Origin of the sequence: Streptomyces sp. NPDC047525, assembly GCF_040643025.1 — a bacterium.
GTDB classification, from domain to species: Bacteria; Actinomycetota; Actinomycetes; order Streptomycetales; family Streptomycetaceae; genus Streptomyces; species Streptomyces durmitorensis.
Genome location: NZ_JBEYTL010000015.1, coordinates 57330 through 113629, shown reverse-complemented (window position 1 = coordinate 113629; position 56300 = coordinate 57330). Strand labels below are relative to the sequence as shown.

The following is a 56300-nucleotide window of genomic DNA, read 5'->3' as shown; positions in this document are numbered from 1 at the left end:
TACATCTCCAAGGCCGACCCCATGGGTTTCTACGACAACGGCCTCTCCGACTCGTCCAACAACTGGGTCGGCTTCAAGGACGCGACGTACGACAAGTTGGTCCACCGGGCGCTGAGCACCCTGGACGACGCGAAGCGGGCCGAGCTCGCGATCGACGTACAGAAGCGGTTCGTGGACGCGGGTGTCTGGATCTCGGTCGCGCAGGTCCCCACGGCCCTGGTCATCAGCGACAAGCTGACGGGCCCGCCCGCATCGCAGGCCTACCTCTACTACCCGTGGGCGGCCCAGCTCGGTCCCAAGACAGCGAAGGGCAAGGTGAGTTGAGAGATGCTCGCCCGAATCTCGCGACGCCTCGCGGGCCTGGTCGCCACCCTCTTCGCCGCCTCGTTCGTCATCTTCGCCGCCGTGTACGCGGCGCCCGGTGACCCGGCGGTGTTCCTCGCGGGCGGCAGGGACAAACTGACACCCGAACGCCTTGCCCAGGTGCGTGCGCAGTACCACCTGGACGAGCCGCTGGTGGTCCAGTACGGCCGGTGGCTGTGGGACTGCGTCCACTTCGACCTGGGGCGCTCCTTCAAGTACAGCGACCAGGTGGCCGACCTGGTGACGGCCCGCTTCCCCACCACCCTCCAACTCGTCGCCTACGCCACGGTGTTGTTCGTCGTCCTGGGCGTGGGGGCCGGAATCCTGGCCGCCGTGAAGCGCTCGACGTGGATCGACTCGGCGGTGGTGGGCGGAACGACGCTCGCGGCCTCGGTGCCTTCGTTCGTGGCGGCCATCGCGCTCGTCTCGCTCTTCGGGGTGCAGCTGGGCTGGTTCCCGGTCTCCGGATCGGGGGAGGGCTTCGGCGGAACGCTGCACCATCTGACCCTGCCCGCCCTGTCGTTGGCGCTCGGAGCACTCGCCATCATCAGCCGGGTCACGCGCCAGGCGATGGCGGACGCCGCCGCGTCCGACCACGTGGAGGCGGCACGCGTGTCGGGCGTCCCGGAACGGGACATCATCCGGCGGCACGTCCTGCGCAACGCGCTCGGCCCGATCATCACGATGTGCGGACTCGTCATGGCGGGAATGCTGGCCGGCACGGTGGTCGTGGAGACGGCGTTCGGCATCAGCGGCATCGGCTCGCTCCTCGTGGGCGCGATCAATACACATGACTTCCCGGTGGCGCAGGCGGTCCTGCTGCTCATGGTCACCGGCTACATCGTGGTGACGACGCTGGTGGACGTGGTGCATCCACTCCTCGACCCGCGCGTGAAGGAGGCACGTTCCTGATGGCTTCTACTTCTGCTTCCCCTGCCACTGCCGTGGCGCTCGCGCCCTTGACCGTACGCAACCGTCGCCCCGTCGGGGTGATGGTGGCCGGCGGCCTGCTCGCCCTCGTCGTCCTGGCAGCGGTGTTCGCACCGCTCCTCGCGCCCTACGCCCCGGACGCGATCGACCTCTCGGCCTCACTGGTCGGGACGTCGGGCGACCACCTCCTCGGCACGGACTCGTCCGGCCAGGACCTGCTGTCCCGCGCCCTGTACGGAACCCGCACGAGCCTGATCGCACCGATCCTGCTCCTGGCCGTCGCGGCCGTCCTCGGCGTCACGCTCGGGGTGCTCGCCGCCTGGCGCGGCGGCTGGGTGGACGCACTGGTCTCACGGCTCACGGACGTGATGTACGCGTTCCCGGGCCTGTTGTTCACCGTCCTGATCATCGCCGTCTTCGGCGCGGGAATGACGACGTCAGTGCTGGCCCTCGGCCTCGCTTTCACGCCCACGATCGCCAAGTACGTCCGCTCGCTGGCCCTTTCGGAGGCCCGCAAGCCGTACGTCGACGCCTACCGGGTGCAGGGCATGGGCGGCGCGCGGATCTGCGTGGCGCACCTGGTGCCGAACCTGGGCCGCGCGATCCTGGGCTACCTGGTGGTCCTCTTCGGAGAGGCGCTGATGTCACTGGCGACGCTCTCCTACCTGGGCTTCGGCGCCCAGCCCCCGTCCTCCGACTGGGGCTTGATGGTCCAGGAGGGGCAGGCCGCGGTGGTCCAGGGCGCACTGCTCCCGGCCCTCGTCCCCGGCACGGCCATCGCACTGGTCGTCGTGTCCTTCAACGTGGTCGGGGTCTGGGCCGCCGACCGGCTAGGGAGGCAGTGACCATGCTGCTGGAGATCGAAGACCTCACCTTGCGGATACCGGGCGCGGCCCGGCCGCTCCTCGACTCGGTGTCCCTCACCGTGCGCCCCGGCGAAGTCGTGGGCCTGGTCGGCGAGTCGGGCTCGGGCAAATCGACGACGGCGAAGGCGGCCCTGGGCCTGCTTCCCGCAGGGTCGGTCACGTCAGGCACAGTCCGGGTGAACGGCACCGAAGTCCTGACCCTCACCGGCGAGGCCCTGCGGACGCACCGCGCGCGGACGGTGGCCATGGTCCACCAGGACCCCCGCGCGGCCCTCAACCCGGTGCGCCGCATCGGCGACTTCCTGGTCGAGAGGGGAGCGACGCGCGAGCACGCGGTCGAACTCCTCGACTCCGTCGGCCTCTCCGACCCCGAACACCGCGTACGCCAGCGCCCGCACGAACTCTCCGGCGGCATGCTGCAACGCGTGGTCATCGCGGGCGCGCTCGCGGCGGACCCGAGCCTGCTCCTCGCGGACGAGGCGACCAGCGCCCTCGACGTCACGACGCAGGCGGAGATCCTGGCCCTCCTGCGCCAACTCCGCTCCACCCGGGACCTCGGCCTCCTCTTCATCACGCACGACCTGCACCTGGCGGCCGCGTACTGCGACCGCGTGTACGTCATGTACGCGGGCCGGGTGGTGGAAGAGCGCTCGGCGAAGGCGCTGTTCGGATCACCGGCACACCCCTACACCCGGGGCCTGCTCTCCTGCTCGCCCACCCTGGGCGACACGACCCACACCCTCCACCCGATCCCGGGCCGCCCGCCGTCCCTGTCGGACACGTTCGGGGGCTGCCCGTTCGTGTCGCGGTGCGGGGAGGCGGAGGAGTCCTGCGAGACGTGGACGCCGGAGCAGTTCGCGCTGGACGACGGCGGAACGGTCGCCTGTGCTGTTGTGGGCAGGCGTTCCGCAGGGCGGAGCCCGAGTACCGACACAACTGAGGTGAGCCACTGATGCCGACCAAGGACCTGCTGTCGGTGGATGGCCTCAGCAAGAGCTACCCCCTGCCGGGCGGCGGCCGCCATCAGGCAGCCGAGAACGTGACGTTCACTGTCCAACCGGGAGGATCCATAGGCATAGTGGGCGAATCGGGCTCAGGCAAGACGACAGTCGCCCGCATGCTGGTGGGCCTGGCCCGCCAGGACACCGGCACGGTGACGGTGAACGGCCGCCCCCGCGAAGCCCGCACCCCCCGAAAGCGCACCGCACGCCTGGCCAGGGCCAAGGAGATCCAGATGGTCTTCCAGGACCCCTACCTCTCCCTGGATCCCCGCCTCACCTCCACCCAGTGCCTGAGCACGGCCCTGCGCCTGCACGGCAGGGACGAGAAGTCGGCGGCAGGGCTCCTGGACCAGGTCGGCCTCGGCACCCGAGAGGCAGGCGTCCGCCCCCGCGAACTCTCCGGCGGTCAGCGCCAGCGCCTGGCCATCGCGCGGGCACTGGCGGTGGACCCCCAAGTCCTCGTCCTGGACGAGGCGGTGGCGGCACTGGACGTGTCGATCCAGGCCCAGATCCTCCAGTTGCTCGGCGAGATCCGCCGGGACACAGGGGTGGCCCTGGTCTTCGTCAGCCACGACCTGGCCGTCGTCCAGCACATCACCGACGAGGTCCTGGTGATGCGCCGGGGCAAGGTGGTGGAACAGGGCCCGACGGACCGGGTCCTGGCGGCGCCGGAGAACCCGTACACAACCCTGCTCCTGGCCTCGGTGCCGAGAGAGGGCTGGAACCCCGGGGCAGTGGCGAGCAGCGCCCGATAGGAGGGCGCCCCGATAGGGGCGCGGGGAACTGCGCGCCCAGCCACAACACACCCGCAGAAGAACCCAAAGCCCCCGTCCAAGGCCCCCAGGCCAGAAAAAGGCAGGAGCCCCGCCAATCCGCTTGCGCGGAGAGGCAGGGCTCCTTGGGTACTGCTATCCATGTCCGGATCAAGTCACCGGAACTGTCACACGCCCCATTCGCATGGGGCGCCCCACTACATGGGGGTGACGTTCTCCGCCTGCGGACCCTTCGGGCCCTGCGTGACGTCGAAGTTCACGGCCTGGTTCTCCTCAAGGGAGCGGAAGCCGTTCGCGTTGATCGCGGAGTAGTGGACGAAGACGTCGGGGCCTCCGCCTTCCTGGGCGATGAATCCAAAGCCCTTTTCGGCGTTGAACCACTTCACGGTTCCGGTAGCCATAAGCCCTCCTTGGGCCAAAGGGTTGCCCTGCTCCAGAACCTGCGATTGTTGAAACAACTGCATAAGTCTGAAAACGACGAGAGCCCGCGGGTCACATGCTCCGCAGGCTCTGTACTGCAAGGGAAACCAAACTGCAACTTGCGGCGAGCTTAGCACGCAGGCAGCCGAAAGCAATAGGGGGCAAGATCACGTCACCCGGATGTTTGACGGACCCCCCAGAGGGGTTGACGGACCAGGTCCGAAGCTCTTGACAAAGGCGGGATCGGGGCCCCGCTTTCTGCACCGTACCGCAAGGGGGCTAGCCTCCCCGATGTGGACAATTCTCCCGTTGACGCCATCGCCGGGGTGGGCTCCGATCAGCTCCCCGGCCCCCGTCGCACCCCCCGGCCGCGCGTCGGTCACATTCAGTTCCTGAACTGCATGCCTCTGTACTGGGGGCTCGCGCGGACCGGAACGCTGCTCGACTTCGAGCTCACGAAGGACACCCCTGAGAAGCTCAGTGAGCAGCTGGTGCGGGGCGATCTCGATATCGCACCCGTCACCCTCGTCGAGTTCCTCAAGAACGCCGACGATCTCGTCGCCTTCCCGAATCTGGCGGTCGGCTGCGACGGCCCGGTGATGTCCTGCGTGATCGTCTCGCAGGTCCCCCTCGACCAGCTGGACGGCGCCAGGGTCGCGCTCGGCTCGACCTCGCGCACCTCCGTGCGCCTGGCGCAGCTCCTTCTCGCCGAGCGCCACGGCGTGCGGCCCGACTACTACACGTGTCCGCCGGACCTCGGCGTGATGATGCAGGAGGCGGACGCCGCCGTGCTCATCGGGGACGCGGCGCTGCGGGCGAACCTGATCGACGGGCCACGGCTCGGTCTGGACGTGTACGACCTGGGCCAGATGTGGAAGGACTGGACGGGCCTGCCGTTCGTCTTCGCCGTCTGGGCCGCCCGGCGCGACTACGTGGAGCGCGAGCCCGACGTCGTGGACGCGGTGCACAAGGCGTTCCTCGCCTCGCGCGACCTCTCCTTGGAGGAGGTCGGCAAGGTGTCCGAGCAGGCGGCGCGCTGGGAGGCCTTCGACGCGGGGGTCCTTGAGCGCTACTTCACGACGCTGGACTTCCGGTTCGGGAGCGCGCAGTTGGAGGGCGTGGCGGAGTTCGCGCGCCGGGTGGGGGAGACGACGGGCTTCCCGGCGGACGTGCGGGTGGAACTGCTGGGTTCGCAGCCGTAGTACGCGGTGGGGCACGCCAGAACCACGGGGCGTGCCCGAGGACTACCCTGAGCTGCAGACAATGCGGCGGCCCGGGTGGTCGCGGCCGTGCGGCGCGTCCGGGGGAGGCCTTCGTCATGCACCCGCTCGATCCCGGCGAACCGACCAGCGTCGGGCCCTACCGGCTCCTTGGCCGCCTTGGCTCGGGCGGTATGGGCAGGGTCTATCTGGGGCGCAGTTCGGGCGGCCGTACGGTCGCGGTGAAGGTCGTCCATCCGCACTTCGCGCTCGACGAGGAGTTCCGCGCCCGCTTCCGGCGCGAGGTGGACGCGGCGCGGCGGGTGGGCGGCGACTGGACGGCGCCGGTCCTGGACGCGGATCCGGAGGGGCCGGTGCCGTGGGTGGCCACGGGCTACGCGGCGGGACCCTCCCTGGCCGACGCGGTACGCGACGCGCCCCCTCTCCCCGCGCATTCCGTACGCGTGCTGGTCGCGGGCCTGGCCGAGGCGCTGACGCACGTGCACGGCCTCGGCCTGGTCCACCGCGACGTCAAGCCGTCGAACGTCATGCTCACGATGGACGGCCCGCGGCTCATCGACTTCGGCATCGCACGGGCGACGGACGGCACGGCCTCGCTCACCTCGACCGGCGTCTCCGTCGGCTCGCCCGGCTACATGTCGCCGGAGCAGATCCTCGGCAAGGGGGTGGCCGGTTCGGCGGACGTCTTCTCGCTGGGGGCCGTACTCGTCTTCGCGGCCACGGGGGCTTCGCCGTTCCCGGGTGACTCGTCGGCCTCGCTCCTCTACAAGGTCGTACACGAAGAGCCCGTACTGGGCGCGCTGGAGGGCGATCTGCGCGACCTGGCGAGGGAGTGCCTGACCAAGGACCCTGCCGCGCGCCCCACTCCGGACCAGATCGCGAGCCGACTCGCGCCCTCGGGCGCGGACGCGCTCGTGGCGGCAGGGTGGCTGCCGGGCCCGCTGGTGGAGCGGGTCAGCCGGAGTGCGGTGCGGATCCTGGACCTGGAGACGGACGGGGCGGGGGTCGCGGAACAGCCGTCGGGCCCGGTGCCGTTCGGCACGTCGATGGTGGGCGGGGCATCGGCGGTACGCGAAGCGCCACAGGGGAACGGGACCTTCGGCCCCCCTGACCCTTCCTACGCACCGATCCCAGCCGCGTACGTCCCCACGCAGACGTCAGGCCGATCGGATCCGCCCGGCCGCGTGAGCGTCTCGGTCGCGGCAACGTCCACGCCGAGCGGGGCAGACGGCAAGGGCCGCAAGGTCAGCTGCACGCTCGTGCTCGGCATCGCGGGCGCGCTGGCGGCGGTGACGCTCGGCTCGGTCTTCGTGCTGGGACAGTTCCGGGGGGACGACAACGCGTCGAGCGACGCACAGAAGCAGCCCCCGGCCGCGACGGCAAGCGATCAGCCGTCGGGCGCCGGCAAGGTGCCCGCCTCCTACCGCGGTACGTGGGAGGGCCAGGCGGTGGCGGCGAACGGCGCCGTCCCGATGGGCACGTTCAGACTCAAGGTCGAACAGGGCAAGGTGGGCGACCGCTTCGCGGTCATGACACAGACGGACCAACTGGGCGGAGTCTGCGCGGTGGACCTGGTCCTGAAGTCGGTGTCGAAGAAGGAGATCGTGGCCGAGGGGAAGGGGCAGGCGAAGAGTGCCGCGCAGTGCACCAAGAACACCCACACGGTCCGGCTGCGCCCGAAGGGCGACGCCCTGCTGTACCTCTCCGAGAACGCGAAATCAGGCAACCCCGAAGCGACCCTCTCCCGCGTGGACTGACAACCCGCAGTCGGCCCCGCACCGCCCGCCGCTCATTCGTTGCCGGAGGCCACCCGCCGCCGGTACACCCCGTACAGCCATCCACCCGCCACCACACCCAGCACCGTCGCCCCCAGCCCCACCACCCACACGTACGGATAGTTCAGGCTGACCCAGCAGTACTCGCCGCCGGAGTGGCAGTACCCGCTCCGGCTGCTCCCCTTGGGGCGGATCGTGTGCATGGCGATGGAGAGGATGAGGACGCAGGCGCCGATGCCGGGCAGCGCCGCAGCCGCCCATCCCGCCGAGCGGGGCTTGTCCTGCTTCCAGTTGATGTACCGCAACGGCAACGCCACCAGCGCGCCCGCGACCGGCAGAAGCAGCCCGGCCGTGACCGCGAAGCCGTATCCCTCGCCCGGCCAGCCCGGCGCGAGGTCGCGCCACATCTCACCGGCCCAGGCGTAGGGGCCGAGGACGAGGCCTGCGGCCGCAACGCCTCCGATGAGCAGGACCAGACAGGCGAACCCGGCCTTCCCCCAGCGGCTTCCCTGCGCCCGTTGCGACTGGGGCTGCCGCTGCCGTTGCCCCTTCGACGCGCGGGCGGCGCTCCGACCTGGCCTCACATCGGCGTAGTAACGGTGACCGGCTCCCCGCTGCCCGTGTACAGCAGGCCCTTGCCCGGTGCGATCGGGCCGCCGACCATGCTTCGCGTGGTCCGGATGCCGATCAGTTCGCCGCTCGACGAGTCCTGCGGCGAGAGCAGGATTCCGCGCCGTCCCTTCTTCGCCTCCACCTGCCAGCCGGAGAAGCCGCCGCACACCTCCTCCTCGTCGCCACCGATGATCAGCCCGAGGCCCCGCTCGGAGCCCCGCTGCACGAGGCGCTTGAACTCGCGTTCCGCGTCGCAGTCCTCCAAGACCTCACCGTCGTCGATGATCCACACGATCGGCTCCTCGGGCGTCGCCGACTCGACGGCCTCCTTGAAGTCGTCGCTCTCGATGTCGTCGTCCTTGAAGACCTTCAGGACGCCTTCCTGACCTTCGAGTTCACGCAGCGGCGAAGGCCGCGGGGCGGCGATGATCAGGCGTACTCCCTGCGTCAGATAGGACCGCGCCAGGTTCATCAGCGTCGTACTGCGGCCCGACTTCGCGGGGCCCGCCACCACGAACGTGGGCACGCCCTGCGCCAGGTCAGGACCGAAGCCCATGATGTCGTCGCCTCCGATGCCCGCGAGGGCCCACAGCTTGGAGCGCGATGCGTCGGGGTCCCGCATCTCCCACGCGTCGGCGAAGTTGATCCGGCTCGGCAGGCTGTCCACGCGGAACGGCTTGCGCGAGCGCGGCACGTCCGCGTCCCGCACCGCCGCCGCCTCGCCGATCTCGGAGATCGCCGCGGCCTGGCCCTGACCCGTGGAGTCCTCGGCGAGCAGCGCGAACTGAGTCTCCGTGCCGTGCTCGTTCTTGAAGCCGCGGCCCGGCGGGATCTCCTCCGGCACCTTGCGCGCGTTCATGCCGAGCATCGAGAAGTCGGAGCGGTCGGCGAGCCGCAGGCCGTACTTGTCCTCGGTCAGGGATGCCATGCGGCCGATGAGGACCTGGCGGTCACCGGTGATGACCAGGTGGATGCCGACGCTCGCGCCTTCACGCATCATCGCCTGGAGCTCGTCGGTCAGCTCGCCGTGGTCGTACTCGCCGAGGGTCGGCAGCCAGCCCTCCCAGCGGTCGAGCAGCACGACGATGTGCGCGAGCCGCTCCTCCTCGGGCACCGCGGCCCGCTGCTCGCCGATGTCGGCGAAGCCCTTGTCGGCCAACAGGTCCTGGCGGCGCGTCAGTTCACCCTTGAGGCGGGTGACGAGGCGCACCGCGCGCTCCGTCTGGTTACGGCTGACGACGGCGCCGCAGTGCGGAAGCCGGGTCAGCGCGTTGAGCGCGCCGTTGCCGCAGTCGATGCCGTAGAGGTGCACGTCGGCCGACGAGTGCGTACGGGCGATGGAGCCCGCGAGCGTACGCAGGATCTGCGAGCGGCCACTGCGCGGGGCGCCGCCGATGAGCAGATGCCCGAAGGTCTCGAAGTTGACCACGACCGGGCGGCGCGCCTGGTCGGAGGGGATGTCCTCGAGGCCGAACGGAGCGGGGGCCAGCGAGCCCGGCTTGTCACTCCCGGGCGGCAGCGGGATCTCGTCGAGCTGCAGCGTCTCGGAGAGCGCGGGCAGCCACGGGCTGTGCTGGGCGGGAATGCCCATCGTCGTGTTCGCGTCGCGGACGGCGTCCACGAGGACCTTGAGGTCGGTGATCTCCTCCTCCTCGCGCGCCTCGGCCTTGGGCTTCACCAGGGCGGCACGGCCCAGGTCCTCCCACCCGAGCGGACCCGCCCACGGCGCGAGCAGCGCCGGGTCGGTGGCGCCGGGCCTGCGGCCACCGACACGCCCCGACTGGAAGGGGACGAGGGAGGCGTGACCGAGGCGGACGTAGGCGCGGCCCGGCGTGCTCTTGGCGATGTGCCCGGCCTCGGGGGAGTCGATGACGTCGCTGGACTCCGCGCCGTCCGTCACACGCAGGGCGATACGGAGGTTGGTGTTGGCCCGGATCTCCGGGGACACGACACCGCTCGGGCGCTGGGTGGCGAGCAGCAGGTGGATGCCGAGCGAACGGCCTCGCTGGGCGATGTTCACGAGCCCCGTCACGAAGTCGGGCAGGTCACGCACCATCGAGGCGAACTCGTCGATGACGATGAGGAGCCGGGGCACGGGCGGGTGCGAGGGATCACGGCGTACGAGGTCCTGGTAGTCCTCGATGTCCTTGGCGTCGGCGGCGGCGAGGATGTGCTCGCGCCGCTTCAGCTCGGCGCCGAGCGATTCCAGCGCGCGCTCGACGAGGTGCGCGTCGAGGTCGGTGACCATGCCGACGGTGTGCGGCAGCTTCACACAGTCCTTGAACGCGGATCCACCCTTGTAGTCCACGAGCACGAAGGTCATGTTCTCGGGGGTGTTGGCGACGGCGAGCGCCGCCACGATGGTCTGAAGCAGCTCCGACTTACCGGAACCGGTCGTACCGGCGATCAGGCCGTGCGGCCCGTCCCGCCGCATGTCGATGCCGAAGGGCCCGTCGTACGACTCACCGATGACGGCCATCGTCGACTGGCCGCCCATCTGCCAGCGCGCGGTGATCTGGTCGGCCGTCGGCGGCTCCAGCTGGAGCACGTCGAGCAGCCGGCTGGAGCCGGGCAGCGCCGAGTCCTCGGTCTCGCCGCTGATGTCGCGCAGCGGCGAGAGGGCGCGGGCGAGCCGCCCGCACCAGGCGGGGGACACGAAGTCGGGCCGTACGGAGCGGATGCGGGCGGCGCCCGTCTGCTCGACGCGCAGCCGCAGTTCGAGGGGCTTCTCGGCGCCTTCCTCGCTGTCGTCGGCCTCGGTGGAGTGCCAGGCCTGGAAGGAGGGGAAGCCGCCGGGCGCGGGCGGTGCGGGCGTCTGGCCGCCGGGCGCGGGCCGGGCCGGCAGGCTGATCTCCTCGGGCCGCGGCTCGGCGATCACGATGGCCTGGCACTCACCGGGCAGGAACCGCTCCTCGGCGTCGAGGCAGAGCGCGAACATGGACACGGAGGGCCCTTCGCGCAGCAGCTTCACCACACCGGGCATGGACCGCAGGCGCCGCGAACCGTCCCAGATGACCACGATGTCGGGGTCGCCGAAGGAGGCACCGCCCTGCCGGTTGTTGTTCTCCTTGGCGGCCTTCTGGCGTGCGGCGAGGATCTGGGTCAGCTCACCGATGCGGGAGCCGACGGTCTCGGCGTCCGTCCCGATCAGTACGTTGGCGTCCTGCGCCCCCGCGGGCCGCGAGTGCGGCAGCCAGCGCGTCCAGTCCCAGGTCTCGCGTGCGGAGTTCTCGGTCAGTACGTAGAACTGGACGTCAAGGGGGCTGTGCAGCACGGAGGACTGCGCGACCGCCCAGCGGCCGAGCGCCTGCGCGGAGTCGCCGGGCCCGGCTATGCCGATGACGCCGAGCTTGCGCAGCGAGAGCGCGACGGGCGCGTCCTCGATCTTCCAGGTGACCTCGCGCTTGTGGTCGTCCTGCTCGGGGTCGTCGAGCACGACCTCGGAGTCGAGCCGCCCGGTGCCGACGCGCAGCAGCAGATGGTCCTCGTCGGTACGCCGCCGCTCCCACAGCCGCGTACGGGGACCCGTGCTCAGGGAGAGGATCCCGGCCGGGCTGAGGATGGCCTGCCGCTTGTCGAGCCGCTCGGCGACGAGGGCTTCCTGGGCGTCCTTCTCGATCCGCTCCTTGTGTTCGTTGTACTCCTTGACCTGCTTGGCATGGGACTTGCGCCCGTGCTTCTTGTCCATGAAGTAGTTGCCGAACAGGATGAGCGGGCTGAGCGCCGCCATGATCAGGTAGTACCAGCGCTGGAAGATCATCACCGATACGAGCGCACCGACGAGCGGCGTGAGCGCCATCAGCCAGGGCAGCGGCCGGGCCTCGAAATCACGTACCGGATTGGGCAGCTTGAATTTGGTCTGCCGCTCGGGCGGACGCAGTCGGGGAGGCCGGTTGTAATCAAGCCCCGTGCCGTCCTCCGACCATTTCAGAGCGGCATTGGGCGGGGCATAGCGGTCGAGTTCGAGAAGGGTATTGCCGATGGCGATCTGAGCGCCGAGCGGCCACTCTCCCTTGTCGCGCTTTTCCCCTCCCTTGCCGCTGCGATTCCCCTTATCGGCCTTATTCCTCTTGCTCCCCTTCTTACCCTTCCTGCCCTTCTTGCCTTCCTCGTCCGTCTCGTCCTTTTCGCTCTCCTCGACTTCACCGAACGGCTTGCCTTCGAGAGATACGCCGTCTATATCCCCATGTACGGCGACTTGGCAGGTGCCATCGGTTGCAACTGACAATGTCAGTGCGCGCGCGGGCAGTTCCGGGTCGTCGATGCGGATGTACGAGGCGGGTCCGCTGCCGATGTCGTAGCGCCCGATCCCGAGCCGGTGCACGGCGCCTGCCACGGGCCCGCCCGCGACGCGCAGCTCGACCAGACCGGTGGGCTCACCGGGCAGGCACCCGGCGGGGTCGTGCAGGCTGACGACGGCGCCCTCGCGCAGCGGCGACGTCCCGATGGTCGCGGCGGCGTCGATGGGATAGCCGTCCACGAAGACGATCGGCGCCCCGCCCTGACCTGGGCCCGGCTGCAGTTGATGCCCGCCGATGGGGATGATCTGTGCGTCGCCGCCGCCGTACCCCACATGGGAGGCCAGCTCCTTGGCGATGTCCCCCACGGAGGACTCAGGATCGGCGTCGAGCACGACGTCGGCGTTGGCGCCGCCGAGCGGATCGACGACGGTCAGAGTCAGGCGCACGATCGTCCTCCCCTTCAGCCCTTCGCGACCGCTTCCGGAAGGCGGTCACATGGGCTGGTCCACAGTGCCTGTGAGGCTGTCCACAGTTCCTGTGACGATAGCCGCTCCACCCTTCCCGCAGGCAACGGGCTGTGCACGAGCTCATAGCAGAGCTGTGACTCAACCGGGGTGTGCTCACTTCTGCCCCACCCGTAAGCTGCTGACTCAAGAGCGGAAGATCGTACGAGTGGTCACACGGCCTTCGAGCGGCCCGCACTGAGGAGCCAAGGGGGATGGCCCTGCGGCGAGTTGGATTGGATGTGAAGCCACATGGCCAAAGACGCTGATATCACATATGAGGAGATGCGGACCGCGGCGGGCAAGCTGAACGACGCCAAGGACAAGATCGATGAGAAGCTCGACGCTCTCGAGCGCTTCATCGAGAACCTGGTGAAGAACGGCTACACGACTCGCAAGGGTTCGCAGGCCTTCGAGGACTCCTTCAAGGAGTTCAAGAAGGGCGCCAAGGACACCATCGAGGGCCTCACGGGCATGGGCAAGTTCCTGACCAGCGCCGCGAAGGCGTACGAGGACCTGGACGACGACCTCGCGAGGGGCGTCAAGGGCAAGTAGTCACGCCCTTGAACTGGTGAAGCATTCCGGTGCGGTGAACTTCCACGAGGTGGCGGTTCACCGCACCGGGCCGGTGACTTCGCGGACAACGGGAAGCTGAGCCGCCCCGCCAACGGCTGACGGCAGGTCCCTGTGCGCTATGTGTCGAGGTTGACGAAGAGACTCCTGGCGAAGTCGTCGAACTCGTCGATGTTCGACGTGATCCACCCGATGTCCTCACCGAGGGTTCGCACGATCACATCGATGCCGAGAGACTCGATGCGCCAGGCGTAGTTCACCGAGCAGCACATCGCATTGGCCTTGGCTGCGACGAAGAAGCGGATCGAGCGCATGCCCCGCCCCAGGCGCGCGGTGTCGAAGTCGATGACCTCGGGGTCCTGGGCAGCCCCCGGCTCGTTCTTCTGGACGAGCTCCTCCAGCTTCGAGTCGACGTCCCCCTCGCTCGGTCCCGCATGCACGAGAAAAGTGAGGAACTCCCGGCGAGGGTCCGGAACGTAGAGGAAGATCTGGTGCACCGGAATGGTGCGGGGGATCAGCTCGGCCGCGGAGTCCAGCTCGAAGGCCAGCATCTTGACCTTCTTCTTGTCGACCGGTTCATCGTCGACGAGTGACCAGAGCAGTTCCGATGTGCGGCGGGCCCACTTCTTGCGCTCCCGCGCGGCCCCCCGTCCTTCGCCGAGAACGGGCATGGCGGGCCAGACGGTGGCGTCGCTGTCCGAGTCGAGGGAGAAGGTGACGGTCACTCGGTCCTCCAGCGGAACGTGGTCATGACGGCGTCGAAGAGTTCGACGAGGACTTCGGTGACGTCGCCTGCGGGGTCTCCGTCACCGATGGTGCTGAAACTGACGACGACCCAGCCGGAATCCGCACCGGAGGACGGTACTTGCACGATGTAGTCGACATGCTTCGACGGCGCTTCGGCGCCCTTCTCCGGGTCTGCGTCCACCGTCCGTTCCTTGCGTACGGCCGCCGAGCCCGCCACCTCCACGGATTCGACGTCCGTGGAATCGGTGAGCAACTGCGTCAGTACGTCCTGCCGGTCGGCTCCGTCGCGCAGCACGGTGTCCACCTTGGCGACGATGATGGAAGCGGCGATGAGAAGCCCGTGCATCGGCTCCACGGGAAGGTAGAGGTCCACACCGCCCCGTCGCTGTGCTTCCTTGACCGAGGAGTTCAGCCGTCGGTACAGCTCCAGACGCGCCTTTGTCACCTTGTCCCTGGGCAGATCGCCAGAGATCCTCTCGGCAGCCTCGTCGACGATCTCCTTGACCGCCTCCTCGGTGCCTTCCCTCAGCGGGATTCTCGTCCACCCCGGCGGAATGATGAGGGTGTAGCCACATGCGTTTCTGGTGTCAGCCGGCGGCATCGCGGTGGCTCCTTCGATTGTGCGCCGCATAGGCGAGCGTGACGGCAGCGGGCAACAGAGGCGCGACGAGTACCGCGGGAATGTGGTGCATCAGCAGAAGCAGCGGGGCGAGCTGTGCAAGGCCACCGCCTGCGAAGTAGCGGACGAATTCCTTGCGCCATCTGCCTTGGTTGTGGAGGACGACGACGCCGGCGGACAGGGCGGCGACAGCCAGCAACGGCAGAACCTGCCCCGGGACACGGAAGACACCACTGAGTGATTTCGGGATGGCCTCGGACGAGATGAGGACTCCGCCGACAATGGCGATGACAAGAAAGGCGAGCGGGGTCACGATGGCGATCCGCGCATTCCTGATCACCACTCGGTCCTCGGGCGAGAGGCTACTCACCGCACCGACCGTTCTGTTGTCCACCATGTGAGGGGCTCCTGGTTCCTTGCGTCTTTCCTTACGACATGGCCTGCTGCTGCTGCGCGTGTTCACCAGACGGACGTTGCCTGCCTCACGCCGTGGCTGGCCTTGAAGTCGTTGTAGCCCTCCCAGCTGGGCTTGTGCGGAAGGCCGAGGCCGTCGCTCGCGGCGTTCAAGGTGTCATTGTCACCCAGCAGTTTGTCGCCCCAGTCGACGGCCGTACCGGCGTAGGCGGATCCCATGGCGACGCTGTACGCGGCATTTCCGCCCAGCTTGGTGCCTTGTGAGAGTCCCTCGCCGAAGAGCGCCTTGTTGTGCTTGATCCCCTGGCGCAAGGAGGCGAGCTCCTCGTCCCCGAGGTGCGCTGCTTTGGACCAGCCGCTGGGCGGCGGCATTTCGTCGGCCACGCGTCCGGCACGACCGGCGATGCCCTTGCGGAGGGCGGTCATCTCCTGGCGGACGGCTGCCTTGGCCGCGTCGTCGGTCGAGCCCGCGAGCCTGTTGGCCAGTTGGTTGCGGAGGGACTTGGTGGCCTGCAGTCCGTCCTTGAGCTTGGTGACCCTGTGCACCGTCGAGGCGGCGCGGGTCGACTTGCTCGCGGCCTTGAGCCCGGCCATGGCGCCCCGGCCGAGCCCCATGGTGAGCAGCCCGAAGGCGTCGAAGGCGACGTCCATCCAGGTAGCCTTCCCGGCTTTCACCAACACGAAGCGGCCCGCCACGACCAAGAGGCCGATCCCGATGACCAGGAGATTGAGGCCTGGAACGAAGAGCGCGACGATGGCCAATGCCGTACCGATCCAGCTGAGCACATCGAGGAAGAGCTTGAATCCCTCTGCGTGCTCCTTGGCCCAGGAGACCAGATCGTCCCAGGGGCTGTCCTCCACCGCGTCGTCGATCGCGTCCAGGATCTTCGTGCGCGCCGCGATCGCGTGGCTGTTGAAGTGAGAGGTGGCGGTCAAGAGCTGCTTACGCGCATCTTCTACGGCTTCCTCGTCCTTCTCGTCGGCCCGGGCCTTGTCACGCGCTTTCTTGGCCAGGCCCTGGGCATACTCCAACTCGGTCGCCCAGGACTTCAGATGGCCCGATACTTTCTCGTAGCGCCCCTTGGTCTTTTCGAAGCGTCCTGCGAGTTCGTCGGACTCCTCCTTCAGGCTTGTCGCGTACTTACCCTTGATGTTGTCGTCATCACCGAGTTCGCGGAGCTTCTTGACTTGCCGAGCCAAGGTTTCCGCAATGGTCGAGAGCCGCTTAGCCTCCTGGCGAACCGCCTCTGGATCGCCTGGAGTCGGGTCTGATTCGGCAATCGGGGACCAGTCGACCGGACGGCCAGCCACGTGAGTTTCTCCCTCACTTCTTCTTGCGCTTGTTTGCCTCGGCGAGTTCCTTGTCGAGCTTCTCGAAGTTCTCGATTGCCTGCTCGACGAGCTTGCCGACCTTTTCGATGTTCCCCAGCATTTCCTTGCGGTGGTCGTCCCAGTTGTCGGTAAATTCCTCCATGGCCCCCGAGACGAAAGGAGATCCGTACTCGTCGCGCAGGTCGTCCTGATGTCCGGAGCAGTTCTTGAACTCTCTGCGGACGATTCCCAGGTCCTTCTTGATCGTGTACAGGTAGTCGTAGTCCACACCGAGATCAGTCATCCCGGCGCTCCTTGAGCGGGGTGCAGCGGTTCACGGTCGGCTCCCGGTGGGGCATGGGTCTCTCCATCGGGCCGACGTTATCCATGGGGCTGTTGGTTCCGCCAGGGCTCATAACCGGGCAAGCCGCCAGATCTGGGTGCACTGTCATCGTGTCGTAACGCGAAGGGCGCAGCAAAGGTCGTGGCGGAGGGTGCAGCAACGGAAGACCCCGGCCGCTGTGAGGCGGCCGGGGTCTAAGTGAGCAGTCAGGTTTGCCAGTGCATCGGCTGCTGGAAACGCCGAGGCGGCGTTCGCTCTCTTGAGTGATCCGTAGAAGCTCGTGGTGCTGCTCGAGGACAGGGGTGTCTGGGCTATCGGTTGATGGACTGCACTTCCTCGACCGTGATGTCCTGGACGGCCTCGATCGTGCCGTCGGGCATGCCGACCGCCCCGGCCTGGCCCGTGCCCGTCCAGCTGATCTCCCAGGTGAGGGAGGCCTTGAGCGGGTACGTCTCGCCGCCGGACGAGCGGCGGTACGTGATGCCGCAGGGCGGGGTCTCCTTGGACTTGCCCTTGGCGTAGGCCTCACCGATCTTGCCGTCGACGATGGGGCATTCACCGTTGGCGGGGATGGTGGTGGCGTCCTTGGTGCCGGGGTCCAGGGTGAGGGACTTGGGGGTGGCGGTCGTGGTCGCCTCGAGGTTGAAGCCGGGGACGTTGATGGCCGCCGTCGCCTTCACGTCATCGAAGACGGCCTTGTCGAGCCAGGCCCACGTCGGCAGGTTCACCTTGGTGGTTCCCTCGGGCGCGAGGGTGACCTTGGTGCCGGGCAGCTCCATGTGCTGGTAGGCGAGCGCCGCGAGGATCTCCGGCGTGATGGCCTCTTCGTACTGGGGCGGCGCGGGCTCGCCGTTGTCGACCCAGAAGGGGATGTCGCTGCACGACATCCGCTTGAGGGCGTCCGGCTCGTTGGGGTTCTCGACACCTGCCCAGAACATCCCCTCGCCGTCCTTGTCGACGTTGTAGTCCTTGTAACCGGGGGTGTCGGTCCAGCCGTAGTCGTCCTCGTAGTGGCGCTTGAGCTGGCCCAGGGCGGTTCCCCCCGAACCCAGGCCGGGGGTGTCCAGCTGGTCCTCGATGTCGGCGGACATCTTCTTCTTGAAGTCCTTGGCACCGAGGTACGGGGCGTACCAGCAGGGCGGCGGATCCCAGTTGACGTCCGCGGAAGAGACGTTTCCGCTGCCGCCGTTCTTGGTGACTGCTCCTGAGTACTGGACCTTGGCGGCGGCGTAGATGCCGGTCTTGTCGCTGCCGCCCTTCTCCTCGGTGCTGGCGCCCTTGTCGTTCTTCTCGGGCTCGCCCGCGTATGCGGACTCAGCAAGGACGAAGGTGCTGAGAGCAAGCGCCAGAGCCGCTGCGCCGGTGCTGAGTGCCTTACGCCGTGACCTGTTCACTGGCACTTCTCCGCCTTCGTCTCGACGAACACCTTGGATGCCTGCCACGGGCCCTTGCCCGTGGGGGGCTTGACCATGATGATCCTGAAGTGGTCGAAGTCCGAGATGCTGGGCTTCGTCTTCTGGATCTTTCCGGTCTTGACCTCTTTGCCGTAGAACTTGCTGGAGTCCACGCAGGACGTGACCTCTGCCGAGTTGCCGTTCGCCGTGGACCGTGTGGTGGCTTGGTAGTGGCGCCGGGTGCCGGTGGCGGTCCAGCCGCCGTCGACCCGTCCGTCGATCTGGGTCTTCGCGTAGCGCAGCCCCTCGCCCGTGGCGTAAGTGATGACGGCCGGGTCCTTGGCCGTGCGCTTGTCGACGCCTCGGTAGATGGCGCGGAAGAAGTTGGCGGCGTCGTCCATCGCGGCCGCCTCGTTCTTGTTCTTCGGCTTGTCCCAGTCGAAGACGAGGTCCATGTCCTTGGGCAGCGTCAGGTCGACGCCGTCCGGCTTGTCGTCCACCGGGGCGCCCGACGCGTCGGGCGACTTCTTCGGCTTGTCGGCACCCTGATCGGCACCGGCGATCTTGTCGTTGTCCTTGGACTTGCCGTCGTCCCCGCTGCCGCACGCCGTCAGGAGCAGGGCAGCGGTCGCGGCGAGCGCGGCGGTGACGGGCATGGTGCGGCGATTCACGGTCGGCTCCCGGTGGGGCGAGGGGTGTCTCCAGCAGGCTGACGCTATCCGTGGGGTTGTTGGTTCCGCCAGGTTCGATATCGGCGCAACTCAGCTGATTCCGGCGGACTGTCATCGTGTCGTGACGCGAAGCCGCGCCCAACGGGAGGCCCCGGCGGCCTTCCGGCTGCCGGGGCAGAGGTCACTCATGGCGCGTAACTGGACCAAGGGGGCGCGGAGTTCAGGGCGCGCTCGCTGCGGCCTTGGCGGCCTTGATGCAGGGCAAGCCTCACCCCCGCCTCTGCCCCCGCCCTCACTCCCGTCCCCGCCCCCGCGAGAAGCCCCCCCGCCCCACCCGCGCCGCAAGCCCCTCGCTCTCGCCGTCCGCGTCCCGGAGCAGCGACCCGTACCCCGTGGCCGCCCACACGCTCCGCTCGCCCGGCACCTCGAAGTACGGCACCCTGCGCCCCTCGGGACCCTCGTCCGTGAGCACCTCCGGCGCCCGGCGCGCGCGGACCGCCGCCCCGCACTCCTCGCACGCCGCGACGTGCAGCTGATCGCGCCGCCCCAGGGGGCGCCACCGGATGCGGAGGTCGGCGCGGCCGTGCAGGGGGTTGAAGAAGCAGAGGGGCAGCGGCGATGCCGCGCCGCCCTTCGCGGTCGGCGCGTCCCGGTCCGGCGCGCTCTGGTCCGGCGCGCTCTGGTCCAGTGCGCTCTGGTCCAGTGCGCTCTGGTCCAGTGCGTCCCGGCCCTCCGTCACCAGGGCCAGCACACCCGCCAGGTCCGGCAGCCCGCGCGCCGCATCCAGGACGGTGCCTGCGGCGGCGTATGCGTCAAGTGCCCGTTGCAGGCCGGGAGTTGAGGTGTCCGCGGACCTGGCCGCCTCGCCCAGCGCGAGGACCTCCGCCTCGGTCTGGCGCCGCAGCGCCGCCTCGTCCGCGGTACGCGCCGCCGCGAACACCGCCTGGGGGAAGGCGAAGGGCGAGCCGGTCGCGCTCGGGTAGCGATGAGGGCGGCCGCGCCTCCGACGGCGTACGCCCACGAACGCGAGCAGAGCCCCGGCCGCCAGGGCGAGAGCGACGGCGACCGCGACCGGCAGGAGCCAGGGAGAGCCGCCGTCATCCGCACCGTCGGAGTCCTCGCGAGGGAGGCTGCCGCTGCTGCCGTCACCGTCCCCCAGATGCTCCGTGGCGTCCTCGTACACCTTCGTGCCGTCGCCCTCCGAGATCAGCTCGATCGCCTTCTCCGTCTGATCCGCGAGCCCCGCGTCCTTCATCTCGTCCAAGAAGCCGACCGCGCCCACCGCGTCGCGGGCCTGGTGCTTCTCGCCCGGCCACTCGAAACCGTGCAGATCACCGGTCCACTTGTCGCCGCCCGTCACGAGGACGAGTCCGCGGCGGTCGACGCGATCGACGCGGTCGTGCACGACCTCCGCGAAGGCGTCGGCCTCGCCGTCGTACGCGTCGCCCTGCACGATCGGCACCAAGGCGACCTTGATCGGCAGGCCGGTCTTCTCGATCTGCCGTACGAGCTGCTTCTGGCGGGCGGGAGGCACGGAGTCGGCGTACGCGGCGTCGACGTACACGGGTGACGTGCGCAACGCGTCGGCCACCTTCTCGCCCGGACTCGGCGCTCCGGGCGCTCCGGCCGCCCCGGGCACCTGCGCGGCGGCCGGCGACACCGAAGCGACGAGCGCCGCGAGGACGACACCCGCCGACGCGAGGGCGACGCCCGCCGACGCGAGGGCACGCTTCACGTCACTGGACACCGGCGTACTCCCTTACCTTGCGGATGAGTTGAGAGATTCCGTCACGAGCCGCGGGCAGCGGGCCCGGCGCCTCCTCGTACGGCACGCGCTCACCGCGCCGCGCGCCCGGGAGCGTCAGTCGGAGCGTGTGGGCGAGGCGGGGCTGCACGGCGACAAGGACGCGGCACTGCGCGCACACCGGAATGGTGCGCAGGCGCTGGTCCTCCGCCGCGTACTGGGCGTCGCGCCACCCCGTGGCCGGGCCGTGCAGCGGGTTGAGCGCGCAGCAGGTCTTGTCGGCCCCGACGAGCGCGCCGCGGCCCGCCCGCGCGAGGGCGACGGCGGCCGCGAGGTCGGCGGGTGTGGCGTCGTCGTCGACGTGCCCGTCGGGGTCGCGGTCGGCGAGGAGCGTCGCGGTGTCGAGGCAGTCCCAGACGCGGGTACGGACGGCGGAGGCGAGCGCGCTCTGCTCATCGGCGGCATCGAACTCGCGCGCCAGGGCGTCGAGTTCGTCGCGCGCCGTGCGGCGCAGATAGTCGCGGGAAGGGTCCGGGGGAGCCTCGAAGGACGTGGTGGCGGAAGGAGCCGACGTCGTACGCGGCCGTCGGAGGCCCGGCACCGCGAGGCGCAGGATGCCGAGCAGTGCGGCGACGATCCCGAAGACGAGCCCGGCCGCGACCGCGCCGACCATGAGCCCCGGCCAGAAGTCGCCGGAGAAGAGCGGGGAGAGCTCGTTCTCCTCGACGGGGTCCGGCTCGTCGTCCATGCCGAGCGAGGAGGTCTCGGGCCGGTCGGTGCGCGGCGCCTTGTCGAGGTACGTCATCAGGTCGTCGAGCCGCTCGCCGAGCCGGTGGTCGGTGGAGCGGTCGTCGTCATCGCCGTAGCGGATGGAGTCGGGCAGATCGAAGGCGACGAGATTGGCGTCGATGCGTACGTCGTAGGTGACGACGTCGATGGAGCCGCCAAGGGGATCGGCCACGACGTACACGCCGTGGTCGCCCTTCGCGCCCATCTTCTGCCGCACGGCCTCCACGAAGAGCTCGGGCTCGCCCCCGGACTCGTCCTCGGTGAGCTGCGGCACAAGGGCGAAGAACACCGGCCCACGCCCGAACTCCCTGGCCCGTTCCTCGAGTTCACGCCTCTGAGCGGAGTCGAGTACGTGCGGACTCTCGGGATCGCTGTAGACGGGACCGCCCTTCCGCAGCCCGTCGGCGACACGATCGACGCGGCTCGACAGGTCGGACGCGGTGGGCGGCGGCGCGGCGTCGGCCGTCTCCTGGTCGAAGACGAGGGAGGCGCCGAGGGCGATCGCCCCGGCGACGAGCACGGCCGCCCCGGCCTCGACGCGACGCGCGGTGAGACGACGCGGCGGGCCCGCTGCCTTGGGGGCGGCGCCGACACCCGTCACGCGACGGCGCCACCACCGGCGTACGTACGGACTGAGGCCGATGATCAGGAGCGGTACGCCGCTGAGCGCGATCCCGGTCACGAACGACTGGTTGTCGCGATCGACGGGATCGATGTGCAGCTTCTCCTCCTCCCCGTGGGCGGCGTCCTCCTGGCGGGCGGCTTCCGCGCGTTCGGCGGCCTTCTTGCCGCCCTGCGCGATGACGTCGGTGAACCGCTCGAAGCTGAGCAACGGACCTGCGTCGTACGGAAGTTCATAGAGCGCGACGGTCGAGGCGTCATCGGCGGGCGCCCGCACCCCGAAGGCGGTGGCCTCGGCGACGCCCATGTCGTCGACGAGCACATACAGCCCGTCCCGCCCCAGCCGGTCATGCACGGCCGCGAGCAGCCGGTCACTGCCGACGCCCTGATCGGGCAGTACGAGGACGTAGGTGGGCACCTTGGTCCGCTGGGCCAGCTTCTTGAACTGCGGGGCGGTGGAGCGGGGGATGTCGCGGGGGAGTTGGTCGGTCACGTAGACGGGGTCGGCGCGCAGGAGGTCGGCGAGGGCGGCGGGTTGGGTGGGGGCGTGGGCGGGGGCGTTCGTGTCGTTCCGCTTGCCGTCCTGCGGGGGCTTCGCGGCAGCGGAGGCCGCGCCGAAGCCGAGCAGGAGAAGAGAGCAAAGGGTGGCGAGCAACGCGAGGCGGCGCCGGCCGCGAGGTAGGCGATGGGGACCCTGCGCCCACGCACGATCGGCACTGTTCCCCATCACGCTCACCCGTCCCACCCCGTAACTCATTGGGCGCACTTTACTGTCGCGACGGAGGCGTTTCCATGGGGGTGCTGCTACGGGGCGGTGCAAGGGAACTGGCCGTGCGCGGGCCCTCGACCTCCTCGCCGTCGGGCCCCATGACCATATGGCGCAAGCCTTCGCAGAGACCGCGGTACGGGCTGACGCGGTCCGACGACCGGATCGCGACGGGGAAATCACCGCCTGGCCGTCGGGTGACGAGGGGCGTACCGGCGGCCGAATGTGCGGCGGCGAAGGTCATGACGTGACGGTCATGCGCTGGGCGGTGGTCAAGGGGCCTCCTGGACGTGCGGACTGGCTTCGCCGGCTCCTGTGCCCTCCTCCGACATCGGTTCCGGGAAGCTGACGGTCTGGAGGATCGCCATGATCATGTCGCAGAACTCGCCCCAGTACTCCATGGACGCTGTGTCGAGCGTGAAGACAGCCATGTATGGCCCGGTGGGAAACGGGATGTGGACCTGTATCTGGCCGGTGATGAGCTTGGGCTGCTCGTCGGCCGGAAGGGTTTGGTCCAGATCGAGGGCGAGTTCACGCAGGGTGACACAGGAGACGGCGGGGCCGCATGGCAGGTCGAGCCAGCGCGCGTCGTTGAGCGGATCACGCGCGAGCGTCGCCAGGGTGCCCTGGGCCGCGACATCAGGATCCCTGTGATCGGTCTGGAGGAAGGCGGCCGTCAGCGAGCAGTGTGCGACCCCCGGGCCGTCGAGGCCGAAGATGCCGAGCGCGGAGAAGGCCAGGCCGGCCGTGGCCATCGCTGCCGTGATCTGTGCGTAGTACGGGGCCGCGGATTCCCAGAGGGTGCTGTCCCCGCCGGGATAGAGATCGCGGACGAAGTCGGCCGCAGCCGCGCCGCGTTCCTCCGCTGACGCCTCGACCGGCAGGGCGTGTATCCCCTCCGGCACGACGAAGTTCATCGGTGGGACAGTGCGGGCCAGGCGCTCACCGATCAGTTGGTCAAGATCGCTCATCGGTCTTCGCTCTCCGCGTTCATCCGGTCCACGAGCTTGGCGGCATCGCCGGTCTTCCAGCGTGTCCAGGAGCCGTCCGAGAACCGGATCCTGACGTCGGCGCCGCCTTCGGAGAAGGTCATCCGCTCGGCGCCCTCCACGTTCTCCCTGGGCAGTTCCCACAGCTCCTGAGCCGGTGCCAGGCCGGCCGAAGGCTCGACGCCCAATACGACGAGGCGGCGATCGGTCAGTACGATCTCGGTCCGGTACCCCTTGGGGCGCCGCGCGGGGTCCAGCTGCCAGGGCAGGGTTCGCGCCGCGGTGTCCGGCGCGGCCCAGACGACAGGGAAGTCCTCGACCTCGTTCTCCGGTTCCTGCGGCTTCCCCGCGCTCTGTGGATCGCCGAAGGGGGCGCCGCTCGGGCCGCCCGCGTTCGCGACCATGTTGAGCAGGCGCGGGATGCCGAGCAGGGCCACGTCCAGGGCGCGTACACCTGCCCTGTCGGCCTTCTCCCGTACGGCGAAAGCGGGGCCCGGCGGCCAGCCGGATGCGACCAGTTCGCCTTCGATGTCCCGCCTCTCGGCATCCCGGAAGGAGCGCAGTCCCGCGACCTTGGGGGCGCACCCTGTCGCGAAGGAGACGTTCACGCGCATGAGCAACGTCTCGCCCTGGGGCGGATACCAGTCCACAGCCCTCAAGTCCTCTCAGCTCGCGGCCGCTCCGTGTGGTGTGGCCGCATCGTGTGCCGCCGCTCAGTGCGCTGCCGCGGATTCCTGGAGACGATCACCGGGGCTGGTCATCTCTCCGATGTGGTTCGGGATGGACCAGCCCTTGGGTGCGATCTTGAACGCGGCATCGATCCCGCGCCCCAGATTGCTCATGGAATCGATGTTCTTGAGGCCGGGGATACCTCGGGTGCCGATCCACTGTCCGTTGCGGACGGTCTGCTCGGCGACCAGGCTCATACGGTTCATGAGTCCGCCCTCGGTCGAGATGAAACCCCCGGCCTTGAGGCCGCCCAGACCGATCGTCTTGCCCTTGATGGTCATGCTTGCGGCACCGGCGACGTTGTCCCCCACGCCGATGATGTTGCGGCTGATGGTCGAGACGCCCTTGAAGCCCTTGCCGAGCTGCGCCGCCCGCGCGGCGGCAACACCGCCGTCGGCCACCTTGACCCCCTTCGCGAAGGCGCCGATACCGGGCAGCGACCCCAGGGCATCGAACCCGATGGACACCCAACTCACGTCGGCGCCCGCGGCCTTGGCCACGAGATGCGTCACCAGGGCGAGCCCGCTCGTGATGACCGCGGCGGTGGCGAAGATCGCGCCGATCGGCTCGAAGGGGGCGGTGATGATGGCGAGCATCCCGAGAACACCGCTCAGATCGCTCAACAGGTCGCCGATCAGTTTGATCATGTCGGCGTGATCCTTGATCCACTGACCCGTGGCGTCCCACGCGTCAGCGACCCCCTTGGTGAGCTTGTCCCAGAAGCCGGGCTCGTCCGGGGCGATGTCCCCGGCCTTGTCGAGCTCCTTGCTGATGGCTCCGGCGGCACGGCTGTAGCGGTCCTCCAGGTCGTGGACCTGCTGCGTGACACCGTCGACGTCTCCCGACGCCTTGGCGGACTCCTCGCTGTTGGGCTTCGCCTCTTCGCGGGCCTCCAGCTTCCGCCCGGCCGACTTCTCGAGCCGGTCTGCCTCGTCCTGGAAGTCCTGGAGCTCACCGGCCCACTTGTGCAGCGCCCGGGACGCCTTGTCGAACGACTCGTGGCTCTTGCGGACGAGCGGAGTGACGTCGTGCCCGATGTACTCGGTGAAGGCGAGGGCGGTCTTGCCCTTCCAGGCCCCGCACTCGATCCGCTCCAAGTCGCCTACGGCGGAGCCGAGTTCCGTCGCGAGCCCGCCCAGCTTCTTCGCGAGCTCGCGGGTGTCCGTCACGTCCCCCGGGGTGGGGTCCCAGCCGATGTGCGGGAAGGCAGGGCGCTTCCCCACGTCACTTGCCCTTCTTCTTCGAGTCCGCCTTCGCCGACTTGAGCGACTCGGCAAGCTCCTGGTCCAGCTCGCTGAACTTCTCGCCGATCTTGTCGATCATCTTGACGGCGCCGTGCGTGTGCTTGCCGAGCTGCTTGACGCCGTAGCCCCACTCGTCGGCGAACTCGTGCACGTCCTCGACGAGCTTGCCCGCGCCGACGGCGGAGCCATCGGTGTTGCGCAAGGCGCGGCGCGCGGCATCCATGCGGTCGCTGACCGTGGAGAACGTCTTGCGCAGGTCTTCGAAGATCGTGTCGTCGAGGCGTAGGTCGCTCATACGGTGTTCCGCTTCCCCTCAGCGGTCGCTGCTGCAGGCTTGATCACTGTCAACTCCCGGAGGCGCAAGAGTAGCGGCAAGAGGGTTGACGGTAATCGCCGGGGGTGAATTTTCGCTAGGGCGAAGCTGCGACACCTGGAGGCAAGGGATAGCTGAATGTGAAGAGCGGGTGAAGAGGTTCGACAAGGCCGGGACCTGCGAATTTTACTTCCGCATTACCTTATTGCATTTCTCTTTGCCATGCTATTTGCTTGCATTTACTTCCGGCTTTGCTTTCGATGTCGGGAGGTGTGAAGCCGGCGCCTTTGAGGGCGGCTGCGGTCGAGGATGCCGATATCCGCTGACCGTTCCCCAAACGATGGACACCACGGCGGTCGCCGCACCAAGGGCCACCGAAACCGCCCCGTAGAGGGCCCAGTTGCCGTCGGCGAGGTAGGGCGGGCGTCGGGAGACGTAGTCGTACTGAAGCAAGTTCGCGCCCCCGATCGCGGCGAACAGGGTGCCGAGCAGCGAGGCGACAAGGAAGGGGTTCCTAGCCCGCAGCCAGAGGCCCACCAGCACCCCGACGACCGCGGCGATGGGGAAGGCGCCGCCCATGACCAGCTCATCCTCGTAGGCCGCGAGCTTCCCCCCGGCCCAGGCGGAGGGAATGCCGCCGACGGCGAGAACGGCGAGAACGACACCTCCGCGCCAGATGGCCCCCCAGGGCGTCCGGGCGGGCAGGGTCTCGGAGGTCTCCGTGGCTTCCACGGCCTCGGGGTCGCGAGGTGTCGACCCAGCGGCTTCATTCGTCGTCATGGTGGGGCAGGCTACTGCTGTGGCTCCGAGCGTTTGCTGCGGAGGGGGCCACCTGCCCCTGTGGGTTCTCGACTGTCTCGTCTTCCCGGCGTACGCCCATGAGTTCTCCGGACGCGGTCGAGCCGCGGGAGATCGAGCTGGAGGACCTGCTCGACTTCGCCGCGGCTCGGCTGCGGGCCTAGATGTCTGACGTCTTGTCCGACGCCGTACCTGACGTCAGCGGTTGACGGACTGGACCTCCTCGACGGTGACCGGCTGATCGTTGCCGTACTCGCCGTCCGGAAGGTCACCGCCCGCGCCACCCGTGCCGGTCCAGGTGATGTCCCAGGTGGCGGTGGCCTGGAGGTTGTAGGTGCCGTCGCCGGAGGAGCGCTGGTAGGTGACGCCGCAGGGCGGCTGCTCCTTGGACTTGCCCTTCGCGTACGGCTCACCGATCGAACCGTCGTCGTTGAGCTCGCACTTGCCGGAGGCGGGGATCCGCACGGCGTCCTCGGTACCCGGCTTGATGCTGAGCGCGACGGGCTTCGCGGTCGTCGTCGCCTCGATGTGCAGGCCGGGCGCGTCGAGTGAGGCGGTCACGGACACGGGGCTGAAGTCACCCTTGTCGAGCCAGGCCCAGGTGGGGAGGTTCACCTTGGAGGGGCCGTCGGGGGCGAGGGTGACCTTGGTGCCGGGGACCTTGATCTGGTTGTAGGCGAGCTCGGCGAGGATCTCCGGGCTGATGGCGTTCGGGACGTCAGGGATGTCACCGTTGTCGACCCACATCGGGGGATCGCTGCATTTCGCCTGCTCGGCGACGGTGGCGTCGGGGCTGAACTGGGCGCCCCACCACATCCCTTCCTTTTCCTTGTCGATGTTGTAGTCGTCCTCGCGGTACTTCGCGTTCTGGTCCGACATCTCGTTCAGGGCGTCGCGCGGCGCGTCGGGGTCGTGCCGGGCCCCGTTGTACAGCCGGTCGCGGTACGCCCCGAACTCGCTGGCCTTCCATTCCGGGGCGTACCAGCAGGGAGGCGGAGTCCAGTTGGGGTCGACGGAGGTGACAGTGCCACCGCCCGCGGACGTACCGGAGGACTTGTAGGTGACCTTGGCCTGGGCGGCAACCGTGCGTTCGGGCCCCTTCGAACCCTGGCTGTCGATCTTGACCGGATCCGCCGCCATCGCGGGAGTGCCCGCCAGCAGGATCAGTGAGCCGCAAATGGCCGACACTATGAGTGGCTTACGCATGCCTGTCCCCGTTATCCCCGTTATCCCATGCATTCCTGAGATTCGCCCTCCACCTTGATGAGGTCGGCCCGCCACAGTCCCTTGGTCTTCGTTGAGGCAGTCATTGAGATCTGCCAGGAGGAGTAGTCCTTGATGCTCGGCTTGGTGCGGAGGACCTTCTTGCTCTTGACTTCCTTGCCGAAGAGCTTGTTGTCGTTGGTGCAGAAGGTGACGGCGATGGTTTTCTGCTTCGTGACGGTCTGCACCTTCACATCCGTGTACCGGCGCTCTCCGGTGACGGTATAGCCGGCGTCGATGTGATCCTTGATCTGCTTCTTCGCGTACGACTGGGCCGGGCTGCCGATCTCGGAGTAGAACTTGTACCCGGCATCTCCCGCGTCCTGCTTGACGATTCCGTACTCGATGGCCCGCGCGTAATTCTGCGCGTCGTTCCAAGCCGCTACCTGGTCCGTATCCGACAGGTTGACCTTGTCGAAGGTGAGGTCGACATCGGACGGGAAGTTCATCTCCGGCCGGTCGATCTTCGACGCCGCACTCGCGTCAGGGCTCGGCGACGCACTCTTCTTCGCGCCCCCGCCATCCGCCCCAGCGATCTTGTCCTTGCCCGAGTCCTTGTCGTCCCCACCCCCGCATCCGGTCAGGAGCAGAGCAGTGGCAGCCGTCAGCGAGACGACGGCGACGGGCAGGGTGCGACTGCGGTTCACGTGGGACTCCCGGTGGGGCGACAGTTCTGCAAGCCATCCGAAGGTACTGAAGTGGTCAATGGATTCGCCAGGTTTCACAATGGCAAGTAGTGAATGTCTCGTGAGGTGAATGGCCGTACAAAGTCACCCAGTTCGGTCGCAGCGGGGACGAATGGCCCGCCCGTCACGCATAGCCGGAATCGAAGGCTCCACAGGCGCGAAGGCAGACGAAGTACGTGAAGGGCGAGGGAGCAAGAATGAGCGGCATGGCCAAGGTGAAAGGCATCGATGCCCGCGGTATGCAGCACTGTGAGACGACAGCGCTGGGCGTGCTGCTGCGCCATGAGGGACTCGACTTGTCCGAGCCCATGCTGTTCGGGCTCGGCTCCGGGCTGTCCTTCATCTACTGGGACAGCAAAGCCATGGGCTTTCCCTTCCTGGGAGGCCGGGTCAAGCCGTTCGAGCTCACCAGGGGCCTGGCCGCCGTACTCGGACTTGAGTTGCGGGTCGAGGAGACCGCCTCCCCGCGCAAGGCATGGCAGAACGTGGCCGCACCCATCGACGCCGGACGGCCGGTGGGCCTTCAGCTCGACAGCTACCACCTGGACTACTTCAGCACCAAGGTGCACTTCGGCGGGCACGTCGTGGCCATGTACGGCTACGACGAACAGGACGCTTGCCTGGTGGACACCGCCCCGCAGGGCGGAGCCGTCTCGACCAGCCTCGCCGCCCTCGCCAGGGCCAGGGCCGAGCGCGGCCCCATGACCGCCAGGCACCGCTCCTTCACGATCACGGTGCCCAGCAGCCTGCCGTCACCGCAGGAACGGATCATCCCCGCGATCAAGGCCTGCGCCGACGCCTTCCTGAACCCGCCGATCGCGAACCTGGGCCATCGGGGCATCGAGAAGGCCGCCAAGCAGGTGCCGAAGTGGCTGCAGCGCGGAGACAACCCGCGGGAGGACCTGCCACGGACCGCGGTCCTCATGGAGAAGGCAGGCACGGGCGGCGCGCTGTTCCGCAATCTGTACCGGGACTTCCTCGCCGAGTGCGCCCAGCTGATCGACAGCAGCCGCCTGCGCACCGGCCACGGCCTGTATGCCGAGGCCGCCACCCTCTGGACGCAGGTCGCCGCACTCGTCGCGACAGCAGGCGAATCCGCCGAAGCGAAGCACCTCATCCAAGCCGGCTCGATCCTCCATGAGCTCTCGCGCATCGAACGCGAGGCGATGCAGGCACTCAGCATGCTCTAACGGCCGGGCGGCCGGGCGGCCGGGCGGCCGGGCGTGCGGGCGGCCCTCGCCACAGGACCGGAGTGCCGCCTCGTAGGCTGGCCAACCAGAGCCAACAAAGGGGACGGGGACAACAGCATGGCCCGCTACACCGAAGCGCAGACCATCGCCCGCGGCGGATTCAGCATCAAGGTGCCGGAGACCTGGTGGGAGTTCGACGTCCGCCCGGAGTCACGCGACGCCAGCATCCGCCAGATGATCAACGACCGCGTACGCGAACGCCCCGAGCTGGAGCCGCACCGCAACACCTTCGAGGGTTTCCTGCGCAAGGCGTCCAAGGAGGCCTGGCAGTCCGGCGCCCTGTACTGCGGCTGCATGGCGGAGAGCTTCGGCGGCGACGTGCCGATCACCGGCTCGGTCACGGTCTCCCTGGTCGGCGCCCGCACGTCGAGCGGCGACGTACTGCCGACCGACCCCGCAGCGATCGTGGCCCAGCTCGGCGTACGGGAGGCCAAGCGCGAGGGCGACACGTACCGGAAGGTCACGACGGTGGACATCCCGGGCGTGGGGATGGCGGCCAGGACGTTCGGCATCGAGGACGTCTCGGTCCCCGGCGACGACCGCACGATGCGGGTCGTACTGATGCAGACGTTCATTCCGGTGCCGGGGCAGGAGGGCAAGGTCGCACTGGTGGCGGGGAGCAGCCAGGTCCTGGACCTGGCTGAGTCGTTCTTCGACATCTTCGACGCGGTGACGTCCACCTTCCGCTTCGCGGAGTAGCGGAGTAGCGGAGTAGCGGAGCAGGGGGAAGGGGGAGGGGAGAGGGGCATGGAGATCCGTTTGAATCCTCCGGACGGCATTCCTCCGGTGTCCATCGGAATGCCCTTCGAGGAGGCCGTGAAGGCGGCGGAAGTCTGGGGAGACGTACGGGTGTTGGGGCCGACGCCCCTCGATCCGACGGTCAAGATTCAGGCCGTGAACGACGGGTTCGACGTACTGCTGATCCTCAGGGACCAGAAGACGGTCAACGCGGTGGATGTGTCGGGGCCGGACGGCGACGACGGAGCTGGCCTTCGAGTCCTGTACGGCGGAGCTGACGTATTCCGCACCCCTGCACGTCAGTTGCTCAAAATGTTCGCGGATCTGGGCCATCGGATCGACGACGCCGATCCGGAATCCCCTGTCGTCTTGGATCTCACGATCGCCTTCTCCCGTTGGACATCGCAAGATGTCCCCTTGGACCCGGAAGACGGGCTGCCCCTCTACTTCACGGCGGCCCTGGTCTCGAACGAGAACCCCAATACGCCCTGAGGTCCGGCCACACCGGACCCGCATGAGCGAGAATCCCCGCATGGCGATGGCACGGCACTGGTACGCATCCGCCCCCGTCGTGGACGGACTGCCCCTGCTGGACGAACCGGGCTTCTGGGCCGCTCATCTCGCCGATCTCAGCGAAGGTTTCCCGGCGGAAGCGTTCGGCGTCGACGCCGCGGATGCCGGTGCCGCTCTGGAGCTGCTGCACGACAGGTCGGCCTGGCTGATGTTCACGGTGCCGCTGGCCGACGGCTTTGCGATTCTCGTGCACTACAACAGCGCTGAGGACTTCACGACCACGGACTACTTCCTCACGCATAGGGACTGGCCGGACTCCCGAGCCCTCCTCCTCGCCAGCGACGATCAAGACCGCATCGGCCCCGGCCTGTGCTGGCCGGAACTGGCCGCCCTCCTCACAGCACCAGCAGCAGGAGCCGCCGGAGTCACCGACCCCGACGCCCGGCTGCTGCTCCTCCTGCCCGTACTGGGTGACACGGAGCCTCCGCCCGAGGCCGTGTCCGCGGTCGTCGAAGCGCTGGTCGCCCAGGGCGCCCCGCCCGCCTGCGAGGAGCTGGCCATGCGTTTGTTGGAGGGGCATCCCATGTGGGGTGCTGAGACGTGGACATACGACGACGATGAGCAAAGCTGGATCTGCGACGGAGAACACAGCCCACGGCAAGTCCCGCTCGGGGAGCACCTGCCCGACGTGCAGCGGGCTTCGCTGGAGGCGGTGCTCGCCGGGCGTACGCCGGAATAGGCGTTCGGTGGCGGGTTCAGGTTGGGAGGTGCGTTCGATCCCTCGGACCCGGAGTTCTCTGAGCTGACTTCGAAGCCCGTGACGCCGATGCCGGGTCGCCTTTCCGTACTCCGCACACAGCTAGTAATTTCGCATGTGCGTACGGGTTCTGGCGGGTTGGATGTGACGGGGGAAGCAACATGGGGGGCAATCGTCCGGCGGATTGGCATGTCCTTGACTTGGACAAGGACCCGACGCCCGGGGATCCGGACCGGGTGCGGAACCTGGCGAAGAATCTGCATGACTTCGCCGACGACGTCTCGAAGGTGCTGCGGGACATCAAGGGGATGGCGGGCGAGGACGCGATCCTCACCTGGGCCGGCAAGACGGCTGAATCGTTCACCTCGGAGTTCGAGGATGCGCCGGGCAAGCTGAAGAAGCTCAAGAAGAGCTACGAGATGGCGGGCGATGCCCTGTCCACCTACTGGCCCGAACTGGAGCGCGCCCAGGCCCTCGCCGACAAGGCCCTCGTCAAGGGCCGCGAAGCACAAGGCGACCTGTCCTCCGCCCAGACCCGGCTCACCTCCGCCGACTCGTGGATGGACAAGGCGGGCAAAGAAGCCGACAAGTACAAGGACGACAAGGACTCCGGGAAAGACGTCCCCAAGCCCGACCCCGACAAGGTCAAGGCCGCCACCCGCAACGCCAACTCCGCCGAAAAAGCCCAGACGGCGGCCAAGTCGGATGTGTCCGCCGCGAAGTCCAACCTCGATGCCGCCAAGAAGATGGCCGAGGACGCGCGCAAGATGCGCGAGGACGCGGCGGGCACGGCGAAGAAGAAGCTCGAAGACGCCTCCGACGCGGGTATCCAGAACCGCAAGTGGTGGGAGGAAGTCGGCGACTGGGTCACCGACAACTGGGACACCATCGTCGCCGTCTGCAAAGTCGTCGTCGCCGTACTCGGCATCATCGCCATGATCATCGGCGGGCCCATCCTCGGCGCCATCGTCCTCATCGCCGCCCTCGTCGTCCTCGCCGACACCCTCAACAAATACGCCAACGGCGAAGCATCCCTATGGGACGTCGCCTTCGCCGCCCTGGACTGCATCCCCGGCATGAAGGGCCTCACCTCCCTCCGCGGCCTCGCCAAGGGCATGAAGGGCCTCAAGGCCGGGCTGAAGGGCCTGAACTCGGCTCGTGGCGCCCTCGCCAAGGGGGCCAAGGGTGCCTTCAACCGACTGAAGGGCAAGATCAAGGGCTGCGGCGACCCTGTTGATGCGGCGACGGGGCAGATGTTCCTCGCTCAGACCGATGTGACGCTGCCGGGAACCCTCACCCTCTCCTTCACTCGACGTGCTGCCTCCGACTACCGAACTGGTTTCTGGTTCGGGCCCAGTTGGTCATCGACGATCGACCAGCGTCTCGAGGTCGATGAGGAGGGCATCGTCTTCGTCACCGAAGACGGAATGCTGCTCGCCTATCCGCACCCCGAGGGGCCGAACGCCCCTGTCCTCCCAGAGGCCGGACCGCGATGGGCACTCTCACTCCTGGACGCCGGTGGTTACCGGATCGACGATCCGGTCGCCGGACACAGTCGGCACTTCGCCCCGCCGAGCGAGGGCGTGGCCATCGTGCAGCGCATTTCGGACCGCAATCGCAACACCATCCACTTCGACTACGACGCTGATGGAGTCCCGCTCTCGATCCGGCACTCGGGCGGCTACCACCTCCGGCTCGCCGTACGGGACGAGCGCGTGCAGTCGCTGAGCCTGGCGAACGCAGCCGAGGACGGTGCGGACGTCACCATCAAGCGGTACGGCTACACCGATGGAAATCTCACCTCAGTCATCAACTCCTCCGGATTGCCTCTGCAGTTCACCTACGACGCACAGCTGCGAATCACCGCTTGGGAAGACACCAACCGCCGCCGTTACGCCTATGCGTACGACGAGTTGGACCGCTGCGTCAGCCAACGCGGCGACGACGGTTACGTCACGGGCCACTTTGCCTACGACACAGAGGATCCGGCCTGGCCCGGCTGCCGGATCACTGCGCACACCACCGCAGAAGGTGCGACCACTCGCTTCGTCATCAATGACAAGTGCCAAGTCGTGGCGGAAATAAATGCGTTGGGGCATACAGCGGTCACCGGATTCGACAAGCATCACCACGTCACGTCCTGGACGGATGCTCTGGGGCACACCACTCGGTATGTGAACAACGCCTTCGGCCAGCTCATCGAGGTGACTCGTCCGGATGGTGCCGTCAGCCGATACACCTACAACGACCTCCACCTGCCCACAGCGCTCGAACTGCCGGACGGAACTGCATGGCGGCAGACGTACAACGCGGACGGCAACTGCACATCCGTCACCGACCCGTCAGGGAGCGTCACTCGCAGCACCTTCAACGAGGCCGGACACCTTGTCTCCCTGACGGATGCGCTGGGACACACCACGTCGGTGCGCTGCAACGCCGCCGGCGTACCCGTCGAAGCGTCCGACCCGCTGGGGGCCACTACGAGGTGGGAGCGAAACGCCTTCGGGCATCCTGTCGCGGTCAGGGCGCCAGGGGGACACACCACCCGGCTCGAATGGACGACTGAGGGGCAGCTGTCCCGCCGTACGGCAGCCGACGGCGCGACTGAGACATGGACCTATGACGGTGAGGGCAACCGCACCAGCCACACCGATCAGCTGGGTCAGACGACGCACTTCGAGTACACCCACTTCGATCTGCTCGCGGCACGTACGACGCCCGATGGTGCTCGACACGAGTTCGCCTACGATCCGTCGCTGAGGCTCACGCAGGTCTCCAATGCCGATGGACTGACCTGGACGTACCGATATGACAGCGTGGGAAGGCCGGAGTCCGAGACCGACTTCGACGGCCGCACCCTCACTTACACGCACGATGCCGCCGGTCGCCTGCGGTCGCGTTCGAATGGTGCCGGTGAGACCATCACGTACGAGCGTGACGCCCTGGGGCAGACCGTTCGCAAGGACGCCGCCGGGTCGGTCACCACGTTCACATACGACCTGCTTGGCCATCTCACGCGCGCGGCCGGTCCGAATTCCCAACTGGATCTGCGGCGTGACCATTTCGGTCAGGTCATCGCCGAGACCATCGACGGCCGCACCGTGCTTCATGACTACGATGCGGTCGGGAACCGCATCGGTCGCACCACTCCTTCCGGTGCTGTGAGCGCTTGGACATACGACGCTTCAGGGCGGCCCACCCAGCTCAACGCCTCTGGCCGAACAGTCGACTTCACTCGTGACCGGACCGGGCGTGAGCTCCTCAGGGAGATCGGCGATCAAGTCACTCTCGCCCACACCTTCGACGACCGGGGGCGTCTGTCCACGCAGTCGGTGGTCACGGCCAACGGCCAATCGGTTCAGCGTCGTTCCTATACGTACCGCGCGGACAGCGGACTGATCGGGGTCGACGACCAGCTCTCCGGCGCCCGGAGCTTCGACCTGGACGCGGCCGGCCGAGTCACCGCCGTCCATGCCGAACAGTGGAGCGAGCAGTACGCCTACGACGAGGCGGGCAACCTGACCGAGGGCCGTTGGCCGGACCGGCACCCCGGGGAGGAAGCGACCGGGGCCCGTGTGTACTCCGGAACCCGCCTCAGGCAGGCGGGCAGCATTCGCTACGAGTACGACGCGCAAGGCCGCATCACCCTGCGACAGAAGACCCGTCTGTCCCGCAAGCCGGACACCTGGCGCTACACATGGGACGCCCAGGACCATCTCACTTCTGTGGTCGCCCCGGACGGCACCCGGTGGCGCTACACCTACGACCCTCTCGGCCGCCGCACCGCCAAGCAGCGCCTCGCCCAGGACGGCCCGGCTGTCGTCGAAGAGACGGTCTTCTCTTGGGACGGCACCACCCTATGCGAGCAGACCACCACCACGCCGGGCCTCCCGCACCCCGTCACGTTGACGTGGGACCACGACGGTCTGCATCCCATCGCCCAGACGGAGCGCATCACCGCGGTCGCGAACGCGTCCCAGGAGGAGATCGACAGCCGCTTCTTCGCCATCGTCACCGACCTCGTCGGTGCTCCCAGCGAACTCATAGACGAGCAGGGAGAAGTCGCCTGGCGGAGCCGTACCACGCTCTGGGGCATCACCGCTTGGCCGACGAGCAGCAAGGCGTACACACCCCTTCGCTTCCCGGGCCAGTATTACGACCCGGAGACCGGCCTCCACTACAACCACTACCGGTACTACGACCCCGAGACCGCCCGTTACTTCAGCCCCGACCCCCTGGGGCTCGGACCGGCCCCCAACCACGTCACCTATGTGACCAACCCCCTTCTCTGGGCCGACCCGCTCGGGCTCGCGCCTTGTGATGTGGCCCTGGGGTACAGGCACGGGGGAACCAAACAGTTCGCGGAATCCAGAAAGCTTACCCATTACATGGATCTCGGCCCCGATGAGTGGAGGGGGCCCGTCTTTGACGCGATCAAGGATGGATCGGTGAAACTCCACGTGAACATGAAGGAATTCCCGAGTGACGGCTTCGTCGGAATGGCCAAGAGGGGACTCGGGCATGACGGGCCCAGTTTCCACGCGACAGAAGAAGAGATGGGGATGATAGCCAGATCGGTCAAGCACGGTCGCCGGAGCTGGGACTCGATCAAGTTCTACGACAAGGAGGGCAAGGTGCTCGACGACGTTCCGGAGCCCGACTGGGATAATATGGGTCGAGTGCGGCCATTCATCGAGGATATGGATTGAGTGACATGCTGGAAGAATTCTATCCGGACTTGGCTGAACTCGGCGGACTCCAAAGGGCTTTGGTGCAGGAATCTCGACAGGAAGGTCTCGATCTCGGCGTAATGGCGGGGGCGACTTCGGACCCCTTCGAAGACCCCAGTAGCGCAAAGCTGTTGTCCGACAGGGGTACGATCATGATCTACCTCGGGGCGGAAGAGCGACGGTTCTACATCAGCATCGCAAGCGTTCAGCATTCGTGGGCAGAAGGTGTCACCGATGATTTGTCGTCCGTCGTGGGGGTCGCGAAGGACTGGCAGAACGGTGTGACGCTAGCGGAGTTGAACTCTCGTTTCCCATTCATGGAATACAGCGATCTTGCGCAAGCCTATGAGGGCGGCAACCCGGTCGCGATCCAGTGGGGAAGTCTGCTCCACGACGAAGTATTCGCGGAGTATCGGCCGCTGACACGCGAGATCTACGCTCATGAGCAACTGCGTGCTCTTTTCCCCTTCTACAGCATGGGGATGCTCCGTCTCTCCACGGACCACACCAGTCGCCAGGCGGGAGAGATCCGGATCTCTCCACTGCGCACAGGCGGCTACCGCGTCGAGTCCACCGTCTCCGGCAGGGAGACACACGTGGAGAACATGGACCGCATCGCCGAGACGGCGGTCGCTTTCCTGGATGCCTCGTAGGAGAGTCCCGCTGCGACAGTGAACGCGAAAGCTCGGCCCGGCACTGCGTCCGGGCCGAGCTCAAGTAGGTCCTAGCGGCGGTTCATCCCCCGCTTGACCTTCTTCCCCGCCGCCGACTCATCCAGCGTCTTCCACAGCTTCGACGAACTCAGCGACGTGTAGACCCCCGGAGCCCCCTGCGCCCCGCATCCATCCCCGTACGAGACGACGCCGATCTGGATCGGGGCCCTGCGGCCCGGGACATTGCGGAAGATGGGGCCGCCGCTGTCGCCCTGGCAGGAGTCCTTCGTCTCTACTCCCGCGCAGAAGTTGACCTTTGAGTCGTACTCCCCGTAACTCGTCCCGCATTCCGCGTGCGAGAGGATCGGGACCTTTACCTGGCGCAGGCGGTCCGGGGTGTTGGGGAGTTCCGTGTCCGTGTTTCCCCAGCCCGTGACCGTCGCCTTCTGGCCGGGGCGGATCAGGGCGTCCGTGCCCTGCGTGGGGAGGGCGATCGGGGAGATGCCCCGCACCGGCTTGCTGAGTTGGATGAAGGCGACGTCGTACGCCTCCTGGCCCTTCAGGTAGCGGGGGTGCACGACCACGCCGCCCTTGGCCACGTTGCGTATCTGGCCCTGGCCGGACTTGGAAAGGACCGTGCGGCCCACCGCCACCTGGAGCTTCTTCGGCTTCAGGGGCTTGCCCGCGTCGTCCACCAGGCAGTGCGCCGCCGTCATCACGGTGTCCGCGGTGACGAGGCTGCCGCCGCAGAACTGGCGGTCCAGCGGGCTGCCGGAGCCCTTGTCCATGACGGCCGCCATGAACGGGTAGGCGTCGTTGGACACTTCGGTGCCGCCGATGATCGCGTGCGCGGCGGGGGTGGTGGTGGCCAGCATGGCAAGTGCCGCCGTGGCTACGCCGGCTGCCGCCATGGTCTTGCGGGGCGCCGGTCGTGCGGTACGTCGTACGCGCGAAGGGTGCGCAGGGCGCGAGGGAAAGGAAAATCTCATGGGGGTTGAATTTCTCTTCCGTGTCGAACAAGCAGGATTCTGTTGTGCGGTACGCCGCCGACCCACGCGTTGTCGCTGCTGCGGGGCGTGGCGTGCCGGACTGTGAGACGGGGGAGGGTGAGTGCGGGTTCATTGGAGGGCGGCGGGATGTCGGGAGAGGCAGGGCGGGCCGATGTGCCGAAACGCTTGGAACCGACACCACTGACCGGGGCGTGGATCGACGGCTGGATTTCTCGTGTGCGGGAGTCCCTTGCCGTCTACCTCACGGATTTCGAGACCCGGTTCGGGTATCCGGCCGACGTCAACTCTGTTGATATCGGTGGGGAGTTCGGGGGGACGGAGGGAGGGGCAGAGGGAGGGGTAGAGGGAGGGGCAGAGGGAGGGGCAGAGGGATTCGACGTCTCAGCTGCTCTGCCCGGCGATCTCCTGCTCCTCTATCGCCATGTGCGCCGACTCGGCCTGCCGGACGTCGGAGTCGGGCTGTTCGTGCACTCCCTTCCACAGACCGTGGCCGGGCTTCGCGGGGACTTGCCCACGCGGATCGTCGGCGCTGTTGAGGGCTCTGCTGTCGAGGACTCCGTCGTCGTCTTCGGATCCGACGGCGGCGGGGCGCTCTTCGCGCTCAGTCGTACGGATGAGGCGACCGTGTACCGCCTTCCGCCGGGGCGGGTCGAGGGCAGCGTCTATCACTGCGGGGCCGCGGGGGCCGAGGTCCTGGCCGCGAGCCTGCAGGGGTTCCTCGCTCACGTCGAGACTCACGTCGAGCGTGAGCTGTTGGCCGAACCCCGCCCAACCGGGAACCACCCCCGCCCCTCCCGGCGTCATCCGTGCGGCTGAACGATCAGCTGCTCATCGGTCACCGCCGGGTTGGTGTTCCTCATCACCGCCCCCTGCGGCGCCCGTTGCGCAAAGGGTGGATATTCGCGTACGCACATCCTCATCTCCTCCTCCGCATCCCGGAATGGGTGGGAACCATGGAGTACGGATTGCGCGTGGATAACGATGAGGGGTGCGGGCCGCAGCAGTCTTAACGCGCCTTGAGGGGCTTATGTGCTGCTGATACGGTGCGATGACTTGACACTGTGCCTGGGGCTGAATAGCCCGCCCGAGGCGGGCGAAGAGAGTCGCGAGTGTCTGAAAATGACCGAATCTTCTTGGGCGTGCGGGGAGCAGTTGCGTGAAGATCCAAGAGCGTACGGGGGCGGGCAACAACCGTTCCGCCGCGCCGGTTCAGCCAGCGGTCGGTGAGCGCCTTCCCGCGCCGCCTCGCGAGCGCAAACCGGCACTCGCGGCCCTGGCCGTTCTGCTCATCCTCGTCGGCGCCCTCGGTGCCACCGTTCTCGTGCTGCGCGCGGGAGAGCGTGTAGAGGTCGTGAAGGTGACGGCGGAGATTCCGGCGGGGGAGTCCGTGAGTGACAGCAACATCACCTCCGTCATGGTCGCCGACGACGCGAGCATCAACTACGTGAAGTGGTCTCAGGTCGACGGGCTGAGGAAGCTCAAGGCCACCAACACCATTCCCAAGGGCGCCGTGGCCGTCGGCGAGATGTTCTCCAGCAAGAGCGGACTGCCCGCGGGCAAGTCGGCCGTCGGTGTGTCCCTCAAGGAGGGGCAGTACCCCGCGTCCGGCCTGAAGTCCGGCGACAGCGTGGACGTCTACCAGGTCGGCGACTCCGCCTCCTCCGGCTCCGACAAGGAGACGGGCGGCTCCGCCGGAACGGGCGCGAGTGACTCGCCCATCGTCTCGGCCGCGCAAGTCCGCACCGTCGCGGACAAGAGCGACGCCACCGTGAGCACCGGCGCCCTCGGCGTCACGCTCCTGGTCGACACCGCCGACGCCGCCGCCGTCACCAGGGCCGCGTCCGCCGGCGCGGTCGCTCTCGTCCAAGTGTCTCCCAACGGCAACTAGAGGCGAGTAGAAGAGACATGGCGCTCATTGCTCTCGCTGCCGACAAGGGGTCCCCCGGAGTCACCACCGCGGCCGTCGCGCTCGCAGCCGTCTGGCCGCGGCGCGTGCTGGTCGCGGAGACCGACCCCGCGGGCGGCGACCTGGTCTACCGCAGTGCCGCCGCGCACGGCGGACCGCTCAACCCCAACACCGGGATGCTCAGCATCGCGGCCACCGCACGCCGCGGCCTCGTGCCCGACCAACTCTGGGACCACACCCAGCCGTTGAGCGGGGGACTTGAGGTGCTCGTCGGGCTCGGTGTGGCCGAGCAGGCCGCCGGGCTCGCGGGGCTCTGGCCGACCCTCGGCCGTGCCTTCTCGCAGCTCGCCGATTCCCCGCACGCGCCCGCAGATGTCATTGCCGACTGTGGTCGTATCAGTGGGGACACTCCCGCCGTCGAGCTCTTCCCGCAGGCGGCCCTCGTGCTGCTCGTCTCGCGGACCGAGCCCGAGGCCATCGCGCGCGTGCGCGACCGTGCCGCCGCCCTCGCCGCCAAGCTGCACGGCGGATCGCGTGGGGCCGCCTCGCTGGCGACCCCGCTCATCGGCGTACTCCTGATCTCCGACCCCTCGACGTCCGCCAAGCTCGTCCACCAGGTCAACGACATGCTGGTGGCCGCGCAGACCGGCGCCCGCGTCGTCGGCACGCTCGCCGAGGACCCGGCGGGCGCCGAGCAGTTGGCGGGCCGCAAGCGCGGCCGTCTCGACAAGTCGATGCTGATCCGCTCGGCCCGCAAGGTGACCGTCGACCTGTACCAGCAGTACGGCGCCGCCTGGGCCAACCCGGCCGCGGGCGCGCAGGGCATGCAGGGCACGCACGGGGCGGGCCGATGAGCGTTCCCGTCGATCACCAGCTCGTGAAGCGGTTCCGGCAGGACGCCGGTGACCGCATCGCCGAGCAGCGCCGCCTGGACCAGGTCTCGGGCGTCACCCCCATGTCGGGCGAGGACGAGCGGCAGTACGCCCGTGCCGTCATCGCCCAGATCCTGGAGGAGTACGCCCGGACAGAGATCAACGCCGGGCGCACCCCGCTGGACGCCGACACCGAGGAGAAGTACGCGGCCGCCGTGCACGCCGCGCTCTTCGGCGTCGGACGGCTCCAGCCGCTGCTCGACGACCCCGAGGTCGAGAACATCGACATCAACGGGTACGACCAGGTCTTCGTCGGATACGCCGACGGGCGCGAGACCAAGGGCGACCCGGTCGCCGAGACCGACGAGGAGCTCATCGAGCTCATCCAGATCCTCGGCGCCTACTCCGGTCTCTCCTCGCGCCCCTTCGACTCCGCGAACCCGCAGCTCGACCTCCGGCTGCCCGACGGCTCGCGTCTGTCGGCCGTCATGGACGTCACGCGGCGCCCCGCGCTCTCCATCCGACGTGCCCGCATGGGCAAGGTCTTCATGTCGGACCTGGTGGGCAACGGCACGGTGACACCCGAGGTCGCGCACTTCATGGCGTGCGCGGTGCGGGCCCGCAAGAACATCATGATCGCGGGCGCGACGAACGCCGGAAAGACCACGCTCCTTCGCGCGCTCGCCAATGAGATCCCGCCGCACGAGCGCCTGGTGACCGTCGAGCGAGCCCTGGAGCTCGGCCTCGACCAGTACGCCGATCTGCACCCGAACGTCGTCGCCTTCGAGGAGCGCCTGCCCAACTCCGAGGGCCAGGGCACCATTTCGATGGCGGAGCTCGTGCGCCGTTCGCTCCGCATGAACCCCTCGCGGGTCATCGTCGGTGAGGTGCTCGGCGACGAGATCGTGACGATGCTGAACGCGATGTCGCAGGGCAACGACGGCTCGCTCTCCACGATCCACGCCAACAGCTCGAGTGAGGTCTTCAACCGCATCTCGACGTACGCCCTCCAGGCCACCGAACGGCTGCCCATCGAGGCGAGCCAGATGCTCGTGGCCGGAGCCGTCAACTTCGTCGTCTTCATCCAGCGGCGCAACAACTACCAGACCGGCGGCAAGCTCCAGCGCATGGTGACCTCGGTCCGCGAGGTCAACGGCGTCGACGGCCGCGTCCTGTCCAGCGAGGTCTTCGCGGAGGCCGCCAACGGGCAGGTCGTCGCGCACGCGCCGATCGCCTGCATGGACGACCTGGCCGTCTTCGGCTACCGCCCCGCCGGGCAATGGGGGTGAGCACGACATGAACTCACTCGGCTCGATGGGCGGCCTTTTCTCGCTGCCCGTCCTGTACGCACTGGGCTGCGGCCTCGCGGTCGGCGGTGGCCTCGCGGTCCTCGCGATCGCGCTGCGCGGTCTGCCGGTGAAGCCCGAGCACGAGAAGCAGAAGGCCAGCGAGCGGATGAGCGAGCTGATCCGCTTCGCGGGCCAGCGCGGCTCGCTCGCGATCGGCGTCGGCCTGGTGGTGCTTCTCCTCACCCGCTGGGCGGTGGCGGGCATCGCCTCCGGCATCCTCGTCTTCTTCTGGGACAAGCTGTTCGGCGGCGCGGCGGAGGAGCGGTCGCAGATGCGCCGCGTCGAGGCCCTCGCCGCCTGGACGGAGTCCCTGCGCGACACGATCGCGGGCGCGGTCGGCCTGGAGCAGGCGATTCCCGCCTCGGCCCGAGCGGCGGCTCCCGTCCTGCGCCCCCACCTGGACGCCCTGGTGGACCGGTTGCGCGCGCGTACGCCGCTGCCCGAGGCCCTTCAGGTCCTCGCCGACGAGATCGACGACGCGTCGGCGGACATCATCGTGGCGGCACTGATCCTCAACGCGAAGCTGCGCGGACCCGGCCTGCGCCAGGTCCTCGGCGCTCTCGCCAAGTCGGCCCGCGAAGAGGTCGACATGCGCCAGCGCGTGATGGCGCAGCGGGCGTCGACGCGGCGGTCGGTGCAGATCGTGGTCGCGGTGTCGATCGCGTTCGTACTCGGCCTGTCGATCTTCAACCGCGACTTCGTCGAGCCCTACGGCACGGCGGTCGGCCAGCTCGTCCTGGCGTGCGTCTGCGGTCTGTTCGCGCTCGGGTTCTGGTGGCTGCGGAAGCTGTCGACGGTGGAGACGCCGGATCGGTTCCTGGTCAGGGACGAGCCCGGGGTGCAGTTCGTGCGGCCGCGGGGGCCGGGGACTGCCCCTGCTGCGGGTGAGCAGGCGCCGCTGAACGGCCCGGCGGGCCCTTACGGCCAGCCTCAGCCTCAGCCGGGTGCGGGTCAGCCGGGTGCGGGTCAGCCGGGTGCGGGTCAGCCCGGTCAGCCGGGCTTCTCGAATTCTGAGGGGGTACGTCGATGAGCCTGACGATGCCGATAGTGATCGGCGCCATCATGGGCCTTGGCATCTACGCCCTCGTCCGTGCGCTGATGCCCTCCAAGCGCAGCGCGGTCGCCACGGTCGCGCGGATCGACGCCATGCGGGCCCGGGGCGCGGCGTACGAGTCGCATCGCGCCTCGTCCGACGAGAGCCAGGGCAATGCGGGTCGGCTCGGGTCGGCCCGCACCCGGGTGGGCATGCGAGTCGCCGACTTCTACCTCCAGCAGGGCTGGGAACAGCGTTCGCTGCGGGCCGACTTGGCGGTGCTCGACCGGAGCTGGGAGAAGTTCCTGGCGACGAAGACGCTGCTTGCGGCCGCGGGTGTGTTCTTCGGCCCGTTCCTGTTCGCCGTCATCTGGACCCTGGGCATGGGCAGCAGCCCGATCATCCCGGTCTGGCTGGCCCTCATGTTCGGTGCTCTCTTCTTCTTCCTGCCCGATCTCGAAGTGCGGCGGGACGCGGCGAACAAGCGGCGCGACCTGCGCCGCGTCATCGGCGCCTATCTGGACCTGGTGTCGATGAGCCTGGCGGGCGGGCGTGGTCTTCCCGAGGCCTTGATGGCGGCGGCGGAGATCTCGGACGGATGGGCGACGCGGCGCATCCGAGCGGCCCTTGCGGACGCGCGCATCACCGGTATCAGTCAGTGGCAGGCGCTCGGCGCCCTCGGCGAACAGCTGGGCGTCGAGGAGCTCAAGGACCTGTCGGCGTCCCTGGCGCTGGTGGCGGACGACGGCGCCAAGGTGCGCGAGTCGCTCGCTTCCCGTGCCGAGACGATGCGCCACCGCGAAATGGCCGAGATCGAGGGCAGCGCGGGCGAAAAGTCCCAGTCGATGCTCGTCGCCCAGCTGTTGCTGTGTGCGGGCTTCCTGGTCTTCCTCATCTTCCCGGCGGCGATGCGCGTGTTCCAGGTCTAGCAATCTTTACGGCGATGGACGGGCCGGCCGACACGGCGGCGGCCCGAGACCCTTCCCCCCACTCCTGAAAGGACAACTCACCATGAACGGACGGAACTTCAGCACCGGCAACCCCGGTCTGGACCTCGTGATCACCTTCCTGCAGGGCCGCGTGCAGCGTGCCCGCTCCGGCGAGCTCGACCGTGGTGCGTCCGCGGTCGAGTGGGTCATCATCTCCGCGGTCGTCGTGGCGATCGTCGGCGTGGTCGCCGCGATCATCAACGAGGCGCTCGGCTCGGGTGCCAAGAAGGTCGGCGAGTGCATCAAGGGCGCGGACGCCGGCAGCACCTGCTGACCAGCAGCACCTGCTGATCAATCGGTTATCGGGGAACGAAGGCGGGGACGAGTGCGCGGGTGCGTGAAGCGATGGGTGCGCCGCAGGGTGGAGGCAGTCTCCGCCCGCGGTGAATCCGGCATGACCGCGATCGAGTTCGTGCTGCTCACTCCGGTCCTCTTCTTCATGATCTTCGCGACGGTGCAGTTCGCGCTGTACTTCTTCGCGGATCATGTCGCCCAGGCCGCGGCGCAGGCGGGTGCGCGCAAGGCCCGCGCGACGGCCGACGAGAACCCGGGCGGCTGGCGGGGTGACGCGCGCGACGTGGTCGACGACTACATCCAACAGCTCGGACCGCAGTTGGTGATCGGCCCCGACGTGAAGACGCTCGAGCCGAAGGCGAACACGGTCGGGGTGGAGATCACCGCGAACGTGCCCTCGGTCTTCCCCGGCCTCGACCTGACGGTGCACGCGCAGTCGTCCGGGCCGGTGGAGCGGTTCGTGGAGGACGGTGAGGGCGGCTGATGAAGAACGTGAACGTATGGGCACGTGCTCTTCGCCGGCACCGTGCCGCGCTCGGCGCCGATCTCAGGGCGGACCGGGGGCTCTCGACCATCGAGGTGGTCATCCTCGCCCCGGTGATGATCCTCTTCATTCTGGTCCTGGTGGCCTTCGGCCAGCTCGTCGACGGCCGGGGGGCCATCGACGGAGCGGCGCGGGACGCCGCGCGTGCGGGCTCGATCCAGAAGGACCAGGCCACGGCGATGGCGGAGGCGAAGGCGGCCGCGGAGGCGGACCTCGCGGACGTCTGCTCGGGACCGGTCAGCGTCAACCAGACGAGCGCGGGCTTCGAAGCCACCGTCGATCCCTTCTTCACGGTCGAAGTGAGCTGCGAGGTAAGGGGATTGGACATGATCGGCGTGGACGTCCCGACGACGCTGAAGGCCAGCTTCAGCTCGTCGCTCGACCCGCTGCGGAGGTCGGTGTGAACAGGGCCCCACGCCTACGCCAGGGCCTGGGCCTCGGACTCGGCCTACGCGAGTGGACGACGTCCCGCCGCGAACGCCTCGACGACCGCGGCTCGGGCGCCGGCGCCGTCATCATCTTCGCGCTCGTCTTCCTCTCGCTCTCGGCCTTCGTCATCGACGGCGGCCTGTCGATCTCCAAGCGGGAGCGGGCCGCCGACATAGCGGAACAGGCAGCGCGTTACGCGGCACAGGACATCGACCGCGAGGGCATCTACGAGGGCGCCAAGGGCGCACCCATCAACTACGAGAACTGCGGCGCACGGGCGCAGACGTTCGCCCGGGAACTGGGCATGAGCGGCCCGGACGTCGCGGCGACGCACTGCGTGACGGCGAACGCGAACCAGGTCGAGGTCGAGGTACAGATGACCTACAGCCCGGTGTTCGTCGGGATGTTCTACGGCGGGGACGTGACGGTGCGGGGGCGGGCGATCGCGGAGAACGAGGTCGGCTGAGCCGGGGGCCACGTCCTCCGTGCTTTCCGTGCTTCTCCGCGCTCTCTACACTCCCCGGCGCTCCTTTCACTCGGGATTCCGCTGGGCGGCTGCCACCAGGTAGGTCCAGGGGATTTCCCGTTCCCCGGTGGTGGTGCTGAAGGCGCCGCTTTCGTTGCAGGAGCGGATGCCATGGGCGGTCTCGGAGCGCCGTCCACATGAGGGGTCATCCCACTCATCCGACTTTTACTCTGCGGGGCTTCGATCTTGCGGTGACCTTCGGCGGGGACGCGGGGTTTTACCGCCTGCTCCCCTTTGCGGGAGGTACAGGAGGTAGAGCCGGGTGCGTACGAGGGTTGGATTGCCGTGGGTGTGTGCTGTCGCGCTGTTGGTGGTGGGGTGCGGCGGGGGAGCGGAGCCGCAGGGCTCCGACGAGATCGCCGGCGTGGGCCAGGGGGTGGAGAAGGCGTCGGCCGAGGCGTCCGCTGCCCCCGGCGACGGGATCGCGCGCCCCAAGATCACACTCCCAGAAGGTGATCAACTCGTCTTCGAGCCTCAGGAGACGGGCGATGCGAGGACGGACGCGGTACTGCGTGACAACGCCGAGTACTTGCGTGCCGTAGACGAGGCGATCGGCGAGCAGAAGCCCAAGTCCAAGGCGGTGGCCTTCTACAGCAGAGGTTCGGCCTACTTGGACTCGGTGGAGTGGATCGGAGGCTTCGTCGAGGAAGGCAACACGGTGACAGGGACGGTGCGTTACGTCGATCGCCGGGTCACGTTCGGCGAAGACGGTTCAGCCGGGCTCACGTACTGCGGGGACGAGTCCAAGGGGTACACCAAGGACCTCAAGACGAAGAAGACCGACGTCACCCCGGTCACCAAGGATTCGTACGTCTCCTACAACGACCGGCTGAGGAAGAACGCCAAGGGCGTGTGGCAGGTCACCAAGAGCGTTTCGGAGCGAGGCAGCAAGGCCTGCCGCCCATGAACGGTCACCGCACCGCAGCCGTCGCGCTCACCGTCTGCACCACATTGCTGATCTCGTCGCAGGCGGCGGCGCCGTCGGCCTGGGCCGATCGCACCAGTCGGGGAGGAGCAGGCAGCGAGGTGAAAGGCGGTGCGAGCGGCCGCGTCATCACCGCGCAGACCCGTGTGCGGACCTCGGTTCACGGCAGTGGCACGGACCACGCCTCCGTGACCGGCTCACCCTCCCCGGTCGGTGTGGCCTGGACACCTCCTGCGTGCTGGTACGAGCCCGCCTTCTCGCCGAAGGAGATCAAGAGCACCGTCAAGGCGTGGCGGGTCTTCGGGGCGAATGCTCCGCTCGTCGGTGGGGTCGGATACGTCATCAGCGCCGCGCTGGAGCACCGCTACAAGGACGGCCACCCCTACAAGAACTACAACCTCTCCAAGCAAGGAGAGGGAATGTTCTGGGCATCGGTGGTCAACCCGAACCGACAGGACGACCCCGAGGCGACGTCGTGCGACCGGCAGCCCTTCTGGGTGGACGAGGGACAGACCCCGGCCGAGCCCATGGCGGCCTCGCCGGAGATCCTCGCCCAGTACGCGTACGACGAACTCCCCGTACCCGGGACCGAGATCAAGATGGCCCCGAGGGCCAGGTCCACGGTGAACCTGCCCACCTGGGTCTGGCTGGACAAGGGCAGGTTCAAGAAGATCTCCGTCACGGCGACCCTGCCCGGCACGGGCCTCTCGGCGACGACGACGGCCGAGCCCGAGTCCCTGCACATCGACCCCGGCACGCCCGACGCGACCCGCTTCCCCGCGTCGGGCGGCTGCGCGATCCGCGACGGCGGCGGCATCGGTGAGCCGTACGCGCGGGGCAGGGCGGAGACGGCGCCGCCGTGCGGGGTGACGTACTTGCACTCCACGGCAGCAAACGAGGCGTACGCCCTCCGGGCCACCCTCACCTGGAAGATCCGCTGGTCCAGCAGCACGGGGGAGGGCGGCGGACTGCCGTCGGGCTCCTTCGGAGCGACCCGGCGGATCCCCGTACAGGAGATCCAGTCAGTGAACCGCTGACCCCGACCGATCAAGTCCGGGAGCCGCAGGAGCCCTCCATGGCCGACAAGCTCAAGACCGACGGCGACGAACTCGTCCACTTCATGAAGCTGTTGAACAGATCCGCCGACTCCCTGAAGGGCCTCCGCAAGGCCCTGAGCAACGCGACCATCACCGGCCTCGGCACCGACGATCTCGACTGCGCCTGCGAGGACTTCCAGTCGGACTGGAAGTACGGCGCGGAGGAGATCGGGGAGCAGACCGAGGACCTCGCGAAGATCATCGGCCAGAGCAAGGACAGCTACGAGGAGGTCGACAAGGCGCTGGCGGAGGCGCTGGAGAAGGCGAGGAGGGGCAAGGGATGACGTACACACCGGGGCAGGAGACGCCGCACCCGCCGGCCTCGTCGAACCAGGGCACCCTGAACGACCTGACCAAGCCCCAGGGCCTGAAGTCCGCGCCCCACATCCCGAACCCGGCCTACCCGGCGCTGGGCTTCAACCCCGTACCCGGCAGTCCCGACACCGTGCGTTCCCTGCACAAGAAGCTGGCGAGCTGCGCCAAGGTCCTGGACGACACCCATGGCCAGGTCACCAAGCTCATGGCCGGCAGCTACTGGGAGGGCGACGCGGCGGTCGCCTTCCGCGAGCAGATCGACGGGGGCCCGCTGCCCCTGAACCTCAAGAACGCGGCGCACTCGCTGACGAAGGCGGCCAAGCAGCTTTGGCGTTGGCACGATGAGCTCGACGAGTTCCAACGGCGCGCACGGCTCCTGAACGAGGACGCGAAGGACGCGAGGGCCGCGGTGGAGGCGGCGCAGGGGCGGGTCTCCGAGCTGCCGGACGGGGCCGACGACCGCAAGGCCGCCCTGAAGCGAGCCAATGACAAGGTCGACGAAGCCAGGGCCGAGCTCGACCGCATCCTGGGCAAGGCGCGGCGGCTGGCCTCGGAACACGAGGAGAAGGCGGGCCACCGAGCACGCAAGATCCGCGACGCGACGCGGAAGCTGGCACCCAAGGAGCCGGGTCTCTTCGAGGAGATCGGGGAATGGCTGACGGAGAACCTGCCGGACATCCTCAGCTTCGTGGCGGGGGTGGTGGGGCTGGTCGCGTTGTTCGTGGTCACGGGTGGGGTTGCGGCTGCGGTTCTGTTGTTGGTGGCGGGGGCGTTGAGTGCGGGGGCGCTGACGCTGCGTCTGACCGATGCGGAGGCCATGGAGTCCTTGGCGGACGGCTTCACCAAGGGTGAGTTCGATGCGGACTTCTGGGGCAACGCAGTCAGTCTTGGAGGGGACGCTCTGGGCGTGCTTCCGGGGCTTGGCGCTGTCGGGCGCAGCCTCGTCAAGACTGCCGAGGCGGGCAGCGAAGCGGTGACACTCGCGCAGCGGCTGGCCACTTTCGGTACCAACACCATGGAGGAGGCGCGCGCCATGGCAGGCCTGGAAAACACTCCGCTCAATTTCGTGCTGCGCAGTGCGCCCAATGCCCCGAAGGTCGTTGAAGTCGTGGAGAAGGCCTCTGCTGGAATCGGAGTCGGCACTTCGGGCTACGGCTTGGTGGCCGGTGCCGTCGACGCGGTCGACATCGACGGAGTCGCGGAGGGAACCACAGGAGTCGATGGTGCGCGACTGGGGCTTGACGGTGGTGGACTCTTCGACCTTGCGCGCCACGTCTTCCCATGATCGCCACCGGAAGGAGAACGACCGCTGTGAACCCCGCTGACTGTCCCCATGCCTGGGACCACGCACCCACACGCCAAGCGTGGATGAGGCACATGGCAATGAACGTTGTCGGTCTCGTCGGCTGGATCGTCACGTGGGTAGCCCTGCTGGCTGCGTTGGCGGTGTACCTGTCCCCGGGATACGTCCCTTTGCTGTTGCCGTTCATGATGCTGGCGTTCTACCGCTCCTTCACTCAGCTCGCCTACTTCCCTTGGGCTGTACGCATGCGGCGGATTCTGCAGCAGTACCCATGGCAGGTGCTCGATGGAGTGGAGCGCGGCTTGGGCGAGCATCCTGGATCCAACGAGAAGGGTCCTTGGTTCGCGTTCAGCAATCCGGCGAAGCCGGAGGAGAAGATCCCCCTGGTCTTCCTCAGAACCATGCGCCGGTACTGGTGGACCAAGCGCATCGGTGGAAGCCGCACCAAACCGGAGCTCAAGGCACAGATCGAGCCGCTCTGGTTCGCCGGAGACCCCCGCTTTCTTGCTGTCATCGCGGCGCCAGGACGCGAGGGCAAGGCGCCCAAACGTAAGTACGTCCTCCACCAAAGGGCGGCTCTCGACAGGCGCATCGCGCCATTCAATTGGGGCGCCAGTGCCCGAGACGTCGAACGTGCTCGCCGAGCCGGAGCGCGGGTCGCCGATCACGACAACTCACTGACTCAGATGGATTGAACAGGTTGATCGGACGCCATGAGTACTGCTTGCTTCGCGATCCACGGCTCAGCCCGCAACGCCGACGCCGCCATCTGGTTCGCGGAACCCCAAGGCTTCACCACAGTGCCGCTGGACGCATTTCCGTCGCCACCCGGCTCCCCAGCCGACGACGTGCTCCGTCAAGCCGTCGCGCCACTCCTCGACGCCATCCCGGACGAGGCGACTCGCCAACTGTTCGCCGCCCAACTGGCCACAGCCCAACAACTCCTGCAAGCCCTACGGGAAGTCGGCACAGTCCACAGCTCAATCGGTCTGCACCGTGATGACACGGAGAACGGCGACGGCAGTCCTCTTCTCTCCCTCTTTACGATCACCTGGCGAGACACGGCGTGGTCCCCGCGCTCCTTCGCTGCCGCCCGGGCCGTAGCCACCGCCGACCACCACACCCGCATTGAGTACGCCGACCTGGCGTGCGGTCCGGCCACCCTCAGTGAAACCCTCCGGGCCCCGGCCCCCGCGGCCGGCCTTCCACCGGGCCGACGCGCCTTGCTCCAGCTCCACGCCCACCTTCCGCACCCGACGGGCAAGCGCATCGCAGTCCTCACCCTGAGCACGGCGGCCGCGGCCCGCCGCGACGAGTACCGGGCGCTGCTCCGTCAGATCGCGGAACTGGTCAGCTTCGAGAGCCCACTTGAGGGCGGCTCAAGCTAGACGTGACCCGGCTCGGATGGTGAGGGGAGTGGAGGGGAGGCTAGGGGAGGGGATTGGAGGAGAGTGGGACGGACGCCTGAGTGGGCGGCCTGCTAGTCGCCCTCTCCCTTGCCCTTCCCCTTGCCGCCCTTGTCCTTCACGCCCTCGGAGACATCCTTCGCCAGCTTGTCGTCCAGCTTCTTGAATTCCCGTACGACCGCGTCGGACATGTCCGCCAGCGCGCTCAGCTGCTGGGTGATGTCCTCGCGGCCGTCCTCCCAGTTGGACTCGAAGTCCTCGAGTGCGTCGTACACGCCGCCGTCGCCGATGTCGTCCTTGTAGGACTCGAAGGTCTTCTTCGTGCGGTTCATCCTGTCCTTGACGGACCGGAGTCTGCTCCCGTAGTCCTCAAGGTCGCTCAGCGGAAGCGCGAGGTCGCTCTTGCCCTTGCCGGCCATGGTCATGTCCCCCTTGCGTAGCTCTCCGCGTCCCGCTGCCGGGAAGCGACGATATCGCGTGGCCCGTGAGGCGTGAGCTGCCTGCTGTTCCTGTCCGCCCCGTCAACAGTCAAACCCCGCGGGTGAATCCCGGTCAACGCCATTCCTCGGGGTCGAGAGCAGCCGCGACGAAACCGTCCCCTGTCGTGACCAGCAGGTCGGGCTGGTCCACCCTGAGTCTGATCGTTTCCTGGTCGAATTGATTGAACTCGAAGATGAAATGCTCGGCGATGGCTGGTCGGTCCAAGGGGAATCCGTCGAGGTCCACCCCTGAATTCGCTCGGTCCGCCGCCTGGCAGAGGACCGATACGAGCAAGGGGAAATTCGCCGTTTCGAGCAGGGGGTCGGCATCGTGGATGACGCCTGCGATACCGACTCGCCCCGTGACCGCGCCGCACAGATCGTCCAGGCAGTCCACCATGGCATCCCAGTTCCTCCCGAAATATGAGGGGAATTGAAGCGCCTCCGCGAAGGAACCGTAGATGCCTTGCTCGGTCATCAGGGCGGACGCGGGGAAGTGGTGCACGCGGCCTCCCCTCGCGGCCAGGGTGGACAGCCCGCTGTCCATCTGCGCTGTGCCTTTGGGGGTGAAGACGACCCAGGGAGGCGAGGTTCCCGTTACGTCGAAATCCGGTGTCGAAATCCGGTGTCGCCATCCCTGCGCCATCCCTGCGCCATCCCTGCACCATCCCCGCTCGCTCCGTGAATTGGTCAGGACTTCAGCGGTTGATCGACTGGACTTCCTGTACGTCCATGTCCTGGGTCGTCTCGAAGGTGCCGTTCGGCAGATTGTGCTTGCCGTCGTTGTCCGAGCCCTCCCAGGAGATTTCCCAGGTGATGGAGGCCTTCAGCTGGTACGGCTTTCCGTCGGTGGCGCGGAGGTACGTGATGCCGCACGGCGGATCCTGTCTCGACTTGCCCTTGGTGTAGGGCGTGCCGATGCTGCCGTCGTCGTTGATCTCGCATTCGCCGGATGCCGGGAAGGTTTCCGCGTCGGCCGTGCCCGGTTCCAGGTGCAGGCTCTTCGGCTTGGCCGTGGTCTCCGCCCACAGGCCTGTGTTCGGGAGCTCCGCGCGGACCTTGACGTCCTTGAAGGTGCCCTTGTCCAGCCAGACCCACGTGGGCAGGTTCACCGTCGACTTGGCCTCCGGCTTCAGCTCCACCTCGGTGTCGGGGACCTTCACCTTGTCGTAGGCGTACTCGGCGAGCATCTTCGGCGTCGGGGCATGCGGGATGTCGGGAACCGTGCCCGCGTCCTGCCAGAACATGATCCGGCCGCAGTCCCAGGAGTCCGGGTCGGTGTCGTCCGGTGCGACACCGCGCCAGAAGTAGCCGTCCTTGCCGATGTTGTAGTTCTTGTAGCCCTCGGCGCGACTGTTCTCGTCGTCGAAGTTGTCGTTGGCCTCGCCCTTGTCGTAGTGATCGATGAAGATCGCGTCCGACCAGAATTCGTGGATGCCGGCGTCGTCGACTTCTCCGGCCTCCGCGGCCTTCTTGAGCTGTTCGGGCGTGTAGGCGGGCTCGTACCAGCAGGCCGGAGGTTTCCAGTTGGGGTCGATCGGCGCCAGGTTCCCCTTTTTGCCGCCGCCGTCTCCGCCGCTCTTGTACGAGATCTTGATCGAGGAGTGCGTGACGCCGGCGCCGAGGTTGCCTTCGTCGTCCACGCTGCCGCCGCCTTCATGGCCCGGCCCGCCCAGCGCCGACGCGGGCGACGGAACGAGAGCCGAGACGATCGCCAAGGGGGCGATCACCCGGACGATCGCGGTGCCTATGGTGCTGCGAGTGGAGCGCACGATCAGCATCCCCCGGGGTCGGTCTCTACCGAGGTGGTCATCCAGACGCCGTTGTCGCTCTTCTCAAGAGCCGTGCGGTACTGGACCTTGGGGGACTCGCCCTCGGGAGTCCCTTCCTTCTTGCCGGTCTTGAGGTCCTTGCTGAAGCCCTTGCTCTCGTCCACGCAGTAGAAGAGAGTCGCCCGGCCTTTCTCGCGGATCTCCGCCTCGGGGCGGGAGGCCTTGATCTCGCCGGTGATCGTCAGCCCCTTGTAGCCCTTGACCCACTTCTCGCCGCTGGCGAGGGCGGACCGGGCGCTGTAGAAGGCCAAGTAGTCGGCCTCGGGGTCGGCTTCACCGATCGCGGCGTATGTCCCGCGGAGCCGTTCCTTGCCGTCGTTCAGGATCGACTGGATCTTCGGGTCGCTGTCCGTCCAGCCCTCGAAGTCAGCCTTGAAGGACGTGGGCAGGGTGATCTTGGGGCGGTCGACCCCCGACGATTCCGACGCGGAGGGCGAGGGCTTGCCCGACCCCTTCCCTGTCCCCTCGATCTCGTCCGAAGGACTGTCGCCCCCGCCGCTCCCGCAAGCGGTCAGCAGCAGGGTCGCGCTTGCCATCAGAATGGCAGCGATGGGCATGGAGCGACGGGCCACGATTGCAGTCCCCCAGATTCAGCAGAGTTCGGCAGAGTTCGACATGTGTGCAGGAGAGAATGGAGCCGGACGACGCTACCAGGCGTGAGTTACCAGCACTGGTGGGCCGTGTGAAGGTTCTCGCGTCCCGCGTGATGACGGAAGCGAACGGTCCTCAAGTGCTACGCGGGCGCAGCGAATCCGTGCCGGAACTGTGACGAGGGGGCGTGAATGCCGGACGAATGCCCCCGTCGGGCGGTCAATCGCCGGGTTGGAACGGGCCGGATCGGGCGGGAAGTGTGCAAGGAGAGTTGCGCTTTCGGTGCAACTCGGGCTTAAACGGGCACCTGGAGAAGCCCCTTGAGGGCCGTTGCCCCTGGATTCCCCTGTCTGACCTTCGGCCCCTTCCGTACCATCGCCTCAGTACGCTCAGCGCAAAGACCGCTGAAGACCGCTGAAGACCGCAGAAGACCACGCAAGCCCACCGCTGATCCCCATCCGCTCCCTCCCAGAGGACATCAGGACACCCGCCATGGCGCGCACCACTTCAAGTTCGACAGGCGGCCCGTCGGCTCCACGGAATCGGACGCCGCAGCCGCTGCCCCGGCGTCGACGCACGTTCGGGGACTTCGTCAAGGCGTTCCTCGCCTTCGTCGCGCTGGCCGCGCTGGTCTTCGGCGTGCCTGGCGCCCTCGCGTACGCCGTGGGGTGGCCGCTTCCGGGCGGTGCGCCCTCGCTGGACTGGTTGCAGCAGGAGATCACGGTCGGGACGTTCATCAACGTACTGACCGTCGTCGTCTGGCTCGCCTGGGCCCAGTTCACCGCCTGTGTGCTGGTCGAGGTCAAGGCCGCGCTCTCCGGTGTCGGCATGCCGGGCCGCATTCCCGGCGCCGGCGGCAGCCAGCTCCTCGCCCGTCAACTCGTCGCGGCCCTGCTCCTGGTGGGCGCGACCGCCGCCAGCTTCGCGCCGGGGCTCTCGCAGTTCGGGCAGTCGCTGGAGGGGAACCAGAAGCCCGCGTCCGCCGCTTCCGCCCAGCAGACCCCCGGCGGTCTCTTCGGGCAGGAGCAGGCAGGCAGCGCCGCCAGTGCCGTCGCCGAACAGGCCGAGCAGGCGGCCGCCCATGCGGACGGGAGCAAGAGCGAGGACACGAAGTACTACCGGATCCAGCCGCCCGAAGGACGCCACCACGACTCCATGTGGGAGATCGCCGAGCGGCACCTGGGCGACGGCCGCAGGTACAAGGAGATCTACCAGCTCAACAAGGACCGTGAGCAGCCCGACGGCTCGCGGCTGTCCGAGGCCAGCCTCATCCGGCCCGGCTGGATCATGGAGATGCCCGCGGACGCGCACGGCGGCGAGCTCGTCGAGATGCCCGACGAGGCGCCCAAGGTCTCGCAGGACGTGAAGGAGCAGATCTCCGACTACGCCAAGTCCGGCGATCACCAGCAGGGTGGCGGCGCCAAGGAGCAGGGCGGCGGTCAGCAAGGCGGCTCCGGCTCCGTCGATCGCGACACCGCGCACATCACCATTCCCGAGCAGCGGCCCTCCGAGGGCGGGAAGGGGCAGCAGGAGGCACCCGTCGCCAGCAGCGGCGAGTCCGAAGGATTCTCCTTCGGGCTGCCCGAGGCCCTCATCGGCGCCCCGCTGCTCGCCGCAGGACTGCTCGGTGCGCTCGGCCGCCGTCGGCGTCACGCGCTGTGGCAGTCGGCCATGGGCGCCATCGGCGGACGTCGCGGCATGGAGCCGCCGACCCCGACCGGCGGCGCGGCCGACGCGATGGACGCGCTGCTCGTGGGGGCCGACCCCGAGGGCGTACGGCTTCTCGATCTGTCCCTGAGGGGGCTCGCCGCCTCGCTCGCCGAGGAGTCCCGGGCCCTTCCCACCGTGTACGCGGCCTGGCTCAGCGGCGGTGACCTGCACCTCCAGCTCGCCCAGCCCGCCGGGCGGCCGCCTGCTCCCTGGCAGTTGGGGCAGGACCAGACGTTCTGGATGCTGGCGCGCACCGACGCCGAGCAGTACGAGGACGTGGACACCGCCGCTCCCTACCCGGGCCTGGTGAGTCTGGGGACGCTCGACGACT

Annotated in this window: 55 protein-coding genes (2 of these 55 cut by a window edge); 31 read left to right on the top strand and 24 right to left on the bottom strand. The window is 68.1% G+C overall.

From position 1 onward, the window contains the following. The 5 genes in view from ABZ833_RS33955 to ABZ833_RS33935 are tightly spaced (at most 3 nt apart) and all read left to right on the top strand, a layout consistent with a single transcriptional unit that may run on beyond the window. On the top strand, positions 1–324 hold the end of the coding sequence (locus tag ABZ833_RS33955) for an ABC transporter substrate-binding protein (RefSeq protein WP_361054922.1). It extends 1359 nt beyond the left edge of the window; only the last 324 of its 1683 coding nucleotides appear in the window; the start codon falls outside the window, past its left edge; it ends in the stop codon at positions 322–324. 3 nt (positions 325–327) lie between these two features. Continuing rightward, entirely contained in the window at positions 328–1275 is a 948-nt protein-coding gene (locus ABZ833_RS33950) for an ABC transporter permease (protein WP_361054919.1), read from the top strand. Beyond that, on the top strand, positions 1275–2138 hold the full coding sequence (locus ABZ833_RS33945) for an ABC transporter permease (RefSeq protein ID WP_361054916.1): 864 nt from the start codon (positions 1275–1277) through the stop codon (positions 2136–2138). The genes ABZ833_RS33950 and ABZ833_RS33945 overlap by 1 nt, the downstream gene beginning before the upstream one ends. Positions 2139–2140: 2 nt before the next feature. Further along, the gene (locus ABZ833_RS33940; RefSeq protein WP_361054913.1) at positions 2141–3112 is read left to right on the top strand and encodes an ABC transporter ATP-binding protein; all 972 of its coding nucleotides are present in this window, start codon (positions 2141–2143) and stop codon (positions 3110–3112) included. Beyond that, positions 3112–3915, top strand: coding sequence for an ATP-binding cassette domain-containing protein (locus ABZ833_RS33935; protein WP_361054910.1), 804 nt, complete (start codon positions 3112–3114; stop codon positions 3913–3915). The genes ABZ833_RS33940 and ABZ833_RS33935 overlap by 1 nt, the downstream gene beginning before the upstream one ends. A gap of 215 nt (positions 3916–4130) precedes the next feature. On the opposite strand, the gene ABZ833_RS33930 is transcribed toward ABZ833_RS33935, so the two are convergent. After that, the gene (locus ABZ833_RS33930; protein ID WP_361054907.1) at positions 4131–4334 is read right to left on the bottom strand and encodes a cold-shock protein; all 204 of its coding nucleotides are present in this window, start codon (positions 4332–4334) and stop codon (positions 4131–4133) included. Positions 4335–4670: 336 nt separating this feature from the next. Between ABZ833_RS33930 and ABZ833_RS33925 the strand changes: the two genes are divergently transcribed. Then, positions 4671–5555, top strand: coding sequence for a menaquinone biosynthesis protein (locus ABZ833_RS33925; protein ID WP_361055185.1), 885 nt, complete (start codon positions 4671–4673; stop codon positions 5553–5555). 116 nt (positions 5556–5671) lie between these two features. After that, on the top strand, positions 5672–7330 hold the full coding sequence (locus tag ABZ833_RS33920) for a serine/threonine-protein kinase (RefSeq protein WP_361054903.1): 1659 nt from the start codon (positions 5672–5674) through the stop codon (positions 7328–7330). Positions 7331–7362: 32 nt separating this feature from the next. On the opposite strand, the gene ABZ833_RS33915 is transcribed toward ABZ833_RS33920, so the two are convergent. Both ABZ833_RS33915 and ABZ833_RS33910 read right to left on the bottom strand, forming a co-directional pair. Next, complete coding sequence (locus ABZ833_RS33915) at positions 7363–7932, bottom strand: hypothetical protein (protein ID WP_361054899.1); 570 nt, start codon at positions 7930–7932, stop codon at positions 7363–7365. Beyond that, positions 7929–12647: an FtsK/SpoIIIE domain-containing protein gene (locus ABZ833_RS33910; protein WP_361054896.1), complete on the bottom strand. Its 4719-nt coding sequence runs from the start codon at positions 12645–12647 to the stop codon at positions 7929–7931. Before ABZ833_RS33910 ends, ABZ833_RS33915 begins: the two co-directional genes overlap by 4 nt. A 309-nt stretch (positions 12648–12956) precedes the next feature. Between ABZ833_RS33910 and ABZ833_RS33905 the strand changes: the two genes are divergently transcribed. Further along, positions 12957–13259 carry a WXG100 family type VII secretion target gene (locus tag ABZ833_RS33905; RefSeq protein WP_249588461.1) on the top strand — a complete coding sequence of 101 codons (303 nt, stop codon included), beginning with the start codon at positions 12957–12959 and terminating at the stop codon, positions 13257–13259. 137 nt (positions 13260–13396) lie between these two features. Here the strand turns inward: ABZ833_RS33905 and ABZ833_RS33900 are convergent, their stop codons facing one another. From ABZ833_RS33900 to ABZ833_RS33825, 16 genes are all read right to left on the bottom strand, one after another. After that, positions 13397–14002 (bottom strand): hypothetical protein, encoded by a 606-nt coding sequence (locus ABZ833_RS33900; RefSeq protein ID WP_361054893.1) that lies wholly within the window; start codon positions 14000–14002, stop codon positions 13397–13399. Beyond that, a complete protein-coding gene (locus ABZ833_RS33895) occupies positions 13999–14625 on the bottom strand; it encodes a hypothetical protein (protein ID WP_361054890.1) in 627 nt (208 codons plus the stop codon). The genes ABZ833_RS33900 and ABZ833_RS33895 overlap by 4 nt, the downstream gene beginning before the upstream one ends. Beyond that, a complete protein-coding gene (locus ABZ833_RS33890; protein ID WP_361054887.1) occupies positions 14612–15040 on the bottom strand; it encodes a hypothetical protein in 429 nt (142 codons plus the stop codon). The genes ABZ833_RS33895 and ABZ833_RS33890 overlap by 14 nt, the downstream gene beginning before the upstream one ends. A gap of 62 nt (positions 15041–15102) precedes the next feature. Then, positions 15103–16368 (bottom strand): putative T7SS-secreted protein, encoded by a 1266-nt coding sequence (locus ABZ833_RS33885; protein ID WP_361054884.1) that lies wholly within the window; start codon positions 16366–16368, stop codon positions 15103–15105. 13 nt (positions 16369–16381) lie between these two features. Beyond that, a complete protein-coding gene (locus ABZ833_RS33880) occupies positions 16382–16672 on the bottom strand; it encodes a hypothetical protein (protein ID WP_361054881.1) in 291 nt (96 codons plus the stop codon). A 350-nt stretch (positions 16673–17022) separates the two neighbouring features. After that, positions 17023–18105 carry a hypothetical protein gene (locus tag ABZ833_RS33875; RefSeq protein ID WP_361054878.1) on the bottom strand — a complete coding sequence of 361 codons (1083 nt, stop codon included), beginning with the start codon at positions 18103–18105 and terminating at the stop codon, positions 17023–17025. Continuing rightward, positions 18102–18776: a hypothetical protein gene (locus ABZ833_RS33870; RefSeq protein ID WP_361054874.1), complete on the bottom strand. Its 675-nt coding sequence runs from the start codon at positions 18774–18776 to the stop codon at positions 18102–18104. The genes ABZ833_RS33875 and ABZ833_RS33870 overlap by 4 nt, the downstream gene beginning before the upstream one ends. Positions 18777–19068: 292 nt before the next feature. Next, on the bottom strand, positions 19069–20523 hold the full coding sequence (locus tag ABZ833_RS33865) for a hypothetical protein (RefSeq protein ID WP_361054871.1): 1455 nt from the start codon (positions 20521–20523) through the stop codon (positions 19069–19071). Further along, positions 20513–22585 carry a hypothetical protein gene (locus tag ABZ833_RS33860; RefSeq protein ID WP_361054868.1) on the bottom strand — a complete coding sequence of 691 codons (2073 nt, stop codon included), beginning with the start codon at positions 22583–22585 and terminating at the stop codon, positions 20513–20515. Before ABZ833_RS33860 ends, ABZ833_RS33865 begins: the two co-directional genes overlap by 11 nt. Positions 22586–22968: 383 nt before the next feature. After that, a complete protein-coding gene (locus ABZ833_RS33855; RefSeq protein ID WP_361054865.1) occupies positions 22969–23667 on the bottom strand; it encodes a hypothetical protein in 699 nt (232 codons plus the stop codon). Further along, the gene (locus ABZ833_RS33850) at positions 23664–24335 is read right to left on the bottom strand and encodes a hypothetical protein (protein ID WP_361054862.1); all 672 of its coding nucleotides are present in this window, start codon (positions 24333–24335) and stop codon (positions 23664–23666) included. The genes ABZ833_RS33855 and ABZ833_RS33850 overlap by 4 nt, the downstream gene beginning before the upstream one ends. A gap of 63 nt (positions 24336–24398) precedes the next feature. Beyond that, positions 24399–25637: an enoyl-CoA hydratase/isomerase family protein gene (locus ABZ833_RS33845; RefSeq protein ID WP_361054859.1), complete on the bottom strand. Its 1239-nt coding sequence runs from the start codon at positions 25635–25637 to the stop codon at positions 24399–24401. Position 25638: 1 nt separating this feature from the next. Beyond that, entirely contained in the window at positions 25639–25953 is a 315-nt protein-coding gene (locus ABZ833_RS33840) for a hypothetical protein (protein WP_249588443.1), read from the bottom strand. A gap of 243 nt (positions 25954–26196) precedes the next feature. After that, positions 26197–26751, bottom strand: coding sequence for a hypothetical protein (locus ABZ833_RS33835; RefSeq protein WP_361054855.1), 555 nt, complete (start codon positions 26749–26751; stop codon positions 26197–26199). A 216-nt stretch (positions 26752–26967) separates the two neighbouring features. Beyond that, complete coding sequence (locus ABZ833_RS33830; RefSeq protein ID WP_361054852.1) at positions 26968–27975, bottom strand: hypothetical protein; 1008 nt, start codon at positions 27973–27975, stop codon at positions 26968–26970. 20 nt (positions 27976–27995) lie between these two features. Next, on the bottom strand, positions 27996–28679 hold the full coding sequence (locus ABZ833_RS33825) for a hypothetical protein (protein WP_361054849.1): 684 nt from the start codon (positions 28677–28679) through the stop codon (positions 27996–27998). 245 nt (positions 28680–28924) lie between these two features. Here ABZ833_RS33825 and ABZ833_RS33820 point away from each other — a divergent pair, with 245 nt between their 5' ends. From ABZ833_RS33820 to ABZ833_RS33795, 6 genes are all read left to right on the top strand, one after another. After that, entirely contained in the window at positions 28925–29908 is a 984-nt protein-coding gene (locus ABZ833_RS33820) for a BtrH N-terminal domain-containing protein (protein WP_361054846.1), read from the top strand. A 117-nt stretch (positions 29909–30025) separates the two neighbouring features. Next, complete coding sequence (locus tag ABZ833_RS33815; RefSeq protein ID WP_249588439.1) at positions 30026–30667, top strand: hypothetical protein; 642 nt, start codon at positions 30026–30028, stop codon at positions 30665–30667. Between the two features lie 48 nt (positions 30668–30715). After that, on the top strand, positions 30716–31198 hold the full coding sequence (locus tag ABZ833_RS33810) for a hypothetical protein (protein ID WP_361054842.1): 483 nt from the start codon (positions 30716–30718) through the stop codon (positions 31196–31198). A gap of 22 nt (positions 31199–31220) precedes the next feature. After that, a complete protein-coding gene (locus ABZ833_RS33805) occupies positions 31221–31958 on the top strand; it encodes a hypothetical protein (protein ID WP_361054839.1) in 738 nt (245 codons plus the stop codon). A 179-nt stretch (positions 31959–32137) separates the two neighbouring features. Further along, a complete protein-coding gene (locus ABZ833_RS33800) occupies positions 32138–36685 on the top strand; it encodes a DUF6531 domain-containing protein (RefSeq protein ID WP_361054836.1) in 4548 nt (1515 codons plus the stop codon). Between the two features lie 5 nt (positions 36686–36690). Next, positions 36691–37359: a DUF6193 family natural product biosynthesis protein gene (locus ABZ833_RS33795; protein WP_361055182.1), complete on the top strand. Its 669-nt coding sequence runs from the start codon at positions 36691–36693 to the stop codon at positions 37357–37359. A 71-nt stretch (positions 37360–37430) separates the two neighbouring features. On the opposite strand, the gene ABZ833_RS33790 is transcribed toward ABZ833_RS33795, so the two are convergent. After that, on the bottom strand, positions 37431–38234 hold the full coding sequence (locus ABZ833_RS33790; protein WP_361054833.1) for a serine protease: 804 nt from the start codon (positions 38232–38234) through the stop codon (positions 37431–37433). Between the two features lie 261 nt (positions 38235–38495). Here ABZ833_RS33790 and ABZ833_RS33785 point away from each other — a divergent pair, with 261 nt between their 5' ends. From ABZ833_RS33785 to ABZ833_RS33710, 16 genes are all read left to right on the top strand, one after another. Next, positions 38496–39185: a hypothetical protein gene (locus ABZ833_RS33785; RefSeq protein ID WP_361054830.1), complete on the top strand. Its 690-nt coding sequence runs from the start codon at positions 38496–38498 to the stop codon at positions 39183–39185. Between the two features lie 340 nt (positions 39186–39525). Next, the gene (locus tag ABZ833_RS33780; protein ID WP_249588431.1) at positions 39526–40257 is read left to right on the top strand and encodes an RcpC/CpaB family pilus assembly protein; all 732 of its coding nucleotides are present in this window, start codon (positions 39526–39528) and stop codon (positions 40255–40257) included. Positions 40258–40274: 17 nt separating this feature from the next. Beyond that, complete coding sequence (locus ABZ833_RS33775; RefSeq protein WP_361054826.1) at positions 40275–41129, top strand: hypothetical protein; 855 nt, start codon at positions 40275–40277, stop codon at positions 41127–41129. Next, positions 41126–42436 (top strand): ATPase, T2SS/T4P/T4SS family, encoded by a 1311-nt coding sequence (locus ABZ833_RS33770; RefSeq protein WP_361054823.1) that lies wholly within the window; start codon positions 41126–41128, stop codon positions 42434–42436. The genes ABZ833_RS33775 and ABZ833_RS33770 overlap by 4 nt, the downstream gene beginning before the upstream one ends. 7 nt (positions 42437–42443) lie before the next feature. Then, positions 42444–43526 (top strand): type II secretion system F family protein, encoded by a 1083-nt coding sequence (locus ABZ833_RS33765; RefSeq protein ID WP_361054820.1) that lies wholly within the window; start codon positions 42444–42446, stop codon positions 43524–43526. Further along, the gene (locus ABZ833_RS33760; protein ID WP_249588427.1) at positions 43523–44458 is read left to right on the top strand and encodes a type II secretion system F family protein; all 936 of its coding nucleotides are present in this window, start codon (positions 43523–43525) and stop codon (positions 44456–44458) included. The genes ABZ833_RS33765 and ABZ833_RS33760 overlap by 4 nt, the downstream gene beginning before the upstream one ends. Before the next feature lie 82 nt (positions 44459–44540). After that, positions 44541–44792 carry a hypothetical protein gene (locus ABZ833_RS33755; protein WP_249588426.1) on the top strand — a complete coding sequence of 84 codons (252 nt, stop codon included), beginning with the start codon at positions 44541–44543 and terminating at the stop codon, positions 44790–44792. Between the two features lie 51 nt (positions 44793–44843). Further along, complete coding sequence (locus tag ABZ833_RS33750; RefSeq protein WP_361054815.1) at positions 44844–45296, top strand: TadE family protein; 453 nt, start codon at positions 44844–44846, stop codon at positions 45294–45296. Further along, positions 45296–45760 carry a TadE/TadG family type IV pilus assembly protein gene (locus ABZ833_RS33745; RefSeq protein ID WP_361054812.1) on the top strand — a complete coding sequence of 155 codons (465 nt, stop codon included), beginning with the start codon at positions 45296–45298 and terminating at the stop codon, positions 45758–45760. Before ABZ833_RS33750 ends, ABZ833_RS33745 begins: the two co-directional genes overlap by 1 nt. 26 nt (positions 45761–45786) lie before the next feature. Next, a complete protein-coding gene (locus tag ABZ833_RS33740; RefSeq protein WP_361055179.1) occupies positions 45787–46251 on the top strand; it encodes a pilus assembly protein TadG-related protein in 465 nt (154 codons plus the stop codon). Positions 46252–46600: 349 nt separating this feature from the next. Next, positions 46601–47218, top strand: a complete 618-nt coding sequence (locus ABZ833_RS33735) for a hypothetical protein (RefSeq protein WP_361054809.1) — start codon at positions 46601–46603, stop codon at positions 47216–47218. Then, the gene (locus ABZ833_RS33730; protein ID WP_361054806.1) at positions 47215–48273 is read left to right on the top strand and encodes a hypothetical protein; all 1059 of its coding nucleotides are present in this window, start codon (positions 47215–47217) and stop codon (positions 48271–48273) included. The genes ABZ833_RS33735 and ABZ833_RS33730 overlap by 4 nt, the downstream gene beginning before the upstream one ends. A 38-nt stretch (positions 48274–48311) precedes the next feature. Further along, positions 48312–48617, top strand: a complete 306-nt coding sequence (locus tag ABZ833_RS33725) for a hypothetical protein (RefSeq protein ID WP_361054803.1) — start codon at positions 48312–48314, stop codon at positions 48615–48617. After that, entirely contained in the window at positions 48614–49933 is a 1320-nt protein-coding gene (locus tag ABZ833_RS33720; protein ID WP_361054800.1) for a putative T7SS-secreted protein, read from the top strand. The genes ABZ833_RS33725 and ABZ833_RS33720 overlap by 4 nt, the downstream gene beginning before the upstream one ends. Positions 49934–50025: 92 nt before the next feature. Beyond that, positions 50026–50646, top strand: coding sequence for a hypothetical protein (locus ABZ833_RS33715; protein ID WP_361054797.1), 621 nt, complete (start codon positions 50026–50028; stop codon positions 50644–50646). Between the two features lie 18 nt (positions 50647–50664). Continuing rightward, positions 50665–51339, top strand: a complete 675-nt coding sequence (locus ABZ833_RS33710) for a hypothetical protein (RefSeq protein WP_361054794.1) — start codon at positions 50665–50667, stop codon at positions 51337–51339. Between the two features lie 92 nt (positions 51340–51431). Here the strand turns inward: ABZ833_RS33710 and ABZ833_RS33705 are convergent, their stop codons facing one another. The 4 genes from ABZ833_RS33705 to ABZ833_RS33690 form a co-directional block, all read right to left on the bottom strand. Continuing rightward, positions 51432–51782 (bottom strand): hypothetical protein, encoded by a 351-nt coding sequence (locus ABZ833_RS33705; RefSeq protein ID WP_361054791.1) that lies wholly within the window; start codon positions 51780–51782, stop codon positions 51432–51434. 127 nt (positions 51783–51909) lie between these two features. Further along, on the bottom strand, positions 51910–52482 hold the full coding sequence (locus ABZ833_RS33700; RefSeq protein ID WP_361054788.1) for a barstar family protein: 573 nt from the start codon (positions 52480–52482) through the stop codon (positions 51910–51912). Positions 52483–52534: 52 nt separating this feature from the next. After that, the gene (locus tag ABZ833_RS33695) at positions 52535–53512 is read right to left on the bottom strand and encodes a hypothetical protein (protein WP_361055176.1); all 978 of its coding nucleotides are present in this window, start codon (positions 53510–53512) and stop codon (positions 52535–52537) included. Between the two features lie 98 nt (positions 53513–53610). Continuing rightward, a complete protein-coding gene (locus ABZ833_RS33690; protein ID WP_361054785.1) occupies positions 53611–54204 on the bottom strand; it encodes a hypothetical protein in 594 nt (197 codons plus the stop codon). Positions 54205–54751: 547 nt separating this feature from the next. Between ABZ833_RS33690 and ABZ833_RS33685 the strand changes: the two genes are divergently transcribed. After that, positions 54752–56300: the 5' portion of a BTAD domain-containing putative transcriptional regulator gene (locus ABZ833_RS33685; RefSeq protein ID WP_361054782.1), read on the top strand. It continues 1436 nt past the right edge of the window; 1549 of the gene's 2985 nt are visible here — the first part of the coding sequence; it begins with the start codon at positions 54752–54754; the stop codon falls past the right edge of the window.

What these genes read in the sequence shown, in the direction of transcription:
- ABZ833_RS33930 (WP_361054907.1), bottom strand. Translation starts at nt 4,334, where the DNA reads ATGGCTACCGGAACCGTGAAGTGGTTCAACGCCGAAAAGGGCTTTGGA.
- ABZ833_RS33725 (WP_361054803.1), top strand. Translation starts at nt 48,312, where the DNA reads ATGGCCGACAAGCTCAAGACCGACGGCGACGAACTCGTCCACTTCATG.
- ABZ833_RS33775 (WP_361054826.1), top strand. Translation starts at nt 40,275, where the DNA reads ATGGCGCTCATTGCTCTCGCTGCCGACAAGGGGTCCCCCGGAGTCACC.
- ABZ833_RS33755 (WP_249588426.1), top strand. Translation starts at nt 44,541, where the DNA reads ATGAACGGACGGAACTTCAGCACCGGCAACCCCGGTCTGGACCTCGTG.
- ABZ833_RS33760 (WP_249588427.1), top strand. Translation starts at nt 43,523, where the DNA reads ATGAGCCTGACGATGCCGATAGTGATCGGCGCCATCATGGGCCTTGGC.
- ABZ833_RS33820 (WP_361054846.1), top strand. Translation starts at nt 28,925, where the DNA reads ATGGCCAAGGTGAAAGGCATCGATGCCCGCGGTATGCAGCACTGTGAG.
- ABZ833_RS33895 (WP_361054890.1), bottom strand. Translation starts at nt 14,625, where the DNA reads ATGCCGCCGGCTGACACCAGAAACGCATGTGGCTACACCCTCATCATT.
- ABZ833_RS33805 (WP_361054839.1), top strand. Translation starts at nt 31,221, where the DNA reads ATGAGCGAGAATCCCCGCATGGCGATGGCACGGCACTGGTACGCATCC.
- ABZ833_RS33880 (WP_361054881.1), bottom strand. Translation starts at nt 16,672, where the DNA reads ATGACTGATCTCGGTGTGGACTACGACTACCTGTACACGATCAAGAAG.
- ABZ833_RS33890 (WP_361054887.1), bottom strand. Translation starts at nt 15,040, where the DNA reads ATGGTGGACAACAGAACGGTCGGTGCGGTGAGTAGCCTCTCGCCCGAG.
- ABZ833_RS33730 (WP_361054806.1), top strand. Translation starts at nt 47,215, where the DNA reads ATGAACGGTCACCGCACCGCAGCCGTCGCGCTCACCGTCTGCACCACA.
- ABZ833_RS33800 (WP_361054836.1), top strand. Translation starts at nt 32,138, where the DNA reads ATGGGGGGCAATCGTCCGGCGGATTGGCATGTCCTTGACTTGGACAAG.
- ABZ833_RS33835 (WP_361054855.1), bottom strand. Translation starts at nt 26,751, where the DNA reads ATGACGACGAATGAAGCCGCTGGGTCGACACCTCGCGACCCCGAGGCC.
- ABZ833_RS33920 (WP_361054903.1), top strand. Translation starts at nt 5,672, where the DNA reads ATGCACCCGCTCGATCCCGGCGAACCGACCAGCGTCGGGCCCTACCGG.
- ABZ833_RS33715 (WP_361054797.1), top strand. Translation starts at nt 50,026, where the DNA reads ATGGCAATGAACGTTGTCGGTCTCGTCGGCTGGATCGTCACGTGGGTA.
- ABZ833_RS33940 (WP_361054913.1), top strand. Translation starts at nt 2,141, where the DNA reads ATGCTGCTGGAGATCGAAGACCTCACCTTGCGGATACCGGGCGCGGCC.
- ABZ833_RS33745 (WP_361054812.1), top strand. Translation starts at nt 45,296, where the DNA reads ATGAAGAACGTGAACGTATGGGCACGTGCTCTTCGCCGGCACCGTGCC.
- ABZ833_RS33855 (WP_361054865.1), bottom strand. Translation starts at nt 23,667, where the DNA reads ATGAGCGATCTTGACCAACTGATCGGTGAGCGCCTGGCCCGCACTGTC.
- ABZ833_RS33710 (WP_361054794.1), top strand. Translation starts at nt 50,665, where the DNA reads ATGAGTACTGCTTGCTTCGCGATCCACGGCTCAGCCCGCAACGCCGAC.
- ABZ833_RS33690 (WP_361054785.1), bottom strand. Translation starts at nt 54,204, where the DNA reads ATGGCAAGCGCGACCCTGCTGCTGACCGCTTGCGGGAGCGGCGGGGGC.
- ABZ833_RS33950 (WP_361054919.1), top strand. Translation starts at nt 328, where the DNA reads ATGCTCGCCCGAATCTCGCGACGCCTCGCGGGCCTGGTCGCCACCCTC.
- ABZ833_RS33815 (WP_249588439.1), top strand. Translation starts at nt 30,026, where the DNA reads ATGGCCCGCTACACCGAAGCGCAGACCATCGCCCGCGGCGGATTCAGC.
- ABZ833_RS33935 (WP_361054910.1), top strand. Translation starts at nt 3,112, where the DNA reads ATGCCGACCAAGGACCTGCTGTCGGTGGATGGCCTCAGCAAGAGCTAC.
- ABZ833_RS33700 (WP_361054788.1), bottom strand. Translation starts at nt 52,482, where the DNA reads ATGGCGCAGGGATGGCGACACCGGATTTCGACACCGGATTTCGACGTA.
- ABZ833_RS33705 (WP_361054791.1), bottom strand. Translation starts at nt 51,782, where the DNA reads ATGACCATGGCCGGCAAGGGCAAGAGCGACCTCGCGCTTCCGCTGAGC.
- ABZ833_RS33765 (WP_361054820.1), top strand. Translation starts at nt 42,444, where the DNA reads ATGAACTCACTCGGCTCGATGGGCGGCCTTTTCTCGCTGCCCGTCCTG.
- ABZ833_RS33770 (WP_361054823.1), top strand. Translation starts at nt 41,126, where the DNA reads ATGAGCGTTCCCGTCGATCACCAGCTCGTGAAGCGGTTCCGGCAGGAC.
- ABZ833_RS33810 (WP_361054842.1), top strand. Translation starts at nt 30,716, where the DNA reads ATGGAGATCCGTTTGAATCCTCCGGACGGCATTCCTCCGGTGTCCATC.
- ABZ833_RS33945 (WP_361054916.1), top strand. Translation starts at nt 1,275, where the DNA reads ATGGCTTCTACTTCTGCTTCCCCTGCCACTGCCGTGGCGCTCGCGCCC.
- ABZ833_RS33720 (WP_361054800.1), top strand. Translation starts at nt 48,614, where the DNA reads ATGACGTACACACCGGGGCAGGAGACGCCGCACCCGCCGGCCTCGTCG.
- ABZ833_RS33840 (WP_249588443.1), bottom strand. Translation starts at nt 25,953, where the DNA reads ATGAGCGACCTACGCCTCGACGACACGATCTTCGAAGACCTGCGCAAG.
- ABZ833_RS33785 (WP_361054830.1), top strand. Translation starts at nt 38,496, where the DNA reads ATGTCGGGAGAGGCAGGGCGGGCCGATGTGCCGAAACGCTTGGAACCG.
- ABZ833_RS33790 (WP_361054833.1), bottom strand. Translation starts at nt 38,234, where the DNA reads ATGCTGGCCACCACCACCCCCGCCGCGCACGCGATCATCGGCGGCACC.
- ABZ833_RS33830 (WP_361054852.1), bottom strand. Translation starts at nt 27,975, where the DNA reads ATGCGTAAGCCACTCATAGTGTCGGCCATTTGCGGCTCACTGATCCTG.
- ABZ833_RS33905 (WP_249588461.1), top strand. Translation starts at nt 12,957, where the DNA reads ATGGCCAAAGACGCTGATATCACATATGAGGAGATGCGGACCGCGGCG.
- ABZ833_RS33795 (WP_361055182.1), top strand. Translation starts at nt 36,691, where the DNA reads ATGCTGGAAGAATTCTATCCGGACTTGGCTGAACTCGGCGGACTCCAA.